Origin of the sequence: Chryseobacterium sp. RR2-3-20 (assembly GCF_017808115.1) — a bacterium.
GTDB classification, from domain to species: domain Bacteria; phylum Bacteroidota; class Bacteroidia; order Flavobacteriales; family Weeksellaceae; genus Chryseobacterium; species Chryseobacterium oryzae.
In genome coordinates this window covers 1-57,671 of record NZ_JADQBD010000001.1, presented here as the reverse complement: position 1 = coordinate 57,671, position 57,671 = coordinate 1, and the positions used below count along the sequence as shown (strand labels likewise).

Genomic DNA, 57,671 nt, shown 5'->3' with positions numbered 1-57,671 from the left:
TGAACTGCGAAGCAATCGTGAATACCATTGAAAAAAAATTAAATCATGAACAAACCAATATTTCGCAACTGTGCGGACAGTTCTTAATCAATATTAACCTCGCAAAAACCTTTCAAGGTTTGGCAACAAGAATAGTATCAAAAATAACTTCTTTTACCATGATTCAATATCTCAATTTTTTCGTCTTCAAGAGAAGTTTGAATAAGTTAAAAATTAATTTGTGCTAAATGCACAACAGGTATTTTTTTCAATAATTCGCATGAAAATTGATTAAAAAAAATATTCAATTCAAATAAAAAAATATCTATATTTGATAGTCATCGCATAATTTAGGAAGTTTAGATTTTATGCAGAGTGTTAAAAACAATTATGATGAATTTTGTTAAACCTTACACCCTTTTTACGGATCACGATATTTATCTTTTTAAAGAAGGTAAACATTACAAACTTTACGAAAAGTTTGGGGCACATTCTGTAGAGAAAGATGGTGTGAAAGGAGTTTACTTTTCGGTTTGGGCACCCAATGCCAAAAAAGTTTCTGTTATCGGAAATTTTAATAACTGGAATCACAGGGAACATATTTTGTTCCCAAGATGGGATAAATCCGGTATTTGGGAAGGCTTTGTGCCTGGTCTTACCTGGGGAACTCTTTACAAATATGCGATTGAAACTCAAGGTAAAATTTTAGAGAAAAGTGATCCTTATGCATTAAGCTGGGAACAAAATCTTCAGGCAGCATCCTTGGTTTCCACCAATTGGTATGAGTGGAAAGATAAAGGTTGGATGGATAACCGCTGGAAAAAAAACAGCTTGGAAGCACCCATTTCTGTATATGAAATGCATTTGGGTTCGTGGCTCCGAAATGAAAAAGAGCCCGAAAAATTCCTAAATTATAGAGATATTGCAGAAAAACTGGTTCCTTATTTAAAAGAAATGGGATTTACTCATGTAGAGTTTATGCCAGTGATGGAGTATCCTTATGATCCCAGTTGGGGATATCAGATAACAGGTTTTTTTGCGGCAACTTCCCGTTTTGGCTCTCCTCAGGATTTAATGTTTTTAATAGATGAACTTCATCAGAACAATATTGGGGTTATTTTAGATTGGGTTCCTTCCCATTTTCCGGGTGATGCCAATGGTTTACATCTTTTTGATGGTACTTATTTATATGAACATGAAGATCCGCGAAAAGGATTTCATCCAGACTGGAAATCTTACATTTTTAATTACGGAAGAAACGAAGTGAAATCTTTTCTGATATCTAATGCTGTTTTTTGGTTAGATCGCTATCATGCAGACGGACTTCGGGTAGATGCTGTAACTTCTATGCTGCATTTGGATTATTCCAGAAACGAAGGCGAATGGGAACCCAATATATTTGGAGGGAATGTAAATTTGGAAGCGAAAACTTTTCTGCAGGAATTTAATACCGCTGTTTATAAGGAATTTGGTAATAATATTATGACGATAGCGGAGGAAAGTTCAGATTTTCCTATGCTTACAAAGCCTGTGCTTGAAGGAGGTGTGGGTTTTGGAATGAAATGGATGATGGGCTGGATGCACGATACACTTTTTTATTTTAAAAAAGAGGTTTCAGACCGGAAACATTTTCATCACAAGCTTACTTTTTCCTCTATGTACATGTACAATGAAAATTATATGATTCCCCTCTCTCATGATGAGGTTGTACACGGAAAAGCGAGTCTTATTTATAAAATGAAAGGGGACGAATGGCAGAAATTTGCTAATTTAAGAGCTTTATATGTTTATATGTATACTCATCCCGGTGCTAAACTTCTTTTCATGGGTGATGAATTTGGACAGACCGGTGAATGGAATTTTAAACAGAGTTTAGACTGGCATTTACTAAATTATCCCATTCATAAAGGTTTGCAGAATTTAGTAAGAGATATTAACCATTTGTATCGTGATGAAACGGCTTTGTTCGAAAATCAGTTTAAACCTGAAGGTTTTGAATGGCTTGAAGCTGATGATGCGAATCATTCAGTGTATATTTATCTGCGTAAAGGAATAAAAAAATACGATGTTCTGATGATTGTTTTAAATCTTACTCCCAATGTGTTGGATTATAAAATTGGGATTGATTCTGGAGTGAGTTGGGAAGTAATTCTTAATTCTGATGATCATCTGTATGGAGGAAGTGGAGTAGATGCCCATATTTTCAGGAAAACTAATGAACTTTGCATGAATAAAAAACAGTCCATGTACATCAATTTGCCGCCATTAAGCGGAATTGTTCTAAGACAGAAGAAAGACAAGAAAAATAAGTTGCAAAAAACAAAACAACACAAAAAATAAAAATGACAATATTTCATTTGAGTACCGAATGTTATCCGGTAGCAAAAGTAGGCGGACTTGCTGATGTAGTGGGTGCACTTCCAAAATATCAAAATAAAATAAAAGATATTAATGCCAAAGTGGTAATGCCTTGGTACAATAAACAATTTGTGTGCGATTATGACTTTGAAACCGTTTTCGATGGTTTTATTCATCAGGGAAGTAATATGCTTCAGGTACAGATTTTAAAAGAGCGTACAGATGTTTTGGGTTTTGAGCTTTATATGGTGAAAATTCCCGGTTTGCTCGATCGCGAAAATCCTTATGGTTATCAGGATGAAAGTTTTCAGTTTTTAGCATTTCAGCAAGGAATTTTGCATTGGCTTTCTGCGATGAAAATTCGTCCGGATGTTTTGCATTGCCATGATTATCATACCGGTTTGGTTCCTTTTATGATAGAAAACTGTCCGGAATTCGATTTCTTAAAAGGGGTAAAAACCATAGGAACCATACATAATGGAGAATATCAGGGGATGATGAGATGGGATATGGCGAATTATATGCCCGCTTTCGATCAGTATAAATGGGGACTTTTAGACTGGAACGGATTCATTAATCCTTTAGCGAGTATGATTAAATGCTGTCATGCTTTTACAGCAGTTTCCGAAGGTTATCTTGAAGAACTTTTTGTAAGCTTTCATGGTTTGGAAAGTTTGGTGAGAGAAGAATTTTCTAAAGCTTTTGGAATTATAAACGGTATCGATACGGAAGTTTGGAATCCACAGACCGATCCTATGATAGATTTTAATTTCAACAGTAAAAATGTTCTCAAAGTAAAGAACAAAAACAAAGAAAGACTTTGCAAAGAATACGGTCTGAATCCTAATTTGCCTCTTTATGCTTTCATAGGAAGATTTGCTACAGAAAAAGGAGCAGATTTGCTTCCTGATGTAATCTGGAGAAGCATTAAACAAAGCTTTGGAGGTTTAAATATCATTGTTTTAGGCTCGGGTAATGCATATTTGGAGCAGCAATTGAAAGAGCTGGATTCTGTTTATTCTAATTTTGCTTCAGATTTGGGGTATAAAGAACATCTTTCCCATAAAATATATGCTTCGGCAGATTTTTTGTTGATGCCTTCCAGAGTAGAACCTTGCGGTCTTAACCAGATGTATGCAATGAGATATGGTACTATTCCTGTGGTAACATATACAGGAGGATTAAAGGATACGGTAAAAGATATTTCAACTGGAGGTTCAGGTCTTAATTTTACTTATCCTGGTGTTGATGATATCGTTCATGCTATGAGCAGAGGTCTTCAAATTTATAAAGATCGTTCTAAAATGGAAGAATTAATTCTTTCTAACATGAAATTTGATTTTTCTTGGGAGAAATCTGCAGAAAAATATATAGCTTTATATAAAAACTAAAATTCAGTTGATGAATAACGGATAGCGAATCCGAATCAGTAAAAAACTCTGAAAGAAAAATAAAAAATTAATCATAAACCATTCGATAGATTCTAAATCTACAAATAAACCACAAATAACTTATGAACCGAAATGTTATTTCAATTGTTTTAGGAGGAGGCAGAGGCACAAGACTTTTTCCTTTAACCTATTCCAGATCTAAACCTGCAGTACCTATTGCCGGAAAATACAGATTAGTAGATATTCCTATTTCCAACTGTTTAAATTCAGGGTTAAATAAAATTCTTGTTCTTACGCAGTTCAATTCAGCATCTTTAAATTCTCATATCAAAAACTCTTATCATTTTGATATTTTCAGTAAGGGTTTTGTAGATATTTTGGCTGCTGAACAAAATGTAGACAGCGACAGCTGGTTTCAGGGAACAGCAGATGCAGTTCGACAGTCGATGAAGCATTTGGAAAAATACGATTACGAATATATCTTAATTCTTTCGGGAGATCAGCTTTATCAGATGGATTTCAGAGAAATGTTAGATTTTCATATCGAAAAAGGTGGCGATGTTACCATTGCTACAATTCCTGTAAATGCTAAAGATGCAACAGGTTTTGGTATTTTAAAGTCTGATGATGAGGGTAATATAACTTCTTTTATCGAAAAACCTGGTTTTGATGAATTGAATGGTCTTCAATCTGAAGTTTCAGAAAAAAATAAAATGAAAGGCAAAGAATACCTTGCTTCTATGGGTATTTATATTTTTACAAAATCTATTCTTAAAAAAATGTTCGAAGAGGGTGCAGGAGACGATTTTGGAAAAGATATTATCCCCAATTCTATAGGGAAATATACAACTTTAAGTTATCAATACGAAGGGTATTGGACGGATATTGGAACTATTGAATCCTTTTATGAAGCCAATTTAGATCTTTGTCAGGATTTTCCTCAGTTCAATTTATTTTCTTCATCACCGATATTTACCCGTGCAAGAATGCTTCCGCCATCTAAAGTTAATGGTTCGTATGTGAGTAAAGCGGTTTTTGGAGACGGATCTATCATTATGGCAGATAAAATTGAAAATTCTGTGATAGGAAACCGTACAAGAATAGATAAGGGAAGTACAATTGTTAATTCTTACATTATGGGTGCCGATTTTTATCAGAATACGACCGAAATTGTAGAAAATGACAGAAAAGGTTTGCCAAACATGGGTGTTGGTAAATATTGCTATATCGAAAAAGCCATTTTAGATAAAAACTGTTCTATTGGAGATAATGTTAGAATTATCGGTGGAAAACATCTTAAAGATGGCGATTACGGAACCCATTCTGTACAAGACGGTATTGTTGTTGTGAAGAAAGGTGCTGTTATTTCACCGGGAACTCACATTGGATAAGAGTTTAGAAGTTTGATGCTGGAAGCGGGATGTTTTTAGAAGTGAAAATTTTAAAGTTTTGTTTTTAATTCAAAATTTTTTACCGTCGAATATCAAACATCAAAATTTCATCATCCATTAAAAATAAAAACAAGAGTGATCATAATATTGGTCACTTTTTTTATTTGTATTACTTTTGTGCAATGCGTTTTATTAAAATTATAACGGTTATTATTGCTTTGCTCGTAGGGATTTATGCAGCATCTATGTATTTTTTTGTGGATGACAGTAAAAAGTTCACGATAGAAAAAGAAGTAGATTTTCCTTTGGAAAAAGTGTTTGCCCAATTCAATAATCTGCAGAACTTTACCCGATGGAATAATTTTTTTACCAGTTCGAAATCTATAGCCATAGATTATTACATTCCTTACGAAGGTCAGGGAAGTGCCATCAGTTATAGTGATCCTAAAAGTGATGACGGTGGAGAAATGTTCATCAGATATTCTAATCCTAATAAAACTTTAAGATACCAGCTTTTTGAGGATGAAGATGAAAATCCGACTCTTATCGATGTTAAATTTTCTCCTGTTTCTGCCGAAAAAACAAAGATAACCTGGTTTGTTCATACACCAAAATTATCTTTACTGTCCAGAGCTCAAAATTTCTGGACGGAGGATAAATTTGCAGACAATATAGATAAAAGCATGCTTAATCTAAAAAATGTTCTCAGCAATAAAGTTGAAAAAGATAACATGCTCGCCACTATAAAATATGATAGTGTAATGGTGGAAAAGGAGGAAGAAAAGATGATTTTAGGCGTTAATGTAAGTGCTTCCAACAAAAAAGATGCTTTATTTAAAAACATCGTGATGAATTTTAATAAAGTGAACAATTTTGTAACGATGGATTTGGGCAAAAAAAACGATGAAATTGGTTATCCGGTTTTAATAACAGATGCAGATAATTATAAAGATAAAGAAGTTTCTTATTTTTTAGGAATTCCTTTGTCGAAAAAAATAGGAGTTACAGATAATAATTTCAGTTTCAGATCGGTAAACCCTACCGAAAACTATGTAATTTATTATAAAGGCAGCTACGAAGGAAGAATAAGAGCAATTCAGCAGCTCATTCAGAAAGCCAAAAAAGATGAAATGAGGTTTGGTGATGTATATCAGACTTTTATAGAATCTCCTTCGGAAGGAAGTGACGTAAATATGAAGCTGTCTTTATCTGTTTATAAATAATTTTGAAACAAAAAAATTCAATGTAATTTTTGTCGTTCCCAAGTCGGTTTTTTTTATTAAATTTGAAGATTAATACGTTAAACAAAAATTTAATAATAGATAAACTGTAATAATGGACAGATTTTCATTCCTAAACGCAGCTCATTCTCAGTTAATTGAGGACTTATACCAACAATATTTAAAATTTCCTGACTCTTTAGAACCATCATGGAAAGCCTTTTTTCAAGGCTTCGATTTTGCTTTGGAAAACTACAGCGATGAGGAAAGCGTTCAGTATATACAAAATTCGGTAAATTCTACACCGGTTGTACAACAGGTTTCTCAGGCGGCTTCCAATGGCGAAATCCCTGAACATATTAAGAAAGAATTTAAGGTAGTAAACCTTATTGAAGCGTACAGAACGAGAGGTCATCTTTTTACAAAAACAAACCCTGTTCGCGAAAGAAGACATTATACACCTACTTTAGATATTGAAAACTTTGGTTTGAGCAGTGCAGATTTGAATACAAAATTCAACTGTGCTACCGAAACCGGGATGAAAGAGCCTTCAACTTTGCAGGATATCATCACTCATCTTCAGCATATTTACTGCGATTCTATCGGTGTGGAATATATGCACATCAATAACGTTCAGGAGAGAGATTTTATCAAACAGTGGCTTCAGGTAAACGAAAATCATCCAATCCTTAATGCCAACGAAAAAACTGAAATTTTATTAAAATTAAATCAGGCAGTTGCTTTCGAAAATTATCTTCATACAAAATTTGTAGGACAGAAGAGATTTTCTTTAGAAGGTGGTGAAACACTAATTCCTGCCTTGGATCAGCTAATTTCGAGATCTTCTCAACTTGGCGTTGATGAGGTTGTTTTAGGGATGGCTCACAGAGGAAGATTAAATGTTTTAACCAATATTTTCGGGAAATCTTACAAACAGATTTTCTCAGAATTTGAAGGAAAAGAATTCGAAGAAGATGTATTTTCAGGGGACGTAAAATATCACTTAGGTTCATCTAAAAAAATTAAAACAGCTTCAGGAGAAGAGGTTTCTATTAATTTAACACCAAACCCATCTCACTTAGAAACCGTTGCCGCATTGGTAGAAGGTATTTGCCGTGCAAAGGTTGATGATAAGTATAAAGATTTTTCTAAAGTTTTACCAATTATTATTCATGGAGACGGAGCGATCGCTGGACAGGGGATTGCTTATGAAGTCGCTCAAATGATGACTTTGGAAGGCTATAAAACTGGAGGAACTGTTCATATTGTTGTAAACAACCAGGTTTCGTTTACGACCAATTATATGGATGCAAGATCTTCAACCTACTGTACAGACGTTGCAAAAGTTACAGAATCTCCTGTAATGCATGTTAACGCAGACGATGCGGAGGCAGTAGTTCATGCAATTCATTTTGCTGCAGATTTCAGAGCGAAGTTTGGTAAAGATGTGTATATCGATTTGTTAGGATATAGAAAATATGGACATAACGAAGGGGATGAGCCAAGATTTACGCAGCCAAATTTATATAAAACAATTTCTAAACATCCGAATCCGAGAGAGATTTATAAAGATTTACTATTGAAAGAAAACGTAGTATCTAATGAACTCATCGGTAAAATGGAAGCAGAATTTAAAGCGCTTTTAGATAAAGATTTTGATGCTTCTAAAGAAATTGAGAAAAATGTAATGGATCGTTTTATGGCAGATGACTGGACGAATTTTCCACTCGGAAAAAGAGGTGCAGTTCAGGAGCCTGTAGATACAAAATACAATCTGGAAAAGCTGAAAGAGTTGGCAGTTAAGATGTCTACACTTCCGGCAGATAAAAAGTTCATCAATAAAATTACCCGACTTTTCGAAAACAGATTAAAAGCTATTGAAGCTGATAATTTAGATTGGGCACTTGGAGAATGGCTTGCGTATGCAACACTTTTATCGGAAGGGCATAATGTTAGAATTTCCGGGGAAGATGTGGAAAGAGGAACTTTCTCTCACAGACATGCTGTGGTAAAAACTGAAGATACAGAAGAAGAATATATTCCTTTAAGACATGTTTCTGAGAGCAGATTCGATATCTATAATTCTCACCTTTCAGAATATGGAGTTCTTGGGTTCGATTACGGGTATGCAATGGCTTCTCCAAACACATTAACAATTTGGGAAGCTCAGTTTGGTGATTTTGTGAATGGTGCGCAAATTATTGTAGATCAATATATAGCGGCTGCAGAAGAAAAATGGAAAATCCAAAACGGATTGGTAATGCTTCTTCCTCATGGTTTCGAAGGACAAGGTGCAGAACACTCTTACGCAAGACTCGGAAGATTCTTAGAGCTTTGCGCTAATGAAAATATGACAGTAGCCAATGCGACTACTCCTGCGAACTTTTTCCATCTTCTGAGAAGACAAATGAAATGGAATTTCAGAAAACCTCTTATTGTAATGGCTCCAAAATCATTGCTAAGACATCCAAAAGTGGTTTCTCCTTTGGAAGATTTTGCCAATGGAAGTTTCCAGCCTATATTAGATGATCCAAATGCAGAAGCTGGTAAAATAGAAAAATTAGTTCTTTGCTCTGGTAAACTTTACTTTGAACTTTTAGCTAAGCAGGAAGAATTAAACTGTGATACAGTTGCTTTGGTAAGATTCGAACAGCTTTATCCTTTACAGAATGATGCTATCGAGAAGATTTTTGCAAAATATAGCAATGCAAAATCTATTATTTGGGCACAGGAAGAGCCAGAAAATATGGGAGCTTGGTCTTATATTTTAAGAAATTTCAGAGATACAGGAATTCAGGTAATTGCTCCGGTTCCGAGTGGTACTCCAGCTCCTGGAAGTCATAAAATGTTTGAAAAAAATCAGAACGCGGTTATCAACAGAGTATTCGATAGAGATGATGCTCCTGCCAAAAGACCTGTAACTGCTTAATAAAAATAGCAAGAAAATAGATTTTTGAAGTTAGATTTTAAAAAATGCTTTTTTCTTTTATCTGTTTTTAAAGTCAAAATAAAGAATAATAATAAATAAATAAAAAAATAAAATACGATATGTCAGTTTTAGAAATGAAAGTTCCTTCACCGGGCGAATCAATAACCGAAGTTGAAATTGCAACTTGGCTTGTAAAAGATGGTGATTATGTTGAAAAAGACCAGCCAATTGCTGAAGTAGATTCAGATAAAGCTACTCTTGAGCTTCCTGCTGAAGAAAGTGGTGTTATCACTTTAAAAGCTGAAGAAGGTGATGTTGTTCAGGTAGGACAGGTAGTTTGTCTAATCGACAGAGATGCTGCAAAACCTTCCGGAAGTTCTGCTCCTGCTGAAGCTCCTAAAAAAGAAGAGGAAGCTCCAAAAGCTGCTGAGCCAGCAAAAACTGAAGCTCCTAAACCGGTAGCTGCGGCAGCCACTCAAACATACGCAACAGGAACTCCTTCTCCGGCTGCTAAAAAAATTCTTGATGAAAAAGGAATTGATGCTTCCCAAGTTTCAGGTTCTGGAAGAGACGGAAGAATCTCTAAATCTGATGCAGAATTAGCGGCTGTTCCTGCTTTTGGAGGAAACCCTATGACTGCAACTGGATCTAGATCTACAACGACAACTAAACTTTCAGTTCTTAGAAGAAAAATCGCTCAGAGATTGGTTTCTGTAAAGAATGAAACAGCGATGTTAACTACTTTCAATGAAGTAGACATGTCTGAAATCTTCAGACTGAGAAAACAATATAAAGAAGAATTCGCTCAAAAACATGGAGTAGGACTTGGTTTCATGTCTTTCTTTACAAAAGCGGTTACAAGAGCTTTACAGATGTATCCTGATGTAAATGCTTCTATTGATGGAGATTATAAAGTAAACTATGATTTTTGCGATATTTCGATTGCAGTTTCCGGACCTAAAGGGTTAATGGTTCCTGTATTGAGAAATGCTGAAAATATGTCTTTTGCAAGTGTTGAAGCTAACATAAAAGACTTGGCAATTAAAGTAAGAGACGGAAAAATCACTGTTGATGAAATGACTGGTGGTACTTTTACAATTACCAACGGTGGTACTTTTGGTTCAATGATGTCTACGCCAATTATCAATCCGCCGCAATCTGCAATTTTAGGAATGCATAACATCATCCAGAGACCGGTTGCTGTAGACGGACAAGTTGTAATTCGTCCTATGATGTACCTTGCGATGTCTTATGACCACAGAATTATTGATGGTAAAGAATCTGTAGGATTTCTTGTGGCAGTAAAAGAAGCAATAGATAATCCTGTTGAAATTTTAATGAATGGCGATGAGAAAAAAGGTTTAGGTTTATAAAAAATCTTTTTATCATTATTTAATATAATCTCGCCTTTCAAAAAGGCGAGATTTTTGTATCTTTTACTTTAAATTGAATGAGATGTTTTCTAAAATTACTTCCAATATAAAGGTTTCGGTAGTTCCGGAGTACGATATCAAGAACAGTTATCCCTCAGAAAACCGTTTTGTTTTTAAATACAATATCGTAATCGAAAATAAGGGAGAAGCTACCATCAAAATCCTCAAAAGAAAATGGCTCATCTTCGATTTGGGATTTGGCTTTACAGAAGTTGTTGGCGATGGCATTATCGGTTTAACACCTGATATTGAGCCTGATGAAAAATTTGCCTATTTTTCTAATGTAATGTTGCGTTCAGGAGTCGGGAATATGTCTGGAAAATATTTAGTTCAGAATTTAGAAACTAATGAAAATTTTGAAATAGATATCCCTAAATTTGAATTGCTTTCTGAAGTTTTAAGCAATTGATTTTAAGCTATAAACATTTAATTTTCGTTTTCATATAGTCAGAAATTTCTTCGTTGGTGGTTAATAAAAGTTTTTCAAAGGCTAGAAGTGAGATTTTAGCACAAGCTTCAGCATCATCTCCAGCTCTATGATGTTTAAACTCAATATTATGATATTCAGCTAAATGTTTTAAACCATAACGGGGAAGATAATCCCAAGATTTCTTTGCAAGCTGAATACTGCACAGATAATGCATTGTTGGAGCAAAAATTCCATAATGATTAAAACAACCTCTTAAAACTCCCGCATCAAAACTTGCATTGTGAGCAATCATTAGAGTTCCGTACATCATTTCTTCAACTTCATACCAAATATCTTCAAATGTAGGAGCATCTTTTACATCTTCAGGATAAATTCCGTGTACATCTATATTTCTCGGATGGAAGTAAGGATAACTTGGCGGTTTAATAAGCCAGGTTTTAGTTTCTACAATTTTGGAGTTCTGTACGATGCAAATTCCCAACTCACAAGCAGAATTTTTCTCGTGAGTAGCAGTTTCGAAATCTAAAGCACAAAAATCCATCGATTGTAATATATTAAGTTAGGTATTTTTCTGTCCAAGAAAGTGTTTGAAAATAAGCCACTTGCTTTGATAATAGTCTTTTTTTTGATGCTTTTGCCTGCGTCTTATTGTTTCAGGCAATTGAGCGTAAAATCCAAAATGACCTCTTGCTACAGCCCAAAGATGGGCAAAACCATTCTTATAGGCAAAGTAAAGTGATGCAACTCCGTCTAAGCATAACCGGAAAAAAATCAAAGGAATTAATTTTGGGAAAGGTAAGTTTTTTGCCATCATTGATAGATTATTCCGGATATTCAGGAAAGTCTTTTGAGGACTTTGTTTGTTTAAAGTACCGCCTCCTACGTGGTAAATTTTAGATTTTCCGGTATAATAAATTTTCCTTCCGGAATTAATTAATCTCCAGCAAAGATCTATTTCTTCCTGATGGGCAAAAAATCTTTCATCAAAACCATTTTGTTCCCAAAAATCTTTGGATCGAATAAAAAGACAACATCCGGAAGCCCAAAAAATTTCTTTTTCGTCGTCATATTGTCCTAAATCTTCTTCAACCTCATCAAAAACTCTTCCTCGGCAATAAGGATAACCTAAATTATCAATTAATCCGCCACCTGCACCCGCAAATTCAAACTTTGTCTTGTTTTCATAAGATAAAATTTTAGGCTGAATTGCTGCAATTTCGCTATTGTTTTCAAAAAGGTGTATTACAGGTTCAATCCAATTTGGAGTGACTTCAACATCCGAATTCAGAAGGCAATAATATTCTTCATCAATGTTCTTTAAACCTGCATTGTAACCACCTGCAAAACCAAGATTTTCGGTATTAATTACAATTTTTATTTCTGGATATTCTCTTTTTAAAAAATCTAAAGAATCATCTGTTGATAAATTGTCGATTACATATATCTCTGCTTCTTCAGAATTTTCAGTGACACTCGGAAGAAATTTTTCAAGCCAAATCTTGCCATTCCAATTAAGTATAACAACGGCAATCTTTTCATTTTTTACATTCATCTATTCTCCGTCGTAAGTTTTAATTGCGTCCTGATACTTCCATTTTCTGTGAGACCACAAATAGTTATCAGGATTTTTTCTGATTGTATTTTCAAGCAATTGATGAAATTTTTTAACCACTTCGTTTTTCACAAATTTCTCATCATCGGGATAAATTCTATGGTAATTGACTTGGTAAAATCCTCTTTTTACCTTCTTCATTTCACAGTAAATAAAAATGAGATCCATTCTTGTAGCCAGTTTATCGTAACCAATAAAAGCGGGAGTGCGCTGGTTAAGAAATTTTAAACCATAATTTACATGAGCAATATGAGGAGTCTGGTCTGCCACAAACATATAAATAGATTCTCCATCGTTGGGATTTCGGAAAATATTTAAGATAACTTCATTAGCTTCCAAAGCTTCGTTTCCGAACCTGTTGCGGACTTTTTTCATCTGGTCTTCCCAAAAACTACTGTTCACTTTTCTGTAAACAGGATGAGAATTTTTTTGCGGAGTAAGAGTTGCTAATGCATTGATCCATTCCCAGTTAAAAACATGACCTGCCAAAAGAATAATGTTTTTTCCTTCTGCTTTGGCTTCGTGGAATAATTCTTGATTAATATGCTGCATTCTTACCCGGGATTCTACTTCGGAAATACTGAAAGATTTAACGGTTTCTGCCAAATAATCTGAAAAATTGCGATAGAATTTTTTACGAATTTCGGTAATTTCTTCTTCAGATTTGTCTGGAAAAGAATGTTGAAGATTTTGGGTAATTACTTTTTTCCTGTATCCAATTAAATAATAATTGAGGAAGAAAATAATATCCGAGAAAATATAAAGTATTTTCAGCGGAAGTTTAGATATTAAGTAGAGTATTTTTATTAAAAAATTCATAAAACAGACAAATTTACTAATAAAATTTTTACGGTTTTAAATTTCAGCTCAATTACCGTTATTTTTTTAATTTTAACTGCTGAAATTAATGAGCAAAAGCTTTTACGGAGTTGAAGCAGTTGGTTATAATATTTTAATAAATTCATTATGAAAAAATTGTTGATAACAGGGCTTTTAAGCTTTGGAATCCTTACTTTCTCTCAGGAATTGAAAGAAAAAACGAATGAAAGAGAAACCAATAAAGCGCTGTTGATAAAAACAGATCATGCAGAATTACAAGCTCAAAAAAAAGCAGCAGAAGAGAAATCTACATTACCAAAACCTTACAATCCGAAGGCTAATGCAGAACAGGATATTAAAAAACTAGTTGCAAAAGCTAAAAAAGAGAATAAAAATATTATGATTCAGGCGGGTGGAAACTGGTGTATTTGGTGTTTAAGATTCAACCAGTTTGTTCAGACTAATGACGAGCTTAAAAAAATTGTAGATAAAAACTTTCTGTATTATCATCTTAATTATTCGCCAGATAATAAGAATGAAAAAATTTTTGCTAAATACGGTAAACCGGGAGACAAATTCGGATATCCAGTCTTTATAGTTCTCGATAAGACCGGAAAGCTCATTCACATTCAAAGAAGTGATGTTTTAGAAGAAGGTAAAGGATACAGCTTGGAGAAAGTAAAAGATTTTTTTCTACAATGGGTTCCTAAAAAGTAATAAAATAAATTTTATAAAACTTAAATCGGTTTGCAGGTAATGCAGCCGATTTTTTGTTTTAATTTAGATTTCTGTAAATTTTCCATTCTTCAAAACGATGCTGTATCATTTGTTTCATAAGATTGTAATTTTCGAAACTGTCTTCAATATGGTAAAAAGTTTCGTATTCAAAACCCATTTGCTCAGCTTTTAAGTCGAAAAGATGAATATAATCATTTGCGAAAGAACTGTATTCTTCTCCAAAATCTGTATCATCAACATAATAATCTTTTGCAAAACTATTTCCCATTTCAGTAAGATGTAACTCAGAAAAAACTCCTTTCAGTTCATCAAAAATAAATTCTGCACCGGTTATTTGTTTTTGTTTGAGTTTTTCAAGACTAGTTGAAGCATTTTTCTTTAAATCCGAAGAAATCATATTATTTTCAACACACCAAAAGAAAAACATACCTGTATGAGAAGCACTGTTTTGTTGAGGAAGATTCTTCGGGAAATCACTTCCGAAATGCCAGGAAGCATCGTCATATATAACCATAAATAGAGAGCTGATAATATTTTTCTGTTCGTTTCAAAGATATAAAAAATCATTTTTTCTTTGTTGGCTCCCGATAATTTTACTTCATTTGTATCATGAAAAATGCAGTTCTTATTACCATTGGTGATGAAATTCTTTCGGGCAATACGTTAGACAGCAATTCTAATTATATTGCAGCACAGCTTAAAGATATCGGGATTACTGTTAAACAGATTTTTACAATATCTGATGAGATCGAAACCATTAAAAATACCCTTACATCTGCTTTCGAGATAGGCGATTTGGTGATAACAACCGGTGGTCTAGGTCCTACAAGAGACGATAAAACAAAAAAAGCGCTTGCAGAATTTTTTAATGATGAAATCGCTTTAGATGAAGCGACTTTTGCACATCTTAAAGCTTATATGGAAAAACGCGGAAGGATAGAAATTCTGGAAAGAAACCGAGAACAGGCATTTGTTCCTACAAAATCAACTGTTTTTCAGAATCATTATGGTACTGCACCTTGTATGATGATGAAATATGAAAACAAACTTTCTTTCAGTCTTCCGGGAGTTCCTTATGAAGTAAAACCGCTCATAAAAGACCAAATTATTCCTTATTTGCAGGAGCAATTTAAGCTGGAATTCATCCAAAGCAGAATAGTTTCTGTAGTAGGAATTCCGGAAAGTATTTTGGCGGATAAAATTGAAAACTGGGAATTATCACTTCCAGAAAATATGCAATTGTCTTACCTTCCTATTGGAAACCGAGTGAAATTAAGAATTACAGCCAACGGGATAAATGAACAAGTTTTAAATATTCAGCTAGAAGATGAGATTCAAAAATTGTTTCCCATTATCGGAGAAAATATAATTGCAACGTACCAAGACAAAATAGAAGTAATTCTAGGGGAAATATTAAGTGAAAAGAAACTGACAATTTCTACCGCAGAAAGTTGTACAGGAGGAGAACTGGCAAAAATGCTTACCTCGAATCCCGGAAGTTCACAGTATTTTTACGGAGGAATTGTAGCGTATGCAACCGAAAAGAAAACCAAAATTCTGAACGTTTCTGAAGGAACCATAGAACGATTTACCGTTGTAAGCGAAGAAGTAGCAAGAGAAATGGCAGAAGGCTGTCAAAATCTTTTCAGCACAGATATTTCTATTTCTTCAACAGGAGTTGCAGGTCCCGGAAAAGGAGAAGACGGAAAAGATGTAGGAACTGTGTATTATACTATTAGAGTAAATAATCATTCTCAAACTTTCAAACTTTTTCTTCCGCATCTCGAAAGACAGGATTTCATTTACTTTGTTTCGCAGAAAATTCTTCAGGATCTGGTAGGAATTTTAATTGAAAAATAATTGGAAGTTTTTTAAGAAACAAAAATTTAAAAAGAGATACTTATTATTATGTAATTCAAAATCGTTAAGATTGTTTTGAAGAATCTTATTTTAAACCATTTCAATTAAACGATTATCTGGAATATAGCCAATGAAATGAAATAATTTCATAATTTTAACAAAAAATAAAAGACTTATTTAAATATGAAAAGACTCACATTTTCCTTGTTTTTATTAGCAGGAGTTTGTTCACAGAATACACTTACAGCCCAAACAAAATCTACTCAGGCTACAGCGCAAAAAGATAATGGGTTAGATATTAGTTTAATGGATCAGTCTGTGCGTCCACAAGATGATTTTTACAATTACGTAAGCGGTAGTTGGATGAAAACAGCAAAAATCCCTGCGGATAAACCCACTTGGGGAAGCTTCAATAAGCTTGCTGATGATACCGATAATAATTCGATGACGATTCTTAACTCTCTTTTGAAGGATAAATTTGCAGACGGAAGTGAAGGAAAGAAAATTCAGGATCTCTATGCTACATATATGGACATGAAGAAGAGAAATGCAGACGGAATAAAACCAATTGGGGAAAACATCAAGAAAATTGATGCGATAAAAAATCTTACAGATTTACAGAATTATCTTGCATCGGTTACCAAAGAGGGAGATAATAATTTCTACGGATGGGGTGTTTATGCCGATCTGAAAAATTCTAATATGAATGCGGTTTATTTAGGAGACGCTTCATTGGGTTTAGGAAGAGATTATTATCAGAAAGTTGATACCAAGAATACAGAAGCACTTGCTGAGTACGAAAAATATGTTGCATCTATGCTTTCTGAACTTGGATATAAAAATTCTGCAGCTTCGGCAAAAGCAATTGTAAATTACGAAAAAAGCATTGCTAAACATTTGCTTACCAACGAGCAAAGCAGAGACAATACTTTACAGTATAATCCTAAAACGATGGCAGAACTTTCTGCTCTTGTGAAGAATGTAGATTTACCTTCTTACCTTAAAAAAGTGGGTGTGAAAACAGACCGAATCATTATTGGAGAATTAGATTATTACAAGAATTTTGATAATCTTGTAAATGCAAAAAATCTTTCGGTTATTAAGGATTATCTTAAATTTCACTTAATTAATGGCAGTGCTAATTATCTTAGTGAGAAATTAGGAAATATGAAATTTGCATTCTATGGTAAATATCTTAGAGGGCAACAGGAGCAAAGAGCTTTAAACAAAAGAGGTTACGAATTAATCAATAGTTCTTTAGGCGAAGCTTTCGGTAAGCTGTATGTAGAAAAATATTTTCCTGCTGAAGCAAAAGCACAGATGGTTGAGCTAATTGATTATTTAAAGAAAAGCTTTGCAGTTCACATCAATAATTTAGAATGGATGTCTGCGGTTACCAAAGAAAAAGCAATGGCTAAATTGAATAAATTTACCGTAAAAGTTGCTTATCCTGATAAATGGAAAGATTATTCTAAACTGAACATTGTTCCGGAATCTAAAGGTGGAAATCTTTATGCCAATCTACAGAATATTTCTGAGTGGCAATATAACAGAGAATTGGAAAAAGTAGGGAAACCTGTTGATAAAACAGAGTGGGGAATGACTCCGCAAACGGTAAATGCTTACTACAATCCGGTATTTAACGAAATCGTTTTCCCTGCGGCTATTCTTCAGCCACCATTTTTTAATCCTAAAGCAGATGCAGCGGTGAATTTTGGAGCCATTGGAGCTGTAATTGGACACGAAATGAGCCACGGATTTGATGATTCTGGAGCACAGTTTGATGCGGACGGAAATTTAGTCGATTGGTGGACACCAGAAGATAAAGCTAATTTTGAAAAAGCAACAAAAGCTTTAGCTTCTCAATACGACAAATACGAACCTGTGAAAGGAACTTTCGTTAACGGAACTTTCACCAATGGTGAAAATATTGCCGATTTGGGAGGAGTAAGTATTGCTTATGATGCATTGCAAATGTATCTTAAAGATAAAGGAAACCCTGGTAAAATAAGTGGTTTTACTCAAGATCAGAGATTTTTCCTAAGTTGGGCTACAGTTTGGAGAACATTATCCAGCGAAAAATATATGGTGAATCAGGTAAAAACAGATCCGCATTCGCCTGGTTATTTCAGAAGTTTTGGACCTCTTACTAACGTAGATGCTTTTTACAAAGCTTTCGATGTAGAACCTGGGGATAAACTGTATAAAAAACCGGAAGAAAGAATTAAAATCTGGTAATTATTATAATTTATAACAAAACAAGGGCTGTCAAGAAAAAGATTTGACAGCCCTTGTTGTTTTTGTACTGAATCAATCATTTTTCTCAATCACGATTATTAAATCTTAGTTTACGCTTTCTATTCCCTAAATTTGTAGTCTTTAAGAATAATAAGAATTTTAATGATAATGATTGATAAGATATATATTGAACGTAATAGGACAGATAAAAATAATCGCGAATATATTACGGTAGATAACGACAAAAATAATGTTAGAATTTATACTCTTAAAAATGGGCTTCAGATTTTTCTCTCTCAAAATTACGATGCTCCAAGAATACAGACTTTTATTCCCGTAAAAACAGGGAGTAATAATGATCCTTCAGACAATACAGGATTGGCTCATTATCTCGAACATATGATGTTTAAAGGAACTTCCAGACTCGGAACTCAAAACTGGGAGCAGGAAAAAGTGTTGCTTAATGAAATTTCAGAATTGTATGAAAAGCATAAAGCAGAGCAAAATTCAGATAAAAAGAAAGAAATTTATCAGGAAATAGACCGCCTTTCGCAGGAAGCAAGTAAATATGCTATTGCGAACGAATATGATAAAGCAATTTCGTCTTTGGGAGCTACAGGAACCAATGCTCATACTTGGTTTGATGAAACGGTGTACAAAAATAATATTCCTAAAAATGAACTCGAAAAATGGCTGAAAATTGAAAAAGAAAGATTTTCTGAAATGGTTTTAAGGCTTTTTCATACCGAACTAGAATCGGTATATGAAGAATTTAACCGAGCTCAGGATAATGATTCTCGATTGGTAAATTATGAGCTGATGGATGCTCTTTTTCCAACTCATCCTAACGGACAGCAGACTACTTTGGGAAATCCTGAACATCTGAAAAACCCTTCAATGAAGGCTATTCATAAGTATTTTGACGAGTTTTATGTTCCCAACAATTTTGCATTGGTACTAGTTGGAGATTTAGATTTTGAAGAAACTGTAGAACTCATTGAAAAGTATTTTGGAACTATTCCTTACCGAGAATTACCTCAAAAAAATAAAATCACAGAAAAGCCGATTACAGAAGTGGTTGTTAGAACTGTAAAAAGTCCTACGACACCAAGAGTTCAGCTTGCTTGGAGAACCGATAATTATGGCACTAAAGAAGCTATGCTTGCCGATATTACCGCTAATATTTTAAGCAATAGAGGAGAAGCGGGATTGTTGGATCTCAATATCAATCAGACCCAAAAAATGCTTTGGGCACAGGCATATTCTTTAGGATTAAAAGAATATGGTTATTTCTCTGTTGTTGCCGTTCCAAAAGAGAATCAGACTTTAGATGAAGCTCGAGAAATGATTTTGGATCAGATTGATTTGGTGAAAAAGGGCGATTTTCCAGATTGGATGCTTCCTGCCATTATCAACGATTTCAAAATTCAGCGTCAGAAAGCCCTAGAAACGGCAGAAGGTTTGGCGACTAATCTTTATGATACTTATATAAAAGGAAGAACTTGGGCAGAAGAACTTAGTGAAATGGATGTATATGCTTCGTTTACCAAAGATGATATTGTTGAATTTGCCAATAGTTTTTTTAAAGAAAATTATGTGGTTATTAATAAAGAAAAAGGGATTAATGATAAGCTTTTAAGGGTAGAAAATCCGGGAATTACTCCTATACAGATTAACCGTGAAGCTCAATCTGATTTTTTAACGGATATTCTGAACGAAAAAACGGAGGACATTCAGCCTGAATTCGTCGATTATCAAAAAGAAATAAGCACAGATGTCATCAAAAATAAAAAGCTAAGCTATGTGAAAAATAAATACAATGATATTGCACAGGTACATTTTATTTTTCCGATGGGGAGCGACAACGACCGGGAATTGGGGATATCTACTCAGATAATTCAGTATTTGGGAACAGAAAAATTTTCGCCTGAAGATCTCAAAAAAGAATTTTTTAAAATTGGAATTACCAACGATTTCAAAACTGCTTCTGACCAGCTTACCATTTCGCTTAGCGGTTTGGAATCTAATATTGAAAAAGGAATTGAGCTTTTGCTTCATTGGCTGTCGGATGTAAAACCCGAGCAGGAAATCTACAATCAGTTTGTAGAAACACTTTTAGAAAATCGTGAAGCGGTTAAAAAAGATAAAAACCGTATCATGACTGCACTTACCACTTATACAAAATTGGGTAAAACATCTAGATTTTTGGATATTATCTCAGAAAATGAGCTTAAAAATGCTCAAATTGAAGATTTTACCAATCGTATGAAGCAGCTTTTTAGATTTCCATATCAAGTTTTTTACTACGGAAAAGATTGGGAAAATTTTAAAAATTATATTTCCCGCTATATTCAGCCTGAAACCTGCAAAGTTGCGGAAGCAAAGATTTATCCGGAGCCGGAAACTTCCGGGAATGTATATTTTACAGATTATGATATGGTACAGATGGAAATGAGTAAAGTGGGAAGAGGAAAACTGGTGAATCCTGAAAATTTCGGTAAAATAAACGTTTTTAATGAATATTTTGGTCGTGGTTTGTCATCTATAGTGTTTCAGGAAATTCGTGAAAGTAAAAGTTTAGCGTATTCTGCGTATGTTTCCTATGCTCCAAATTCCGAACTTCACCATCACGATTATATTTCTACCTATATAGGAACTCAACCCGATAAACTGCAAATTGCGGTCGATACCATGTCAGATTTGATGAACGAACTTCCTGAAGTACACGTTCAGTTTGAAAATGCTAAAAAATCTGCTCTAAAACAGATTGCATCAACAAGAATTACCAGAACGAATCTATTTTTCAATACTTTAAGACTTAAAAAACTTGGGATAACCCATGATTTCAGAAAAGATATATTTCGACAGATTTCAGATCTTACGTTTGATGATTTAAGAGATTTTTACAATCAGGAAATTAAGTCTATACAATACAATACTGCAATAATCGGCAAAAAGGAAAATCTGGATGCTGAAGCAGCCCATCAAATGGGAACATTCTCGGAACTTAATTTGGAAGAAATTTTCGGGTATTAAATTTAAAAAACTGAAATAAAAAGACCGTTTCATATTCACTGAAACGGTCTTTTTTTATTTTTGAACTCTATTTTTAGCTCAAGAAGTTTATTTTACGATTTTCATTTCGTCGATTAGCCATTTAGAATCGGCAAATTTATCGATGATGAAAAGAATATACTTCGTATCTACCATTATATTTCTACTGAAACGAGGATCGTAGTTAATGTCGCTCATTGTTCCTTCCCACTGTCTGTCGAAATTCAAACCAATTAAATTTCCTTTGGCATCAAGAGCCGGGCTTCCGGAATTTCCTCCCGTTGTGTGATTGGTAGCAGTAAATCCTACAGGAACATCTCCGGTTTTATCCTTGTAAATTCCGTAATTTTTTTGGTTGTAAAGATCAATCAGTTTTTTAGGAACATCAAATTCGTAGTCTCCCGGTACATATTTTTCCATAACTCCAGCTAAATGGGTTTGGTAATTGTACGAAACCGCATCTCTTGGGCTGGAACCTTTTACCTGTCCATACGTTACACGAAGCGTAGAATTGGCATCCGGAAAGAATTTTCTGTCTTTGTCGGTTTCCATTTGCTGTGCCATGTACTTTTTCTGCAAAGCGTCAATCTGTGTTTGTAGAGAAGAATATTTAGGATCTGCAGTTTTCATGTAAGCGTTTCTTACGTTGGCGAAAAGTAAAAAAACAGGATCCTTTTTGAGGGTACTGATTAAATTTTCCTGATTTGAAAATGCTTTATCTATATTCTCACTCAAAGAAGCTCCATTTACATTACTACGACCTGTAATTACAGAATTTTTTGAAATTTTCTCTAAGTTGATGATGTTTTTACTTTCATCTTTAAACTCTGTAAAACCTTCAGGTAAAAATTGCGGTGCTGTTTTATTGGCATATAATGCCAAAAGTTTTGCGGTAACTTTGGCATCTAACTCTGCATTGTAATCTTTATAGAACGAACTGAGTCTGTTTTTGAATGATATAATACTTTTCTCGTCCATTTTTCCAGCATCAAAAGCAGAAACAAAGTTGTAAAACATATTGGCAAGCGTTAATGTTTCCGCATTTCTTACAACTTCACTGTAATAAGCATTATTGAGTGCATAAGGAGCCTGTTCTGCATACAGCTTATTCATTTGTTCGATAGTCGTTTTTATTGCAGGATTTTTGGCAGCTAAAGAATTTTCGTAATTCTTTTTCTTTTGCACGGCATTAGATTTCTTTAAACCTTCTACTTCGCCAATCCATTTTTTCCAGTAATTGGCAACAGAAGCGTATTTTGATGCATATTGTATTCTTGTAGCATCATCCGTACGCATTTTCTCATCTAAAGTTTTGAGTGCCACATCACGTACAGCAATCCTTGCAGGATCTATTTCGGTCATAATTTTTTCTACTGCAATTGCCGGAAGATACTCGGTGGTTCTTCCCGGAAATCCAAAAACAAAGGTAAAATCATTTTCTTTTTTATCCTTAATAGAAACCGGAAGATAATGTTTAGGAATATATGGTACATTGTCTTTAGAATATTCCGCAGGTTTATTGTTTTTGTCGGCATAAATTCTGAACATAGAGAAATCTCCAGTGTGTCTTGGCCAAACCCAGTTATCGGTATCGCTTCCGAATTTCCCTATGCTTTGCGGCGGAGCTCCCACAAGACGAATATCTTTAAAAGTCTCTATAATGTAGGCGTAATATTTGTTGCCATAATACATTGGTTTAATCACCACTTTCTGATATGCTGCAGGATTAATTTCTGCAGAAACTTTTTGTATGTTGGCATTAATCTGAGCAGTTTCTAGATTAGAATTTCCCTGAAGAATTTTGTCTGTAACATCTTGTATATCTACAATAAAATCTACAGTAACACCAGGATTTGGAAGTTCTTCGCCATTATTTTTAGCCCAAAAACCATTGGTTAAAAGATCATTTTGAACCGTAGAATGCGACTGAATTTGTCCGTAACCGCAGTGATGATTGGTGAGTAATAGTCCTTTCGGCGAGATAATTTCAGCTGTGCAACCGCCGTTAAACTGTACAACTGCATCTTTAATGCTCGGTTTCTGAGTATTGAAAATGTCTTTTGCAGAAATTTTCATACCGAGGTCTTTCATTTCCCTTTCATTAAGCTCTGTCGGAATCCACATCCCACCGTATTGCTGTGCTATTCCCAGAGAGAAACTGAAAAAAGCTGAGGCAATAAGAATATTACGTTTTATCATATAAAAAAATTTTGACTAAAATACGCATTTTAGTTTTTTTATTAAACTAAAAAAAGTCTTTTCTGAATTTTAAAAATATCAGAAAAGACTTCTTACGTTTTTAACAAAATCTTGTAACGATTTACAAAAAGATGTTGAGGGAAATGTTTTAAAGGTTATAAACAAATTTTCATCACTTGTGTTTCCTTTATAGCTGCAAAGGAAAACAATATTTTGAAAATAAAAAATGAACATAGGTTCATAAAAGCTGCTTTCTGATACGACTTAAAGCTTGGGGCGTTATTCCTATATAGGATGCTATGTGCTTCAAAGGAACTTCTTGAATAAGCCTTGGATTAGAACGAAGTAAATTCATATAACGCTCTTCGGCACTGTGCGTTAATAATGATATTTCTCTTTGCATTTTTCTTACATACAGCTGTTCTGCAGAAATTCTTCCCAGATAATTACTGATTTTTGTAGTAGTATATAATTCCTCCAGATCATCAAAATGAATTCTGTAAAGCTCGCTATCAGTAACTGTTTTCACATTATAAGAACAAGGTGAACGGGTTATGAAAGAATCGTAAGCACTCCCAAACATATTTTCTGTAAGAAGCGAAAATGTAATTTCTTTAGAAGGTTCTGCAGGATGAATTTTATTAAAAAAAAAGGCGTACAATACCCTTATCTATGAAGTAAAGATAGTTTTCTACTTCACCTTCTTTTAATATGGTGGTCTTTTTAGGATATACAACTTTTTCGTATTTACTGAGATGATATTTTGCCTCTTTTGGACTAAGTCCCTCTATAGAATGGTAGAAGTTAGCGAGTTTTTGCATGAAAAAGTCGAATTTTAAAAATACAAAGTTACCGTAAATTTAAGTTAAAACTGATATGCAATTATTTTATCATCTTCCATTAAATTTTTCATTAATTTTTCATGGTTGCTATTTTTACCGGTAACTATCCAAGAAGTAGAAAGGTTTCCCTGAGTGTATTGCTGTTTTAATATTCGGAATTTCAAGTTGTTTTCTATGAATATATTTTCGCAGTAAGCAACATCGTGATAATTGGTTACCGCTATTTTATACTCCCGGATTTTATGTTCGCGATCGATAAATTTTTCAAAAAAAGTTAAAAAACTGAGAATAATTAAAATTAAGAAAGTTCCTAAAAGAGATAAATATACATATCCCGAACCCACTGCCATTCCGATTGAAGACGTTGCCCAAATGGTAGTAGCAGTAGTAATTCCGTCTATTTTGTTATCACCTTTAAAAATAACTCCGGCTCCCAAAAATCCGATTCCGGTAATAATATTAGCCGCAATACGGTCAGGGTTATTAACTCCGATTTTAATCGATAAAATAGTGAACAGACAAGAACCGAAGCAGATAAGAATAAAGGTACGCAAACCTGCAGATTTGTTCCTGTATTCGCGTTCGGCTCCGATAAGAACGCCCAAAATTACAGAAACAAAGATGAGTAAAAGCTCGTTTTGAATGGAGTGATCCTCGAGAAAATCCATGATTATTCTTATTTTCAATTTAAAAATACAATAATTTTTCTTAGTTCTGATGGAAATTCATGTTTTGTATTCTCACGGCATTTAAAATTGCAAGCAAAGCAACCCCAACATCTGCAAAAACGGCTTCCCACATTGTGGCAATACCGCCCGCTCCAAGAATTAAAACAATGGCTTTTACACCGAATGCCAATATGATATTCTGCCAAACAATCTTTTTGGTTTCTTTTCCTATTTTAATGGCAGTCGCAATTTTGGAAGGTTTATCATCCTGAATGATGACATCGGCAGTTTCAATGGTTGCATCGCTTCCTAATCCTCCCATCGCAATTCCCACGTCACTAAGAGCGATTACGGGGGCATCATTTAAACCGTCTCCTACAAATGCCACACTTTCATTCTTAGATTTAATGTTTTTTACCGAATTAACCTTGTCTTCCGGAAGAAGATCTCCAAACGCATTGTCAATTTTAAGGTTTTTGGCAATTTCCTGCACAACTGAAGATTTATCACCACTTAACATTGTAATTTTTATCCCTAAATTTTTAAGCTTTGAAACAGCTTCCTTTGCATCAGATTTAATTTTGTCGGCGATGGTTATATAACCGGCAAATTTATTTTGATAGGCAATTGCTATAACAGTTTCATGAAATTTTGTTTCGTCAACATGATATTCAAGTCCGAATTTTTTCATCAACTTAAAGTTTCCTGCAAGAAAAATACTTCCGTTTACTTCAGCTTTCAAGCCGTATCCGGGAACTTCTTCAACATTTTCTATATTTAAAGTGTGGTCTATTTCTCCTACAAATTCATGAATTGCCATTGCAATGGGATGTGTAGATTTACTTTCAACAAAATTGAGGTATTGAAGAATTTCAGACTGATTAAATTCCGGTTCTATTTTAATATCTTTTACCTTAAAAACGCCCTCGGTTAAAGTTCCGGTTTTATCCATGACAACATTTTGAACGGTTGACAAAATATCTAAGAAATTACCGCCTTTGAAGAGAATACCATTTTTGCTTCCCGCTCCAATTCCGCCAAAATATCCTAAAGGAATTGAAATTACCAATGCACAAGGACAAGAAATAACCAGAAATACCAATGCACGATACAGCCAGTCTTTAAAGTCGTAATTTTCAACAATAAAATAAGGAATTAAGGCAATTCCCAAAGCTAAAAAAGTAACAATTGGGGTATAGATTTTGGCAAATTTCCGAATAAATAATTCTGTCTGAGCTTTCTGAGTTGTGGCGTTCTGAACAAGTTCTAAAATCCTGGACAGTTTTGAATCTTTGAATTTTCTCAGAATAACAATTTCTGAAACCGAATTCAGATTAATCATTCCTGCAAGAATCTCATCGCCTTTTTTCTTGGTATCGGGTGTGCTTTCGCCAGTGAGAGCAGAAGTGTTAAAACTTGCTTTTTCGGAGATAAGTTCACCATCTAACGCTAGCTTTTCGCCCGGTTTTAGTTGGATAATATCACCAATTTCTGCTTCTTCTGCTTTTATTTTGAAAGTTTTGTTTTCTTTGAGAATAATAATTTCGTCTGGTCGCTGATCGAGTAGGGTTTTAATGTTTTTCTTTGCCCTCTGAACTGCCAAACTCTGAAAATTCTCTCCAATGGAATAAAACAGCATTACAGCTACACCTTCCGGAAATTCTCCAATTCCGAAAGCACCAAGTGTTGCAAGAGACATGAGAAAAAACTCCGAGAAAAAATCACCAAAACGGATGCTTTCCACAGCTTCTTTAAGTACCGGTACTCCAACAGGAATATAGGCGACAAGGTATAATATAAAACGAAACCAACCGGAAAACCACTCAGGTTTTACATAATAATCCAGAAAAATTCCTGTCATTAATAAAATGAAAGAAATTCCCGCAGGAAGAAACATTTGAAAGATACTCTGGTCTGCAGAATCATGCGTATGACCATCAGAATGATCATGATCGTGATGATTTGCAGGTTCGGTATTAGGATGAGAACAGCATTCTTTTGACATTTGAAATATATTTACGACAAATGTAAAACAACAATCAATGCAACACTATTGCAAACTACTTTTGGCAATCTTTACAGATTCCGTTGGCTACAAATTTCAGTTCTTTAATTAAATAATTTTCGGGAAAGTGAATGCTTTCAAAACGTACTTCTTCCAGACAGGTTGTTTTTTTGCATTGTGTACAGTAAAAATGAAGATGATAATCGTGATGTTGGCTTTCGTCACAATCGTCATGACACATTAGATATTGTGTAGTATTGTTTTCCTGAATACTGTGTATGAGACCTTTTTTTTCAAAAGTTTTAAGAGTTCTGTAGATGGTGCTGCGATCCGACTGTTGCAAAAGTTCTTCAAATTCCGATAAAGAAATTGCCTGAGAGCTTTTCATTAAAGCATCTAAAACAATCATGCGCATCGGTGTGATGGGAATGTCTTTTTGGGTAAGTTTTTTTTCAATAACTGAAACTTCCATGTTAAAATCTTCTACAAATTAAAATTGATATGCTTTTACATAAATCCCTTTAAATAACGGAATCCAATTTATTTTTCTATCAGATCCAAAAACTGTTGTTCGTCCAAAATGGTAATGGTTCCGATATCCTGAGCTTTTTTCAGTTTGCTTCCCGCTTTTTCGCCTACAACCAGATAATTTAGGTTTTTAGATACTGCTGAAATATTTTTTCCGCCGTGCTTTTCTACCATTTCCTCAGCAGATTCTCTTGTGAAAAGCGCCAATTTACCTGTAAAAAGAAAAGTTTTTCCTTCTAAAGCATTGGATAAAATTTCATTGGTATTTTCTCCTTTTTCCAATTGTACGCCGTAAGATTTAAGTCTTTCCAGCATTAAAATATTTTCAGAATTACTGAAAAAATCTGAAATACTTTCTGCTATTTTTATACCAATATCTTCAACCTGACAAAGCTCTTCTACACTCGCTTTTTTAAGTTCATCAATAGTAGAGAAGTTTTTCACCAATTTTTTGGCAACAGTTTCTCCAACGTGCTTAATACCAATTCCGTATAAAACCTTTTCGAAGGCAACTTCTTTAGACTTTTCTATTCCCGAAATAATATTTTGTGCAGATTTTTCTGCCATTCTTTCTAGCGGAAGGAGCTGTTCTTTAGTTAATGTATAAAAATCTGCAGGATTTTCTATGAGTTTTTCTCTGTAAAGCTGTTCTATGGTTTCGCTTCCTAAGTTTTCTATATTCAACGCTTTTCGGGAAACGTAATGAATCATTCTTCCAACTACTTGAGGAGGACAGTGAAGTTCATTCGGACAGAAATGAATTGCCTGATCTTCAATTTTTACCAGTTCGGTTCCACATTCCGGGCAGTTTTTAATATATTCAATTTCTTTGCTGTCAGAACTTCGTTTTTCGGTATTTATACCCACAATCTTCGGGATAATTTCTCCGCCTTTTTCTACAAACACAAAATCTTGTTCGTGTAAATCGAGTTTTTTAATGATGTCTTCATTGTGTAGCGATGCACGTTTTACCGTTGTTCCTGCTAATAAAACAGGCTTTAGATTGGCAACGGGTGTTATTGCACCGGTTCTTCCTACTTGGTAAGAAACGCTTTGCAGTTGTGTTTCTACTTTTTCGGCTTTAAATTTATAAGCCATTGCCCAACGCGGAGATTTTGCTGTATAACCGAGCTGTCTTTGTTGTTTTAACGAATTTACTTTCAGAACAATACCATCAATTTCAAATGGGAGTTGATGCCTTTCGGTATCCCAAAAATTAATGAATTCTTTTATTTCATCCAGATTTCTGCATAGTTTTGCCTGATCTGAAATTTTAAAACCCCAATCCTGAGCTTTATGCAACAAATCCCAATGGGTTTCTGCAGGAGCTTCAGCCGAAACAAACTGATAGAGAACCGAAGAAAGTCTGCGTTTTCTCACTTCTCCGCTGTCCTGCATTTTCAAGCTTCCGCTGGCGGTATTTCTGGGATTCATGAAAGGATCGAAGCCTTCTTCTTCACGAGTTTTATTTATTTTGTCGAAATTTTTTCGTGTTAAATATATTTCACCACGCATAAAGAATCTTTCAGGAAAATCTCCAACAAGCTTCAAAGGAATATCCGAAATAGTACGGACATTAGCGGTAATTTCATCTCCCTGAAAACCATCACCACGCGTTACAGCTTCTGTAAGTTTTCCGTTTTCGTATAATATGGAAATGGAAGCTCCGTCATATTTCAATTCGGCAACAAATTCTACAGGTTCATCAATGGTTTTAATAATTCTTTTTTCCCAGTCTTCAAGATCATTAAAATTGTAAGAATTATCAAGAGAATACATTCGGAACTGGTGCTGAACAGTTGGGAAAATTTTTGTGACACCACCGCCAACACGAATGGTAGGAGAGTTGTCGTCATGAAATTCGGGGTATTTTGCTTCCAAATCCTGAAGTTTTTTCAGAAGCAAATCGAAATCCATATCAGAAATGCTCGGCTCATCTAAAAGGTAATAGTTTTCATTGTGTTGATGAAGCTCTTTTCTTAACTGTTCTATGGTATGTTGAATGTTTTCAGACATGGGTTTTTCTTTAATTCAACAAAAATAATTAAATCCGACGTAAAAAATAAACCAATTACATATTCTACGAAAATTAATAATGCGTAACATATTTTAAATAACTGACAATCTATCTTATAAATTCTGTGTTAAAATTTATTTAACATAATATTACTATTTAATTTAAAAAATGTTAAAACTCCCTTAAACAAAGGATTCATAGCGACTCAATACCTTTGCGGCATCTAATTTATAAAAATGAAAAAAGTAAAAATTGTATTGGGTTTATTGTGTCTTAGTTTCGGGACACTGGCTTATGCACAAACTACTCAGGCTTCTATTGTTGGTAAAGTAATCGGTGTCGGTAAAAAACCACAAGAAAAAGTAAAAGTTACCATCATTAACGAATCTACCGGTTTTAAAACAGAAACAGAAACCAATTCTAGAGGTGAGTATATTTTTAAAGAAATCCCTTTGGGTGGACCTTATACTGTATTGGTAAATGATGAAAAAAGAGAAGGTTACAGCGTTAACTTTGGAGATCAGGTAACGGTAGATATGGATTTGGGCAACGAAAAAACTATTGAAGAAGTTGTTTTAGCAGGAAATCTTAAAAATAAAATCGGAAATTTGGGCGCAGCAACAGCAATTACTACCAAAAATATGGGTATTTTGCCTGTTAATGGTAGAAATTTTGCTAATCTGTCTGAACTTTCTCCTTTAAGCGGTAAAAACGGAAGTATTTCTGGACAGTTGGGTTCTTCTACGAATTTTACCATTGATGGGATGACAGCGAAAAACCCTACTTCAGCCGGTGCAACTACAAGCCGAAGTGGTGCTCCATTTTCGATATCTATTGAAGCAGTAAGAGAATTTAAAGTAACAACCAACCAGTATGATGTTACTCTGGGAAGAAGTGGTGGTGGTACTATTAGTGCTGTTACCAAATCGGGTACCAATAAATTTTCTGGCAGTGCATGGGAATATTTAAGAACGAACTGGCTTTCTAGCAAGTATGATATCCGCGGAAATAAGAGAGATAATGATTTTTCTACTTCTCAGTTTGGGTTCTCATTGGGCGGGCCTATTATTAAAAACAAACTTCATTTTTTCACGGCGTGGGATCATCAGTTAGATTCCAGACCACTTCAGATTGCAGATATCAAATCTCATGATGATGAGTTGAGACTGAATACCACAACAGGTACTCTAAATAAATTTCTGGATATTGCGAGAGCAAAATATGGTGTTGCGAACAGTCCGCAATTCGGAAGTTTTGATAAAGTAAGAAATTCTGATGCTGCATTTTTACGTTTAGACTGGCAGATTAACGAGAAAAATTTGTTGACGTTAAGAAATAATTTCACTTACGATTTGAATAAAAACGGATTGGGCGATAATACGGCAATTAATGCTTTCGAATCTTATGGGAATGATAAAAACATGGACAACAGCTTATTGCTGACTTTAAGATCGAACATTAAGCCAAACATGACCAACGAATTGAAGGCGCAATATCTTTACACTTACCAAGACAGTTACCAGAACGATCAGCTTGGCCGTCCTGTACCGAGAGCGATTGTTGAGAACATCGTTTCCAGCATAGACGGTAAAGATAAAGCTACAAATATTCAGATTGGAGGACACCGTTTTGCTCAGGAAAGTTTTAAGAATAATGTATTTCAGATTGTAGATAATTTATATTACAATACAGATAAAATTAAATATACTTTTGGAGCAGATTTAATGTACACTATGGCAAGATCTGTATACGGAAGTGAAGTAAACGGTAGATTCCATTTCAGAGAAAATCCAGGGCAAACCGGAGATAATCTTTTCAATTTTAACAATCAGATTGCATACAGATTTTATAGAGAAGTACCTTTAATGGATGATCCTTCTGTAAAATCTAACATTTACAATCTTGGAGTATATGGGCAGCTACAGACCAAAGTTGTAAAAGGTCTAGATTTCATGGCGGGTTTAAGATTGGATTACGGAGGTTATCCGAAAGCGGGATTCAACCAAAAACTGTATGATGAAATGGGAATAAGAACAGATAATCAGATTAAATCTTTTATTATTCAGCCAAGATTCCAATTCGACTGGAATATCAACGAAGGGAACAAAGATTTCTTGAAATTCGGAGCAGGTATATTCTCATCCGATATCAACAATTACATGATTATTAATAATCTTGTGTTCGATGGAAGACATTTGGCAACAGTGGATGTAAACCCTTCCCAAATTGGTCTTACTCCAAATTTCATAGATTATAGAAATAACTATGGAAGTATTCCAACATTATCTCAATATCAGGTTCCTACCATTAATTATACAGGAAAAGATGCTAAAATTCCTGTAGTTTATAAAGCGAATATTTCATACACACATTTCTTCAACGAACGTTTTAGAGCAGGTGTTGCTGGATATATGGCATTAGGGAGAAACAATTATTTCTACTATGACAGAAATATGGTAGCTAACCCTTATTTTACTCTGAATAATGAAGGTGGAAGAGGAGTTTATGTTCCTGCCGCAGGTATCAATTCTAACGGAACATTAGATTGGAAAAACGGAAGAATCAATAAAAACTTCGGAAGAGTATTAGAGTTAGTGAGCGACGGAAAAGTAAATCAGTTTTCATTTGTAGTAGATACAAGTTACCGTTATTGGAAAGACGGAGAAATTACGGCAAGTTATACTTGGTCTGATATTAAAGACAATACTTCTTATAATGGGAACGTAGCCAACTCTGCAACCCTTTCTACAATGGTATCTGGTGATCCTAGAAATCTGAGAATGACGTATTCTGATAATCAGTTCAGAAATAAATTGGTTCTTTACGGTAACTCACCTACTATTGCAGGATTTACATTAGGAATTAGATACGCAGGAATGGGTGGAACGCGTTTCTCTGTAACAGCCGGAGGAAACGTAAATGGAGATTTTGTAGATTCTAACGATCTTGCTTATATCTTCCCGAATCTTACTCAGACACTTATTGATAATCCTGAAGTTGGAAATGCACTTAAAAATTATATCACAGACTATAATAATAAAATTGCCGAAAGAAATGGTGGAAAGAACGGATTTTACGGTGTTTGGGATCTTCGTGTAGCTAAGAAAATTAAATTTGAAAAAATCGGAGCATTCGAATTTTCAGTAGATATCTTCAATGTGGCAAACCTATTGAACAAAGAATGGGGAGTTAATAAATCTTATAACACAATGTCTTTGTATAGAATTACAGGATTCGACCAAGCTACACAACAGTTTAAATACAGTTTGAATACGAGTGGATTGGCGCCATTGAGTGGAAATCCTTATCAGATACAGATCGGAGCAAAATATTCGTTCTAAAAATTTAAAAAGTGAATGGTTGGTTTTGAGGATATGATTTTAAAGAAAATTATTCTGAGACTAACCATTTGCTTCATTTTAATTACCTTTATATGAAAGTTGAAAACTTTTTAGTTTAATATTAATTTATATTATGAAAAAAATTATCTTAGGGTTAGCAGTTTTAAGTACCGTTGTAATGAATGCGCAAACCCAGATTATTGCACACAGAGGCTATTGGCAAACCCAGCCGGAAACTACAGAAAATTCTCTCAAATCTTTAGAAAACTCTCAGAAGCTGAAGATCTATGGTTCTGAATTTGATGTCCGAATGACAAAAGATGGAGTTTTGGTAGTGAACCACGACGAGCATCATGCAAAAATGGAAATCTCTGAAACCAATTTTAAAGATCTTGAAAAAGTAAAATTATCCAATGGCGAAAATTTTCCTACGCTTAAAGATTATCTTAAACAAGGGAAAAAAGATAAAGCATTGAAGCTGATTGTCGAAATTAAGCCAGATAAAACGAAAGAAAAAGAAGACGAGCTTACAGCGAAAACCATCAAAATGATTAAAGACATGAAATTGGGCAGTCAATGCGAATTCATTTCTTTTAGCTTGAATATCTGTAAGGAAATCAAAAAACTGGAACCCTCATTTAAAGTTCAGTATCTGAGAGGAGAACTTTCTCCAAAGCAGATTAAAGATGAAGGATTAGACGGAATAGACTATCATTACAGTATCTTCAAGAAAAATCCTACATGGATTTCTGAGGCAAACAGCTTAGGGCTAATTACCAATGCCTGGACGGTAAATGATGTAGAAATTGCCAATGAACTGAAAGCAGAAAAAATTGGTTTTATAACGACCAATATTCCAAATAAACTTAAAGATTAAAATTAAATTTTTTTTCAAATACATAATCTGTCTCTTTGAAGAGGCGGATTTTTTTGTCTCATGTTTTTAAATGTTAAATGGTCATTAAAGTACTATGAATAAAGGAAAAATCAAAATTAATTATCATTCATTCTTGTAAATGCCTTATAGAGAAGCTTTTATAAGAATCTGTTAAAAGTAAATTAATATTTTGTTTAAAAATTCTTTACAAAATGTTAAAATGATGTTAAAAGTGTCGTCATAAAGCCTTTTTACTTTTGCACAAACAAAAACGAAATGCGTAAAGAGACTCAAAAAATACTTTTGTTATCTGTTTTAGGATTGGTAAGCATCAATCTTACAGCTCAGCAGAAAGTGAAGAAAGATTCCGTCAAGGTAATTGATGAAGTGGTAGTAACCGCTTTAGGTATTAAAAGGCACGATAAGTCTTTGGGATATGTAGCAGAAAAAGTTGGTGCTGAAGAGTTTGAAAAAACACAGAATAATAACTGGGCACAAGCCTTGGAAGGTAAAGTTGCCGGACTGAAAATTCTAACTGCAGGAGCAGGGCCTCTCGGTTCTGCACATATTACTTTAAGAGGAGCACAATCCATGAATCCTGCCAACAACCGTGCATTAATTGTTTTAGATGGAGTTCCTTTGGGTGGAACAGATACGGGAACGGGTAATTCGGCTTATGCAGCTGGTTCTGGAGGTGATCTTCCTGTAGATTTCGGGAATAATTTTAACAGTATAAACCCGGATGATATAGAATCTGTAACCATATTAAAAGGTGCAACCGCATCTGCTTTATATGGAGAAAGAGGTTCTGCCGGAGCGATTATGATTACCACGAAATCGGGTAAAAACAAAAAAGGTGGAATTAGAGTAACATTCAATTCTAATACAAGCTTTGATACCGTTTTAAGATGGCCCGATTATCAGTACGAATATGGACAAGGTACTCTTACCAAAGATAAAAACGGAAAGTTTTACTATTCTTATGGCGCATCGCCGGATGGTGTAAATACAGGAGGAACGAGTAGTGCTTTCGGACCTAAATTCGATGGGCAGAGCTATTTTCAGTACGATCCTACTACCGAAACGCAAAGTGCAGAAAGAAAACTTTGGAGACCTTATAAAAATAATATTAAGGATTTTTGGGGAGTGGGAACTACTTACGCCAATACGGTGGGAATTGAGTCTTCTAATGATAAAACTGCTTTCAGAACATCATTATCGTATGTTAAAAATAATTGGATGATGCCTAATACAGGTTTCGACCGTTTCAATTATGCATTGTCAATCGATCATAAACTGACAAGTAAACTAAGATTGGTTTCTAAATTTGCTTACAACCAGACAAAAAGTGATAATTTACCTGCAACAGGGTATAATAACCAATCGATTTCCTATTTCATGATTTTTCAAAATCCTAACGTAGATTTAGATTGGTACAGACCAATTTGGAAAAGCGGAAAAGATCAGATAGATCAGATACATCCATTCAGTTCTTATATTGATAATCCGTTTCTTATTGCTTATGAAATGCTGAATGGAATAAATAAAAAATTCATAACAGGAAATATTACTGCAACTTACAATGTAACTCCCAATTTTGATATCATGCTTCGTTCGGGGATTGAAATTACCGATGAAGAAAGAACAACTAAAAGACCTTGGAGTTCTGCCAATTATCAGCAGGGGTATTACAGAGAACAATACATTAAAAATACAGAATATAATACCGATGTGCTTTTTACATGGCATAAAAGTTTTGGGAAGTTTAATCTTAACACATCTGCCGGAGCTAATGTAAGGAACAATAAGTATGTACAGAACGATTATCGTGCAATAGGATTACGTGTTCCGGGATTATACCAACTTACGAATGCTATGTTTCTCAATAGCAAATTTCCGCAGCCTTATGATAAAGCTACAAACAGTATTTATGGATTGGCAAATTTTAATTATGACAATCTTTGGTTTGTGGATGTTACTGCAAGAAACGACTGGAGTAGTTCTCTTCCTAAAGAAAACCGTTCTTATTTTTATCCGTCTGTATCATCTTCATTAGTGCTTTCAGATATTTTAGGGCTTACTTCCGGAAAGTTTAATCTTTGGAAATTGAGAGGTTCTTGGGCACGAGTAGGTATAGGAACTATTCCTTATAATTTAACACAATATTTCAATTCCAGCGATTTTGTGGGTTCGGCAGAAGTAACTTCTACGTATATGAACCCTAATCTAAGACCTGAAATGAGTACAAATATAGAAGCCGGGATGGATTTTTCTTTGCTGAAAAACCGAATTACTTATGGAATTACATTATACCAAAGTAACTCCAAAGACCAGATCGTAAGGGTTCCTACAATGATAGAAACTGGTTATTCTTCAAGATGGATCAATTCTGGGGAAGTAAGAAACCGAGGTATAGAAATGACTTTAGGATTGAACCCGGTGAGAACAAAAGATTTTTCATGGAATATCAATGCCAACTGGTCTATGAACAGAAATAAAATTCTTAGCCTTGCCGAAGAGTTCCGTGGCGAACCGTACACAATGGGAAGTATCGGTGGGGTAGTATTTTTCAATGCTGTTGTAGGAGGTTCTTTAGGAGATATGTATGGTTTCAAATTGAAACGTTCTCCAGACGATCAGGTAGTATATGGTTCCGATGGTCTTACCGCAAAACCTTCACAGGTAGAAAAAATTGGGAATGTATATCCGAAATGGAGAGCAGGAATTCAGAATATGTTCCGTTATAAAAATATATCATTAAGTTTATCATTCGATGGTCAGTTGGGCGGATTTGCCTATTCTCAATCTCATCACAAGATGTCGGAGCAAGGAAAGCTTACCAATACTTTAATGGGAAGAGATAATCCTTCAGGAACAATCATTGGTGATGGAGTGGTTCAGAATGCAGACGGAAGTTACTCTCCGAATACAAAACCGGTTGCACTCAATACCTATTATGCAGATTATTACAGACGTGCAAACGTAGAAACGAACTCTTTCAATACTTCATTTATCAAACTTAGAGAAGCGAATATTATGTTCCAGTTTCCAAGCCAGATGGTGAAGAATTTAAAAATGTCCGAATTAAGTGTTGGTCTTTTTGGTAGAAATCTTTGGGTATGGACTAAATTCCCATTATTCGATCCTGAAGTAGCTACTTTAGAAGACAACAATATCACTGCAGGGGTAGAAGTTGGGCAGTTGCCAACAGCCCGTACTGTAGGAATTCAACTAAATGCTAAATTTTAATCACCAATTATGAAAAATACTTTAATAAAAATAGCCAGTCTTTGTTCTCTTGCATTGGTACTTTCTGCTTGCGACAATAGAAATTTTGATGAAATTAATACCGATACCAGTAAAATTCTGAATCCGACAGCGGGAAGTCTTTTGCCTCCTTTGCAATACAACATGGCTTCTGTAGGATATCTTAGATCTAATGATTTTAATTTTGATATCATGCAGAATGTAGTAGATTTTCCAAATGAAGGAAACACGCTCAGCAGATACTTTATTACAGAAAATACGGGAAACGGTTTCTGGAATAATTCTTACAAATGGCTAAAGCAGACTCGTGAAATGTACAACGCTGCATTAGCACAAAATAATACCAATTATCAGGCAGTTGCATTGGTAATGAATGCCTGGATTTATTCTAATCTTACAGATACATTTGGAGATGTACCTTTCAGTGAAGCTTCAAGAGTAGAAGAAGGAATTACACAGCCAAAATTCGATAAGCAGAAAGATATTTATGTTAAACTGCTGAATGATCTGAAAGCAGCCAATTCACTTTTTGATGTGAATAAAAGCTTTTCTGATGCAGATCTTATTTACAATGCCAACGGAAGTTCTTCCAATGTTTTAAAATGGAAAAAATTCTGTAACACTTTATCGTTAAGATTGCTTACCAGAATTTTAAAAAAGAACGGAGAGGTAGATGTTTACACTCGTATTAATGAGATTGTAAACAATCCTACAACTTATCCTATTATGACGAGTAAAGACGATACTGCAGGAATCGACTTATCTGGTACAGCTCCTTTGTTGCCGCCAATTGCAAGACCTCAGGATTTTACTACTTCTAGAGCGGTGGGAGAATTTTTTATGGAAACATTAAAAGCCAACAACGATCCTAGATTATCTATGTTTTTTACTCAGGCAAAAGATTTGGCAACCAATGCTAATATTGGTTATAAAGGTGTACCTGCAGGGTATGCTCAGGGAACGGTTTTTAATTATCAGCCGTCCAATGTAAATCAGAATCTTGCAAAAGCTCCTATGAAATTGCTTATTCTTCCTTATGCTGAGCTTCAGTTTATTCTTGCTGAACTTTCCTTGAAAGGTATTATCTCCGGAAATGCACAGACATATTACGAAAATGGAGTGAAATCAGCTATTGAACAATGGAACAGTGTAGTGCCTTCAAACTATTTCGCCAATCCAAACGTAGCGTATGACGGAACATTGGAGAGAATTATGCTTCAAAAGTATGTGGCTCTGTTTTTTGTGGATCAGCAGCAGTGGTTTGAGAAAAAAAGAACAGGATTCCCGGTTTTACCTAATAACGGAGGTCTTCTGAATGACGGTAAATTGCCACAGAGATTAATGTATCCTACACAATCCCGTATTTTGAATACTACCAATTACAATGCCGCAGCGCAGTCTATTGGTGGAGATAACATTAATACCAAGGTTTGGTGGGGATTATAATCCATATATAATTAAATACCATAAATAGTAATGAAAATCCAGTATATTTTAGCACTTACGATGATTTCATCTATGGCACTTTCTCAGACTTCGGTTTCGGGATATGTGTTCGAAGATGCCAATCAAAATCAAAAAAGAGAAAATAGAGAGAAAGGTATTGAAGCAGTAGCTGTTTCTAACGGAACTCAGGTGGTACTAACCGATAAAAACGGAAGATACAGTTTGCCGGTGGCAGAAGGACAGACCATATTTGTTATAAAACCATCAGGATATATGACGCCTGTTAATCAAAATAATCTTCCTCAATATTATTATCAGTACAAACCGAAAGGTTCTCCTGCAGACTTTAAATATAAAGGAACCGCTCCAACAGGTGAATTGCCAAAAGAGCTAAATTTTGCACTCAATAAACAAAATGAAAGCAAAAATTTTGATATTTTGGTTTTCGGAGATCCACAGCCTTATACAGAAAAGCAGTTAGATTATTTCAGGAGAGCAATTGTAAATGAAGCAAAAGCAAATAAGAAAAAAGCAGTTTTCGGAATCAGTCTTGGAGATTTGGTAGGAGATGATTTAAGCCTTCAGAAACCTTATGCAGATGTGATGAAAGATATGGGTTTGCCTTGGTACAATGTAATGGGAAATCATGATATGAATTACGATGCAAAAGAAGATAATTTATCTGACGAAACTTTTGAGTCTAACTTTGGTCCTGCCAATTACTCATTTAACTACGGAAATGTGCATTTCATCATTCTTGATGATATACTGTACCCGGATCCGAGAGACGGAAAGGGGTATTGGGGAGGATTTCGTGAAGATCAGCTTCAGTTTATTGAAAATGATTTAAAACTGGTTGACAAAAATAAGCTTGTCGTAGTTTCTCTTCATATTCCGTTGGAGCATATCAATGAAGATAATTTTAGAAATACAGACCGCCAAAAACTGTTCAATTATCTTGCTCCTTTTCAGAATGCACTTATTCTTTCGGCTCATACCCACATTCAGCAACAGCTTTTTTACGGAAAGCAAACAGGTTGGAGTGGTGCTAAAGAATTGCACGAATACAATGTAGGAACCACTTGTGGAGACTGGTGGTCGGGTACGGCAGATGAAATTGGTTTGCCGACTTCTACAATGAGAGATGGTACTGCGAAAGGATATTCTTTTATTAGTTTTAACGATAATCAGTACAAAATAAAATACAAAACAGCGGGAAAACCTGAAGACTACCAAATACAGTTATATGTTCCGAAGGTAATTCCACATCCATCCAAAACTTCGGCAAAAATTCTTGCCAATTTCTTTATGGGAAGCAAAAAAGATAAGCTGGAATACAGGATAGACGGTGGGAAATGGGAAGAAATGGATTATAACGAAACGGTAGATTCCAATTTCGCATTGTCGGTTTTCAAATGGGATACTACTCCTACAATTTTGGCGGGAAGAAGACCTTCTAATCCGGAAAATTCAAAACATATCTGGACTGCAGATTTCCCTAAAAAACTTTCTTTAGGAAAACATACTGTTGAAGTGAAAGCTGTAGATATGTACGGAAACGAGTCTACTTCATCAGCAGAATTCGATGTTCAGAATGCTGTAATTATTCCTTAAAAATTTAATTTACTATACTTTCAACGAAGCCGGTTCTGTTATTCAGAATCGGTTTTTATTTTCAGAATAAAAAATAGATTCAAAGATTATTTGATAAAAAAAAGCCATTAAAACAGTTGAAATCAACTGAAATAGCCTGAAATTTTATCCAGAAAAAGTTCATTGTAATCAGATACTACAATATCTGCCAAATCATAACTCTGGTTTAGAGAATGTAAACTTTTATAGGCAGCACAGAAAATTCCTGCACGTTTTGCAGCCAAAATTCCGTTGGTAGAATCTTCAATTACCATACAGTTTTCCGTAGGTTCTTCGGCTAATTTTGCGGCAATCTGAAAAACTTCAGGATGAGGTTTAGACTCTTTCAAATCTGCACCGCTTATTTTTCCGCCGAAATATTTTTCCAGATCAAATTTCTCAAAGACCATGTTGATGGTAGTCATGGTTGCAGAAGAAGCCAGAATAAGTTTAATTCCGTTATGGTAATAATGTTCAATTAAAGTTTTCACTCCCGGGATAAGATCAAATTCTTCATCATTATAAAAATAATCTTTAAAATGACTTCTTTTAATGGCGGCAATATCTTCGTGAGAATGTTTTAAATTGAATTGATTGATTAAAGTTTCACAAACTTTTTTGGTAGATGCACCCGTAAATGAAGAATACAAGTCTGCTGAAACTTCAATTTCCAGTTCGTCAAAAGTTTTAAAATAGGCTTTTTTGTGAAGAGGTTCCGTATCTACAATTACGCCGTCCATATCGAACAGCACTGCTTTTAAAGGCATATTCTTATTTTTATACAAAGTTAGCGAATTTGTATCGGATGAAATAAAAATGCTTTTTAAAATGTATCTTTTGAAATAAGTATATTTCCGGCAATTTCCCAACTTCTTTGTATCTTTGGCAAAATATTTTTAATCTCAAACTGTTATAAAATTTTAATCAGAATATATGAAAACATACGCAGGAATTCCTGAAGAAAACGCTTCATTAGAAAATTCAAAAGTGGTTTTGGTGACTGTTCCTTATGATGGAACTTCAACTTGGGGAAAAGGTGCCGATAAAGGCCCGGAATTGTTCTTGGATGCTTCCGAAAATATGGAACTTTACGACATAGAAACAGGTACCGAACCTTATCTTGAAGGAATATTTCTTGCAGGAGAAGTTGCAGAAAATTCTACTCCGGAAGCGATGACAGAAGCTGTTTATCAAAAAACAAAAGAGCTTTTGAAAACAGATAAGTTATTTACACTTTTTGGTGGAGAACATTCGGTTTCTATCGGTTCTATTCGTGCTGTAGGAGAGAAGTATGATAATTTAACGGTACTTCAGTTGGATGCACATACAGATTTGCGTCCAGATTTTCACGGTTCCACTTCTAACCATGCGTGTGCAGTTTTTGAGGCTAATCAGAAACATAATTTGGTTCAGGTGGGAATCCGTTCGATGGATGCAGAAGAAAATCAATATTTACCGGAAGGAAGAGTATTTTTTGCTCACGAAATTGCCAACAACGAAAACTGGGTTAACGATGTATTAGAAAAAGTTTCAGGAAACGTATATATTACGATAGATTTGGATGCTTTCGATCCTTCGATTGCTCCGTCTACAGGAACTCCGGAACCAGGCGGTTTGCAATGGTATCCGACGTTGGAATTGCTGAGAAAAGTATTCGAAAAATGTAATGTAGTTGCTTTTGATATTGTTGAATTGATGGATTCACCTTATTCTAAACCTACAGCATTTTTAGCAGCAAAATTATATTATAAGATGTTGGCATATTATCACATCAACAAAGATTAAAATTCCGCAGGAAACGGATTTTTTATTCAGTTTTTTCTCTTGAAATTTGTATAAACAAAAATAAAATGTCCGATCAGAAAGAATTTGATTATCTGAGAATTGCAAAAGCAATAGGCTTCATTAGAGAAAATTTCAAAATGCAACCTAATCTGGATGAAATTGCCGAAAAAATAAATCTTAGTCCGGCTCATTTTCAGAAAATGTTTTCGGATTGGGCAGGAACCAGTCCGAAGAAATTTCTCCAGTTCATCAGTTTAGAACATGCCAAAAGTTTGCTGAAAAACGACAAAGCAACGCTGTTTGATGTTGCCTTAAGTACCGGACTATCCAGTACAAGCAGATTACACGATCTTTTTGTAAAAATGGAAGGAATGACACCGGCTGAATACAAAAACGGCGGAAAAAACTTGAAAATAAATTATAGCTTTTTCGAAAGTCCTTTCGGGAAAATGATTGCAGCTTCTACACATAAAGGAATCTGTTATATGGCATTCGAAGAAGAAAATGATAAAGCATTGGGAGATTTATATGTTAAATTTCCCAATGCTTCTTTTTTTGAATATAAAGATGATTTTCAGGATAATGCATTGTCTATTTTCAATAAAGACTGGTCACAATTAAGTACCATTAAACTACATTTGAAAGGAACAGATTTTCAGCTTAAAGTCTGGGAGAGTTTGCTTACTATTCCAATGGGAAAACTGTCAACTTACGGTAATCTGGCGGAAAAAATAGGAAATCCTAAAGCTTCAAGAGCTGTCGGAACTGCTATTGGCAGTAATCCTGTTGCATTTCTCATTCCATGTCACAGAGTAATTCAGTCATCAGGGAAAATAGGGGGGTATATGTGGGGAAGTGAAAGAAAAAAAATGATGATTGGTTGGGAAAGTTCACATATTTATCCCGATTCAATTTAATAATATTTAGCCATTTTCCAATCTAATAATTTATTCTAATTATGAACGGTTTGTTTGATGATATTCAGGATTTCCCGATCAGTATTCTTCCAAAAGATGGAAAAACCGAATATTACGGGAAAATTTTCAACGAAGAAGAATGCAGAAAATATTACCAATATTTGTTGAATCAGATTCCTTGGGAAAATGATGAGGCAATCATTTTTGGGAAATTAATCATCACAAAAAGAAAAGTGGCGTGGTTTGGGGAAAAAGCGTTTGAATATACCTATTCTAACCGAACAAAATTGGCTAAAATATGGACTCCTGAATTGCTGGTTCTGAAGCAGAAGTGTGAGAAAATTTCTGGTGAAACGTATAATTCCTGTCTTCTCAATTTATATCATGATGGCAGCGAAGGAATGGCATATCACAGTGATGGCGAAAAAGATTTAAAGAAAAACGGAGCCATTGCATCGCTAACTTTTCGTGCAGAAAGAAAATTTTCGTTTAAGCATAAACAGACCAAGGAACGAATAGACATTTTACTGGAAAACGGAAGTTTACTGGTGATGAAAGGTAATACACAGGAAAATTGGCTTCACAGACTTCCGCCAACTTCAAAAATTAATTTTCCAAGGATAAATCTTACTTTCAGGACAATCGAAAACTGATTTTTATGGTTATTTTATAAAATTTATATTTTTTCTGATTTCAAAATCCTAAAAAAAGAAGTGTTTAATTTTACCCGATGAAAAAGATTTTCTTACTACTATTAATCATGATTTCCGGTTGTTTGTTTTCTCAACAGGCAAGAATTTTCAAAATAAAAAAATTCAGAATTGTTACGTTGAATGAAAAGGTTCAGGAAACATCCGGCTTGAATATTTTTAACGGAAAATTATATACTTTTAACGACAGTGGAAATACTCCGGAAATTTTTGAGCTCAATCCAAAATCAGGAGAAATTCTGCAAAATTTTACGGTAAAAGCTGAAAATAAAGATTGGGAAGCTCTTACAAACGATGGTGAAAACTTTTATATCGGAGATTTTGGCAACAATTCTGGGACAAGAAAAGATTTGAAAATCTATCGCGTTCCTTTTTCAGAAAATACCATTGTAAACGATTCTTTAAAAGTTATTTCTTTTGAATATCCCGAACAGAAAGATTTTTCAGCCAAAAACAGATTTACAGATTTCGATGCAGAAGCAATGATTTTTCTCAATGGTAAAATACATCTTTTTACAAAAGAATGGACTTCGAAATCAACGGCTCATTATGCAATAGATCCGCAAAATTCTGAAAAACAAGAAGCAATAAAGCTTGAAGCTTTCAAAACCAATTTTTTAGTTACCGATGCTTCTTATTTTGAAGGAAAATTATATTTAATAGGCTACACCAAAAAAACCGAAGTCTTTCTTGAAGTGTATAACGAAACCGAGCCGGGTATTTTTTTTAAAGAAAATCCGAAACGTTTTTTTCTGGGAAGTGCATTATCTATAGGTCAGATTGAAGGTATTGCGGTCAATTCGGATGGGATTTATATTTCTGGGGAAAAATTCAGCTCTCCGCTTGGTGGAGAAAAACAAAGTCTATACTTCATCCCAAAAGAAAGGTTTAAGGATTAGACAAGTTTTAATCCAAAAAACACTTCCAATAATTTTATTTTTTTTGATTATTAATAACAATTGATTTTTTGGTATGAGATAAAAAAGCATACATTCAAATTAAATACTGTTAATATTTGCCGAAAACAATTATCTTTGTGGGAATTAATCAACAATCACCTTTCATTCTTACTTCGTGGCAAACATTGTAGAAGAAATCAAGAGACCGATCAATGAAGAAATGAAACTTTTCGAGCAGAAGTTTTATGAATCTATGCAGAGCAAAGTTCCTTTGTTGGATAAAGTTACCCGTTTTATCGTAACAACAAAAGGAAAGCAAATGCGTCCCATGTTTGTATTTCTCTGTGCCAAACTTACAGGTAATGTTAACGAAAAAACATATCGCGGAGCATCTATGATTGAGCTTATTCATACTGCAACACTCGTTCATGATGATGTGGTAGATGAAAGTTTCAAAAGACGTAATTTCTTTTCGATAAATGCATTGTGGAAGAATAAAATTGCTGTTTTAGTAGGCGATTTTCTCCTTTCGAAGGCGGTTTTGCTTTCAACAGATCATAAAGATTATGATTTGCTGAGCGTTATTTCAAGAACAATTCGCGAAATGTCTGAAGGGGAACTTCTTCAGTTGGAAAAAGCCAGAAAACTGGATATTACAGAAGATGTCTATTACGAAATTATCAGGCAGAAAACGGCTACTCTTATCGCAGCTTGTTGTGAAATAGGTGCACTTTCTAACGGTGTAGACGAAGCTTTGGCAAAAAAAATGATGGATTTCGGAACATTTACCGGCATGGCATTTCAGATTAAAGACGATTTGTTTGATTATTTAAGTTCGAATATTATCGGTAAACCTGTAGGAATCGATATTAAAGAACAAAAAATGACTCTTCCTCTAATCCATACTCTCAAAATTGCAAACGAAACCGAAAGGAAGTATTATTTTGATACCATAAAACGTTACAACAACGATCAGAAAAGGGTTAAAGAACTTATTTCATTCGTAAAAAGTTCTGGTGGTTTAGATTATGCCGTTCAGGTAATGAAAGATTTTCAGCAAAAAGCCAAAAATATTTTGGATGAATTTCCGGATTCCGAGCCTAAAAAATCTTTACATCTTATGTTAGATTACGTTATTGAAAGAAAATTTTAGATTAAATAATTTTCACAGTTACGATAATCACAGATAAAACAATACAAAATAAAGCGGATAAAAATAAATAATCCGCAATCGTTTCGCACTTGTTTGCCAGCTTTTCTCTGTCGGTTCTTATAGACAGAAAAGAAAAAAAGCAACTGAATGCAAAAAACAGACATGCAATACCTGCAAATTCATCAAGATGCGTATTGGAACTGAATTTCGAGATCTTTAAAGACGTAATAATCACCAGAGAAAAACCCAAAAGATTGCTGGAGGCGTTCAGAATATGGCTCGATTTTTTTTCCATAACGTAATTTTATACTAAGATATAGACAATAATTTTTATTATCAAATTTTTAAAAAATATTATTGAAAATTAAAATTAATTTAAAAAGTGTATATTAGCAAAATACTTCAAAATAAAAATATTTAATATTTGGCTATGCAGACAACCTATATTGAAACTCAGCAAATTTCCTTTCAGGACTTTAAAAATCAGATTCTTGAAGATTATAAACTCGGAAGAATTTCCCGTGAGATGTCTTATCTCGGACGAAGAGAAGTACTTACCGGAAAGGCTAAATTCGGGATTTTTGGGGACGGTAAAGAACTTCCGCAACTTGCGATGGCAAAAGTTTTTAAAAATGGCGACTTCCGTTCAGGATATTACAGAGATCAGACCTTTGCACTTGCTGTAAATGCTTTGTCTGTAGAAAGTTTCTTTGCTCAGTTATATGCAGATACAAGTGTTGAAAGAGAACCTGCTTCTGCTGGAAGACAGATGAACGGGCACTTTGCTACAAGAAGTTTAAATAAAGACGGAAGCTGGAAAGATTTAACGGCTCAGAAAAATATTTCCTCAGATATTTCGCCTACTGCAGGACAAATGCCAAGATTGTTAGGATTAGCTCAGGCTTCAAAAATATATAAATCTGTACAGTTTGAAGGTTCAGAAAAATTCTCGAAAGACGGTAACGAAATAGCTTTTGGAACCATTGGTGATGCTTCTACTGCAGAAGGTCATTTCTGGGAAACATTGAATGCTGCCTGTGCACTACAGGTTCCGATGATTGTTTCTATTTGGGACGATGGATACGGAATTTCTGTTCCTACAATGAAGCAGAGAGCAAAAGCAGATATTGCTGAAATGCTAAGCGGTTTTCAGAGAAAAGAAGGAGAATTTCAGGGTTGCGAAATTATTCAGGTGAAAGCTTGGGATTATCCTGCATTATTGGATGCTTTTGCAAGAGCAGAGCAGTTTGCAAGAACAGAAAGTGTTCCGGTTGTAGTTCACGTTATTGAAGTAACGCAGCCACAAGGTCACTCCACATCTGGTTCTCACGAAAGATATAAAAATGAAGAGCGTTTGGCTTGGGAATCTCAGTTTGACGGATTGGTGAAATTCAGAGAATGGATTTTAAATTATTCCATAGAAATAGAAGGCAAAGAAGAAGTTTTGGCAACTACAGAAGAATTGGATGCAATTGACGAAGAAGCCAAAAAAATAGTGAAAGCCGGACAAAAACAGGCGTGGGAAAACTATCAGAAAACTATTACAGATTTAATGAGCTCGGTTTTACCTCTTGTTGAAAATCTTAAAAGCCAGAACTCTGAAATTGAAAATTATATTTCCCAATTCAATAAATTGGTTTCTAAAGCGAAGAAAGATATTTTCCATTTGGTAAGAAAGTCTCTTTTGGCTACAAGAGGAACAAACTCTTCAGAGAGAAATTTGTTGATGCAGAAATACAACGAAATTTTTGAAGTTGAAAAAGACAATTATTCTTCTCATTTGTACTCCCAGTCACAATGGAAGGCTGAAAATGTGAAAGAAATTAAACCTGTTTTCTCAGACTCTTCAGAAACTGTAGACGGTAGAGTAGTAATTAGAAATAATTTTGATAAAATATTCGAAAAATACCCCGAAACTCTGGTTTTTGGTGAAGATGCCGGAAATATTGGTGATGTAAACCAAGGTTTGGAAGGCATGCAGGAAAAATACGGTGAACTTCGTGTTGCCGATACAGGAATTCGCGAAGCTACAATTTTAGGCCAGGGAATTGGTATGGCAATGAGAGGTTTAAGACCTATTGCCGAAATTCAGTATTTAGATTATATTTTGTACTGTTTACAAGGGATGAGCGATGATTTGGCTACAGTTCAGTACAGAACAAAAGGAGGTCAGAAAGCTCCGGTAATTATCAGAACAAGAGGGCACAGATTAGAAGGAGTTTGGCATTCTGGTTCTCCAATGGCAGGGATTTTAAACCTTTCTAAAGGGATTTTGGTTTTAGTACCAAGAAACTTAACAAAAGCTGCAGGATTTTATAACACAATGCTCCAAAGTGATGATCCGGCAGTAATTGTAGAATGTTTAAATGGTTACAGACTGAAAGAGAAGCAGCCTGATAATTTAGGTGAATTTACCGTTCCTGTAGGAAAAATTGAAGTTACAAAAGAAGGAAAAGATGTAACTTTAGTAACTTATGGCTCTACATGGAGAATTGTAATGGAAGCTGCCGAAGAATTAGAAAAATTAGGAATTTCTGCTGAAGTAATCGATGTTCAGTCATTAATTCCTTTCGATTTAACACACGAAATTGCTGAATCTGTAAAGAAAACAAACAGATTGGTTGTTATAGACGAAGATGTAGAAGGCGGAACTTCAGCTTTTATTGCTCAACAGATTTTAGAGAAGCAAAAGGCATTCAGATACTTAGATTCGGATCCAATGACAATATCTGCCAATAATCACAGACCTGCTTATGCCAGTGATGGAGATTATTTCAGCAAACCTTCTGCAGATGATATGGTGGAAAAAATCTATGCTATGTTTAATGAAACAAATCCACAGAAATATCCTGCGATATACTAATTTGGATTTCAAATAAATTTTAGAACCGCTTTCATTTTGGAAGCGGTTTTTTATATATTTTTGTTTCTAATTAAACCCATATTAAAACTAAGAAATGATGAACAGTAAAATCCGTTCTGTTATGTTTGCCTGTCTCGGATTGCTTTTCGGGATGTCTGTAATGTATGTTTATAATAATTTTATTGCAGAAAAAAAGGCAGAAAATACAACGATAAGTGATGTAAGATACGGTGAAACGAAAAATACTGATGATTATAATAATTCTCAGAATTTTAATGATATTACTGAACTAACAGAAGAAAATAAAGTAATTTCTTATGTAAAAGAAAATCACCGTCTTCCGGAATACTACATTACAAAATCTGAGGCTAAGAAACAAGGATGGAATCCTTCTCAAGGCAATCTTTGTGAAGTTTTACCAGGGAAAGCTATTGGTGGTGATTATTTTGGCAATAGAGAAGGAAGGCTTCCTAAAGATGAAAAATATTTTGAAGCGGATGTAAATTACAGTTGCGGAAACAGAAATGCAGACCGTATTATTTTCACTAAAAATGGTGATGTGTACTTAACTAAAGATCATTACAGGAGTTTTGAAAAGAAATAGGCATAAATTTATTTCTAAAGTGTAATTTTGCACGAATTTTATTCTTAAAAAATATGAAAACAACATATATCGACTTTGCAGAAATAGGAGATTACGAAGATTTTTACACCCAACTGAAAGAAAAAGTAAAACTTCCGGAATATTTTGGCGATAATTTGGATGCACTTGCAGATGTAATTACAGGAGATCTGGAAATGCCATTTCATCTTGAATTTGTTAATATGAGTGTAGATCAGCTGGAAAACTTTGAAGATCTTCTCAATACGCTGGAAGATTTGGAAGAAGAATCTCAAGGTTTTTCTTTTGCTTATTATCTTGAGCAATATGAAGATGATGAAGACGATACCGAATAAAAAAATAATCCCGCAATTTTTTGCGGGATTATTTTTTATCTGAAATTAAGATTACTTTCCTAAAACTTCCAACAGAGGTTGTCCTACATTACCACTCGGGTTCTCAATTCGAAGAAATTGAGCAATAGTAGGTGCAATATCGGTCATATAATGCGTAGCGTTGCTTTCGCCATGAGAAACCTTCCAACCCATGAAAATAAGCGGAATATGAGCGTCATACGAGTTCCAAACACTGTGAGTAGTTCCTTTTTTAGCATAATTAGGAAGCATTCCGTCATGAGAAACAATTTGTATATCACCGCTTCTTTGCCAGTTATATCCGTTAATTATCCTAGATTTAATAGGTTCAGGAATTGGTGCCGAAGCAACTTCTTTTAGATCTACAGCATATAAAACACGAGGGTCTTTATTCAAATTATCAATAATGCTTTTTTTAATGGCTGCTTCATCCAGTTTTTTCTCTTTAATAAGCTCCTGATTAAGATATATCTGATAATTATCTATCCCCAGAATAATTTTGCTTGATGCATACTTTGCTTCCAGTTCTTCACCAAGATTTTTTTCCAAACCATCATCAAAAAAGCCGGTCATCATTTTGTTTTCTTTCATGTACCCTTCAGAATGTGTACCTCCGTGATCTGCGGATAAGAAAACAAGATAATTTCCTTCACCCACTTTTTTATCAAGAAGCTTGAAAAAGTTAGCCAGCTCTATATCCAATCTAAGATAAGTATCTTCAACTTCAATAGCATTCGGTCCGTAAGAATGCCCTACATAATCTGTAGAAGCGATGTTGATGGCAAGAAAATCTGTAATAGAGTCTTCTCCCAACTGATAACCGTCTATTGCCGCTTCTGCAAACCTTAAAGTGTAAGAATTTCCAAACGGAGTTGTTCTCAGTACCCCTTTATTTTCAGCATAATCTTTGGCTAAATTTGAATAAGGAAAAACGGGTTTTTCTGCCTTTCCAACAGGTTTTTCCCAAGGAACGTCGTCTCTTGTACTTTCGGTGTACTGTTCAATAGGAAGTAGAGTATTCCAACCATTGGCAACCAGTTTTTCTGCCAGTTTTTGTTCGTTAAACTTATTTACCCAATTCGGAAGACTGTTCATGTAATAAGAACTCGTAATAAAGTTTCCGGTATTTTCATCAAACCAAAAAGCTCCTGTAGGATTGTGTCCTGCGGGTAAAATAGAAGCACGGTCTTTTAGAGAAACGCCAACCACTTTAGACTGGAAATTACTTGCCATTCTCAGTTGATCGGTTATGGTGGTACTCCAAAGATTTTTTGGAGAATGTCCGCCCACTTTTTGGCTATTGGTTCCTACACCTTGTACTTCAGCATCTTCGGTACAGTAAATGCTTTTTCCGGTTTTTTTATCGGTCCAGTCATTTCCAGCAATACCGTGTATAGAAGGTACAGAACCTGTATAAATAGAAGTATGTCCAATTGCCGTAACTGTTGGAACATAAGGAATCATCACATTATTGAAAGAAAAACCCTTATTCAGAAGTCTTTTAAAACCATCATTCCCATATTTGTTATAATATCTGTACAGATAATCCCACCTCATTTGGTCGATAACAAGACCTACGACAAGTTTCGGTCTTTCGAGCTGGGTGTTTTTATTTTTTTGAGCATTAAAGTTTGCCGCAGATAAAAATACAACCGCAGCAATGGTAATTTTCCTTAACATTTTAGAACTAACTTTTAAGACTACAAATGTAAAGGTTTTTCATTTTTTAAGCTTGAAATTTTGGTTAAATTAAATTCATATAGATAAGAAGATTGAATATATTTGCAATCCAATATAATTATAGAGCATGTTTTCAAAAATAATAGTACACAGAGTAGGAAATAAAATTAATGGTGAATCTCTCATTCTTTCCCAAGAAGAGCTTCAGCTGGACGAAGGAACTGGAGAAATGCTGGAGAATTATTTTTTAGGCTCGTTCAAAACCGAAGAAACGTATCAATTTTACAGCGATACTTATTTGGTAAATAACCCTGTTTTCAGCTCGGTTTCAGAAATTTTTGAAGATAAATCTAAATTTCTATGGGAATCCGAAAATATTGCCAAACATCTTTTCGATGCCGCCGAAAACCCAAGAGTTCAGGGAGGAGAGTTGTTTATCGTGTTTTTTGAAGATGAAAGAGAAGGAACAGAAAAAGTAGATAAAATAGGGATTTTTAAAACTGAAAAAAGAGAGTCTTTCCTTAAAATATTTCCTCAGAACGAATCTTTTGAAATTGAAAAAGACCAGGGAATTAGCCTTTCTAAAATAGATAAAGCGGCGTTAATTTATAATAACAATAAAGAAAGTGGTTATGTACTGTCGGTTGTAGACAATAATAAAAATGGCGATATGTACTACTGGTTCGAAGATTTTCTGAAAGTGAAACAGCGTGATGACGAATATTTTCACACCCAGGAAGCTTTAATGGTTTATAAAGATTATATTACAAAACAGCTTCCGCAGGAATTTGAAGTTTCTAAAGCAGATCAGGCAGATTTCTTAAACAAGTCTATTCAGTTTTTTAAAGAAAAAGAAGAATTTAAGCTTGATGATTTTACGACTGAAGTATTGGGAGACGAACATGTAATTGAAAGTTTTAATAACTTTAAAACAGATTACGAACAAGATATGCAGATAAATATTGCCGAAGAATTCCCGATAAGCGAAGCGGCAGTAAAGAAAACGCAGAGACATTTTAAAAGTATCATTAAATTAGATAAAAACTTCCATATTTATATCCACGGAGACCGTAAAATGTTGGAACAGGGACAGGATGAAAAGGGCAAATATTATATGCTGTATTTCGAAAAAGAAGTTTAAAAATTCTGAAAATTTATTCATTTGAAACCAACCATTTCCATAGTAGTCGCAATATTTAACAGGAAAGATGAGCTTTTTGAGCTTTTAAATTCTCTTACTGCACAAACCGATAAAGATTTTGAAATCATTATTGTAGATGATGGCTCTCTCATAGATTTGAAACCCACCATCCATAATTTTGATGGGATTTTAGATATAAAATATTTCAGAAAAGATAATTCCGGACCCGGATTGTCCAGAAATTACGGTGCAAGAAGAGCATCCAAAGAATGGCTGGTTTTTGTAGACAGCGACGTAATTGTAGAAAAAGATTATATTGAACATATTAAAAATGACATTGTAAACATTCCTTGTGATGCCTTTGGAGGAGCAGATAAAGCACATAAAGGCTTCAATCTGATGCAGAAAGCTATTTCCTATTCTATGACTTCGGTTTTTACAACGGGAGGCATAAGAGGGAGCAAAAAAGCTGTATCCAGATTTCAGCCACGAAGTTTTAATATGGGTGTGAAGAAAGAAGTTTTTGAAAAAGTAGGAGGTTTTTCTGAGATGCGTATCGGTGAAGATCCAGATCTTTCGATGACGTTGTGGGAAAACGGTTATACCACTGCATTTTTTGATGATATTGCGGTATATCATAAGAGAAGAGTAGATTTTGGTAAATTTTCTAAACAGGTATATCAGTTTGGTTGTGCAAGACCTATTCTTAACCAGCGTCATCCAAAATATGTGAAAATTTCTTTTGCTTTTCCAAGCCTGTTTTTACTGGGATATATTTTAGGATTTATAGAATATTTTCTCTTGGGAAAAGGGGTTATTTTGGCATTTTATGGTCTTTACACATTTCTTGTATGCATTCATGCAATGATCGTCACACGAAATATTGCTATCGGAGCAATGGCTGTAATTTCTACCTACATTCAAATGTTTTCTTATGGTTATGGCTTTTTAAAATCTTGGATTTTATTAAATATTTTCAAAATTCAGCCTGAAGAAGCATTTCCAAAGCACTTTCATAAAGATTGATGAATTTTTATTATTTGTTAAATTCTGAAAAATCTGAATTTCAATAGTTTTAAATAATTTCTACTTAATAATAAAAGCTGTCCGAAGACAGCTTTTATCAGCAATAATTATAATATGGATGATGTTTCATATTGTAGAACCCCTGTTTTCAGCATGCATTCTCGCATTTTTTCATATGTTCTTTGTATATCGTGATCCAGACCGATAGAGAATCTAATCAATCCATCGGAAATTCCCATAGCTTCTCTTTCTTCTTCAGGAATTTCTGAAGATGTTGAACTTCCGGAGCAAGAAAATAATGTTTTATAGAATCCCAAGCTCACTGCCAAATAGCCCAAATTTTCCTGCTGCATCAATTCCATCAGTTCATTTGCTTTTTCGGTACTTCCTGCATCTAAAGTGAGAAGTCCGCCAAAGCCATATTCTTCATGCATCATGGTTTTCATCAGTTCATGGTTTTTATGAGATTTTAATCCCGGATAAGAGACTTTTAAGCCATCATTTTCAAATTTTTCAGCAAGAAACAACGCATTGTAACTGTGCTGTTTTATTCGGATATGAAGTGTTCTCAGGTTTTTAAGAATACTTGCAGAACGCAAACTGTCCATGGTTGGTCCCAAAAGCATGCATGCTCCGTTGTTTACATTTTTGGTGTCATCAATAAATTGCTGACTTCCACAATAAACACCACCCACAGTATCACTGCTTCCGTTGATAAATTTTGTAAGAGAATGAATGACAATATCGGCTCCTAATAATGTTGGAGAAATAGAAAGTGGTGAAAAAGTATTGTCAACCACCAGTTTCAGGTTATGTTTTTTACAGATTTCAGAAAGTTTTCTTAGATCTGCAACTTCTAGTAACGGATTACTTACGCTTTCACAATAAATTATTTTTGTATTAGGCTGTATAGAATTTTCGATAGCTTCAAAATTGCCGATATCTACAAAACTGGTTTCTATTTGAAATGGCGGAAGAAAATTTTTCATGAAAGCATAGGTTCCTCCATAAATAGTTCTGCTCGAAATAATATGATCTCCGCTTTTGCACAGTTGCATAAGAACAGAGGTAATTGCACCCATTCCTGAAGCGGTAACATTGGCTGTTTCCGTATTTTCCATTTTAGCTAATGCCTGCGAAAGATAAAGATTCATGGGAGAGGAGTGGCGAGAATACAAATAACAGCCTTCAGCATTTCCTTCAAAAGTATCGAACATGGTTTTTGCCGATAGAAATGTATATGTAGAGCTGTCTGAAATAGAAGGGTTTACTCCTCCGAATTCACCAAAATACTGTAAATCCTGAATTTCGTTTGCTGCGTTAAAGTGTTCCATATTTTTTTTGTTTAAAAATTAATAATTGGCATCTTTATTACAACAAATTGGTATATATTTAGAAAATAAAACTAGTATTTAGTAATTTTGTAGAATTAAAATTTATAGTTTTTAATAAACTATTCAATACATAAAAATATTTTCTATGAGTTTTGATGAAACCGACAGAAAATTGCTGAAATTTTTGCAGCAGGATGGTAAGCAAACCACCAAAGAGTTATCGCATAAGCTTAATCTTTCGGTGACTGCGGTATATGAGAGAATTAAAAAACTCGAAAATTCTGGAGTAATTTCTAAGTATGTTGCCTTGGTCGACAGGGGGAAGATTGAGCGTAAATTTTTGGTTTTATGTCATGTAAAACTTACTCAGCATAAAAAAGAATTTGTAATGCAGTTTGAACGGGAGATAATGGATCTTCATGAAGTTTCAGAATGCTTTCATGTGAGTGGAGATTACGATTATATTCTGAAAATCTGTGTAAAAGATATGGAGGATTATCGCAATTTCATGCTTTCTAAACTTACTACATTGCAGCATATTGCAAGTACACACAGCTCATTTACCATTTCGGAAGTGAAAAATACCACAGAAATTGTCATTTAGATTAAAATTAAAATTTTATATCTAAATAGCTGTTTTTTGATTTTTCATTTCTATAAAATTTGAAGAATTCTGAAAACAATCATAAAAAAACTCTCAGAAAAAATCTGAGAGTTGTATCATTGAATTTTGGTTTAGTTATTTTCCAAACATTCCGCCCATTCCCGGCATATTTGGCATTTTGCTCATCATCTGCATCATTTGCTTTCCTTGAGGACCCTGCATCATTTTCATCATTTTACCCATTTGGTCGAATTGTTTCATCAATTGGTTTACATCTTCAATTTTTCTTCCGGCACCTTTTGCAATTCTGTTTTTTCTCTGAGTATTGATAATGGAAGGTTTTCTTCTTTCATCTGGAGTCATCGAGTGAATAATGGCTTCAATATGTTTAAATGCATCATCACTTATTTCTACATCTTTAATGGCTTTTCCAACCCCAGGAATCATTCCCATAAGGTCTTTCATATTACCCATTTTTTTGATTTGGTTAATCTGCTTTAAGAAATCATCAAAACCAAATTCATTTTTAGCAATTTTCTTGTGAAGTTTTTTGGCTTCTTCTTCATCAAACTGCTCCTGAGCTCTTTCTACTAAGGAAACAACGTCTCCCATTCCCAAGATTCTGTCTGCCATCCTTTCTGGGTAGAAAAGATCTAAAGCTTCCATTTTTTCTCCAGTAGAAATAAATTTAATTGGTTTTTCTACTACTGAACGAATGGTTAAAGCGGCTCCACCACGAGTATCACCGTCTAATTTCGTTAAAACAACTCCGTCGAAATTTAATGCATCGTTAAATGCTTTCGCTGTATTCACAGCATCCTGACCCGTCATTGAGTCAACAACAAATAACGTTTCGTTAGGTTTAATGAAATAATGAACAGATTTTATTTCGTTCATCATCTGCTCATCAATCGCCAAACGACCTGCTGTATCCACAATTACGACATCATGACCATTAGATTTTGCAAAATTAATAGCATTTTCAGCAATGGTAGAAGGGTTGGTTGCTCCTTCTTCGGTATACACAGGAACCCCCGTTTGTCCACCCAAAACTTTTAGCTGATCGATAGCTGCAGGACGGTAAACATCACACGCTACCAAAAGAGGTTTTTTATTTCTTTTAGTTTTTAAATAATTGGCAAGTTTTCCCGAAAAAGTAGTTTTACCAGAACCCTGAAGACCTGCAATTAAAATAACAGAAGGTTTTCCCGAAAGATTGATGCCTTCCTGCGATCCTCCCATTAAATCTACCAATTCGTCATGAACAATTTTTGTCATTAATTGTCCCGGAGTGAGCGAAGTAAGAACGTTTTGTCCTAAAGCTTTATCCTGAACTCTTTTGGTAAGATCTTTGGCTACTTTATAATTAACATCGGCATCTACCAATGCTCTTCGGATTTCTTTTACGGTTTCCGCAACGTTAATCTCAGTGATTTTTCCGCGTCCGGAAATATTATGAAGTGCTTTGTCTAATTTATCCTGTAAACTATTAAACATACTGTGTCTGTATTATATAATTTGCAAAAATAAGAATTTTTTAAAGATTATGAAGTAAAGGAGCCTGCTAAAAAAATAATTATTGAGAAAATAAAGTGATTGTAAGATGAAATATTGATTGGTAAGCTTGAAATTTTGAAAGATAATTTTACTTCTTAATAATAATCGTGATGTATTTAAAATAGGCTGACTCATTTTGAGCCAGCCTTTTTGTTATTTTGATTTCAGTGTTGATGAATATGGTATTTCTCCTTTTTCTTTCAATACTGTAGATTTTGAATTTTCATTAATAATAATGTTGAGATTATCATTTTTTGCATCATATAATATGGTTGTACTATAAGTGGGGCAATCATTTTTCTTGCAGCCTGTAGTTTTATAAATTTCACTTTCTTCCACAATAGGACTTTCTACATTGAAGTTTTTAACAATCGCATCATAATGTTTACCTGAAAGGGTTTTAATTCGGCTTCCGATTGTGTTGTCCGCAAATAATTTAATTTCAGAAGGATATTTGCCTAAATTTTTACTTATTATATTGGGTTCTTTATCACTTTTCTTTTCGATATTCGTACTATCACTTTTAACGACTACAGTATCTTTATCATTAGTAATTACGGCTTCTTTTTTTTCTTTACAAGATTGAGTGAACATGAGGATACATGCTGTAGCAACAAAAATTTTTTTCATTTCTTTAAATTTTAAATTATTTTTATGAATATCCGTAATTTATCATAACTTTTGTATATTTGTAGTAATCAAACAATTAGATATGAATTTATTCAGTTTTTCAGCACATTTTGGGACAGAAGA

Annotated in this window: 44 protein-coding genes and 1 pseudogene (1 of these 45 running past the window's edge); 28 read left to right on the top strand and 17 right to left on the bottom strand. The window is 34.4% G+C overall.

Annotated features, from left to right (window positions below):
- The 8 genes and pseudogenes from IV513_RS00225 to apaG all read left to right on the top strand — a co-directional run.
- Positions 1 to 227 (top strand): annotated as a pseudogene (locus tag IV513_RS00225) (IS982 family transposase); it begins 701 nt to the left of the window's first position.
- 145 nt (positions 228 to 372) lie between these two features.
- Positions 373 to 2,319, top strand: a complete 1,947-nt coding sequence (gene glgB, locus IV513_RS00220) for a 1,4-alpha-glucan branching protein GlgB (RefSeq protein ID WP_209388575.1) — start codon at positions 373 to 375, stop codon at positions 2,317 to 2,319.
- A gap of 2 nt (positions 2,320 to 2,321) precedes the next feature.
- The gene (locus IV513_RS00215) at positions 2,322 to 3,728 is read left to right on the top strand and encodes a glycogen synthase (RefSeq protein ID WP_209388501.1); all 1,407 of its coding nucleotides are present in this window, start codon (positions 2,322 to 2,324) and stop codon (positions 3,726 to 3,728) included.
- A gap of 122 nt (positions 3,729 to 3,850) precedes the next feature.
- On the top strand, positions 3,851 to 5,119 hold the full coding sequence (locus IV513_RS00210) for a glucose-1-phosphate adenylyltransferase (RefSeq protein WP_209388500.1): 1,269 nt from the start codon (positions 3,851 to 3,853) through the stop codon (positions 5,117 to 5,119).
- 182 nt (positions 5,120 to 5,301) lie between these two features.
- Entirely contained in the window at positions 5,302 to 6,342 is a 1,041-nt protein-coding gene (locus IV513_RS00205; RefSeq protein WP_209388499.1) for a polyketide cyclase, read from the top strand.
- 112 nt (positions 6,343 to 6,454) lie between these two features.
- Entirely contained in the window at positions 6,455 to 9,268 is a 2,814-nt protein-coding gene (locus IV513_RS00200; protein WP_209388498.1) for a 2-oxoglutarate dehydrogenase E1 component, read from the top strand.
- 119 nt (positions 9,269 to 9,387) lie between these two features.
- A complete protein-coding gene (odhB, locus tag IV513_RS00195; protein WP_209388497.1) occupies positions 9,388 to 10,641 on the top strand; it encodes a 2-oxoglutarate dehydrogenase complex dihydrolipoyllysine-residue succinyltransferase in 1,254 nt (417 codons plus the stop codon).
- Positions 10,642 to 10,723: 82 nt separating this feature from the next.
- Positions 10,724 to 11,110, top strand: coding sequence for a Co2+/Mg2+ efflux protein ApaG (gene apaG, locus IV513_RS00190; RefSeq protein WP_209388496.1), 387 nt, complete (start codon positions 10,724 to 10,726; stop codon positions 11,108 to 11,110).
- 7 nt (positions 11,111 to 11,117) lie between these two features.
- Here the strand turns inward: apaG and IV513_RS00185 are convergent, their stop codons facing one another.
- From IV513_RS00185 to IV513_RS00175, 3 genes are read right to left on the bottom strand one after another with little or no spacing between them, the layout of a single operon-like run.
- Complete coding sequence (locus IV513_RS00185) at positions 11,118 to 11,672, bottom strand: 3'-5' exonuclease (protein ID WP_209388495.1); 555 nt, start codon at positions 11,670 to 11,672, stop codon at positions 11,118 to 11,120.
- Positions 11,673 to 11,690: 18 nt separating this feature from the next.
- Positions 11,691 to 12,683, bottom strand: coding sequence for a glycosyltransferase family 2 protein (locus IV513_RS00180; RefSeq protein WP_209388494.1), 993 nt, complete (start codon positions 12,681 to 12,683; stop codon positions 11,691 to 11,693).
- Positions 12,684 to 13,562 carry a lysophospholipid acyltransferase family protein gene (locus IV513_RS00175; protein ID WP_209388493.1) on the bottom strand — a complete coding sequence of 293 codons (879 nt, stop codon included), beginning with the start codon at positions 13,560 to 13,562 and terminating at the stop codon, positions 12,684 to 12,686.
- 147 nt (positions 13,563 to 13,709) lie between these two features.
- On the opposite strand from IV513_RS00175, the gene IV513_RS00170 reads away from it, so the two are divergent.
- The gene (locus IV513_RS00170; protein WP_209388492.1) at positions 13,710 to 14,279 is read left to right on the top strand and encodes a thioredoxin family protein; all 570 of its coding nucleotides are present in this window, start codon (positions 13,710 to 13,712) and stop codon (positions 14,277 to 14,279) included.
- 58 nt (positions 14,280 to 14,337) lie between these two features.
- Here the strand turns inward: IV513_RS00170 and IV513_RS00165 are convergent, their stop codons facing one another.
- Positions 14,338 to 14,814, bottom strand: coding sequence for a hypothetical protein (locus IV513_RS00165; RefSeq protein WP_209388491.1), 477 nt, complete (start codon positions 14,812 to 14,814; stop codon positions 14,338 to 14,340).
- A 95-nt stretch (positions 14,815 to 14,909) separates the two neighbouring features.
- On the opposite strand from IV513_RS00165, the gene IV513_RS00160 reads away from it, so the two are divergent.
- From IV513_RS00160 to IV513_RS00150, 3 genes are all read left to right on the top strand, one after another.
- The gene (locus IV513_RS00160; protein ID WP_209388490.1) at positions 14,910 to 16,160 is read left to right on the top strand and encodes a CinA family nicotinamide mononucleotide deamidase-related protein; all 1,251 of its coding nucleotides are present in this window, start codon (positions 14,910 to 14,912) and stop codon (positions 16,158 to 16,160) included.
- A gap of 183 nt (positions 16,161 to 16,343) precedes the next feature.
- Positions 16,344 to 18,398, top strand: coding sequence for a M13 family metallopeptidase (locus IV513_RS00155; RefSeq protein ID WP_209388489.1), 2,055 nt, complete (start codon positions 16,344 to 16,346; stop codon positions 18,396 to 18,398).
- A gap of 168 nt (positions 18,399 to 18,566) precedes the next feature.
- Positions 18,567 to 21,434 carry a pitrilysin family protein gene (locus tag IV513_RS00150; RefSeq protein WP_209388488.1) on the top strand — a complete coding sequence of 956 codons (2,868 nt, stop codon included), beginning with the start codon at positions 18,567 to 18,569 and terminating at the stop codon, positions 21,432 to 21,434.
- Positions 21,435 to 21,521: 87 nt separating this feature from the next.
- Here IV513_RS00150 and IV513_RS00145 read toward each other — a convergent pair whose 3' ends face one another.
- The 7 genes from IV513_RS00145 to ligA form a co-directional block, all read right to left on the bottom strand.
- On the bottom strand, positions 21,522 to 23,651 hold the full coding sequence (locus IV513_RS00145; RefSeq protein ID WP_209388487.1) for a S46 family peptidase: 2,130 nt from the start codon (positions 23,649 to 23,651) through the stop codon (positions 21,522 to 21,524).
- Between the two features lie 238 nt (positions 23,652 to 23,889).
- Positions 23,890 to 24,312, bottom strand: a complete 423-nt coding sequence (locus tag IV513_RS00140; RefSeq protein ID WP_209388486.1) for a Crp/Fnr family transcriptional regulator — start codon at positions 24,310 to 24,312, stop codon at positions 23,890 to 23,892.
- The gene (locus IV513_RS00135; RefSeq protein ID WP_209388485.1) at positions 24,293 to 24,472 is read right to left on the bottom strand and encodes a hypothetical protein; all 180 of its coding nucleotides are present in this window, start codon (positions 24,470 to 24,472) and stop codon (positions 24,293 to 24,295) included. Before IV513_RS00135 ends, IV513_RS00140 begins: the two co-directional genes overlap by 20 nt.
- 44 nt (positions 24,473 to 24,516) lie before the next feature.
- Complete coding sequence (locus tag IV513_RS00130; protein WP_209388484.1) at positions 24,517 to 25,161, bottom strand: MgtC/SapB family protein; 645 nt, start codon at positions 25,159 to 25,161, stop codon at positions 24,517 to 24,519.
- Positions 25,162 to 25,201: 40 nt separating this feature from the next.
- Positions 25,202 to 27,166 carry a heavy metal translocating P-type ATPase gene (locus IV513_RS00125; RefSeq protein WP_209388483.1) on the bottom strand — a complete coding sequence of 655 codons (1,965 nt, stop codon included), beginning with the start codon at positions 27,164 to 27,166 and terminating at the stop codon, positions 25,202 to 25,204.
- A 55-nt stretch (positions 27,167 to 27,221) separates the two neighbouring features.
- Positions 27,222 to 27,638: a Fur family transcriptional regulator gene (locus IV513_RS00120; RefSeq protein ID WP_245168814.1), complete on the bottom strand. Its 417-nt coding sequence runs from the start codon at positions 27,636 to 27,638 to the stop codon at positions 27,222 to 27,224.
- Between the two features lie 68 nt (positions 27,639 to 27,706).
- Entirely contained in the window at positions 27,707 to 29,710 is a 2,004-nt protein-coding gene (ligA, locus tag IV513_RS00115) for an NAD-dependent DNA ligase LigA (RefSeq protein ID WP_209388482.1), read from the bottom strand.
- Between the two features lie 237 nt (positions 29,711 to 29,947).
- Here ligA and IV513_RS00110 point away from each other — a divergent pair, with 237 nt between their 5' ends.
- From IV513_RS00110 to IV513_RS00090, 5 genes are all read left to right on the top strand, one after another.
- A complete protein-coding gene (locus tag IV513_RS00110; protein WP_209388481.1) occupies positions 29,948 to 33,052 on the top strand; it encodes a TonB-dependent receptor in 3,105 nt (1,034 codons plus the stop codon).
- Between the two features lie 133 nt (positions 33,053 to 33,185).
- A complete protein-coding gene (locus tag IV513_RS00105; protein ID WP_209388480.1) occupies positions 33,186 to 33,929 on the top strand; it encodes a glycerophosphodiester phosphodiesterase family protein in 744 nt (247 codons plus the stop codon).
- A 276-nt stretch (positions 33,930 to 34,205) separates the two neighbouring features.
- Positions 34,206 to 37,178: a SusC/RagA family TonB-linked outer membrane protein gene (locus tag IV513_RS00100; protein WP_209388479.1), complete on the top strand. Its 2,973-nt coding sequence runs from the start codon at positions 34,206 to 34,208 to the stop codon at positions 37,176 to 37,178.
- A 9-nt stretch (positions 37,179 to 37,187) separates the two neighbouring features.
- Positions 37,188 to 38,642 (top strand): SusD/RagB family nutrient-binding outer membrane lipoprotein, encoded by a 1,455-nt coding sequence (locus tag IV513_RS00095; protein WP_209388478.1) that lies wholly within the window; start codon positions 37,188 to 37,190, stop codon positions 38,640 to 38,642.
- A gap of 30 nt (positions 38,643 to 38,672) precedes the next feature.
- Positions 38,673 to 40,256: a calcineurin-like phosphoesterase C-terminal domain-containing protein gene (locus IV513_RS00090; protein WP_209388477.1), complete on the top strand. Its 1,584-nt coding sequence runs from the start codon at positions 38,673 to 38,675 to the stop codon at positions 40,254 to 40,256.
- 122 nt (positions 40,257 to 40,378) lie between these two features.
- Here the strand turns inward: IV513_RS00090 and IV513_RS00085 are convergent, their stop codons facing one another.
- A complete protein-coding gene (locus IV513_RS00085; protein WP_209388476.1) occupies positions 40,379 to 41,041 on the bottom strand; it encodes an HAD family phosphatase in 663 nt (220 codons plus the stop codon).
- Positions 41,042 to 41,207: 166 nt separating this feature from the next.
- Here IV513_RS00085 and speB point away from each other — a divergent pair, with 166 nt between their 5' ends.
- From speB to IV513_RS00060, 5 genes are all read left to right on the top strand, one after another.
- Positions 41,208 to 42,059: an agmatinase gene (gene speB / locus IV513_RS00080; RefSeq protein WP_209388475.1), complete on the top strand. Its 852-nt coding sequence runs from the start codon at positions 41,208 to 41,210 to the stop codon at positions 42,057 to 42,059.
- Positions 42,060 to 42,124: 65 nt separating this feature from the next.
- Positions 42,125 to 42,976 (top strand): bifunctional helix-turn-helix domain-containing protein/methylated-DNA--[protein]-cysteine S-methyltransferase, encoded by an 852-nt coding sequence (locus IV513_RS00075; RefSeq protein WP_209388474.1) that lies wholly within the window; start codon positions 42,125 to 42,127, stop codon positions 42,974 to 42,976.
- A gap of 41 nt (positions 42,977 to 43,017) precedes the next feature.
- A complete protein-coding gene (locus tag IV513_RS00070) occupies positions 43,018 to 43,629 on the top strand; it encodes an alpha-ketoglutarate-dependent dioxygenase AlkB (RefSeq protein WP_209388473.1) in 612 nt (203 codons plus the stop codon).
- Positions 43,630 to 43,706: 77 nt separating this feature from the next.
- Positions 43,707 to 44,585, top strand: a complete 879-nt coding sequence (locus tag IV513_RS00065) for a hypothetical protein (RefSeq protein WP_209388472.1) — start codon at positions 43,707 to 43,709, stop codon at positions 44,583 to 44,585.
- Between the two features lie 175 nt (positions 44,586 to 44,760).
- The gene (locus tag IV513_RS00060) at positions 44,761 to 45,738 is read left to right on the top strand and encodes a polyprenyl synthetase family protein (protein ID WP_209388471.1); all 978 of its coding nucleotides are present in this window, start codon (positions 44,761 to 44,763) and stop codon (positions 45,736 to 45,738) included.
- 1 nt (position 45,739) lies between these two features.
- Here the strand turns inward: IV513_RS00060 and IV513_RS00055 are convergent, their stop codons facing one another.
- The gene (locus IV513_RS00055) at positions 45,740 to 46,033 is read right to left on the bottom strand and encodes a hypothetical protein (RefSeq protein WP_209388470.1); all 294 of its coding nucleotides are present in this window, start codon (positions 46,031 to 46,033) and stop codon (positions 45,740 to 45,742) included.
- Positions 46,034 to 46,168: 135 nt separating this feature from the next.
- Between IV513_RS00055 and IV513_RS00050 the strand changes: the two genes are divergently transcribed.
- The 3 genes from IV513_RS00050 to IV513_RS00040 all read left to right on the top strand — a co-directional run bounded on the left by IV513_RS00050 (position 46,169) and on the right by IV513_RS00040 (position 49,558).
- Positions 46,169 to 48,601: a thiamine pyrophosphate-dependent enzyme gene (locus tag IV513_RS00050; RefSeq protein ID WP_209388469.1), complete on the top strand. Its 2,433-nt coding sequence runs from the start codon at positions 46,169 to 46,171 to the stop codon at positions 48,599 to 48,601.
- Positions 48,602 to 48,698: 97 nt separating this feature from the next.
- On the top strand, positions 48,699 to 49,205 hold the full coding sequence (locus IV513_RS00045) for a ribonuclease domain-containing protein (protein ID WP_209388573.1): 507 nt from the start codon (positions 48,699 to 48,701) through the stop codon (positions 49,203 to 49,205).
- A 53-nt stretch (positions 49,206 to 49,258) separates the two neighbouring features.
- The gene (locus tag IV513_RS00040) at positions 49,259 to 49,558 is read left to right on the top strand and encodes a barstar family protein (protein ID WP_209388468.1); all 300 of its coding nucleotides are present in this window, start codon (positions 49,259 to 49,261) and stop codon (positions 49,556 to 49,558) included.
- Positions 49,559 to 49,609: 51 nt separating this feature from the next.
- Here the strand turns inward: IV513_RS00040 and pafA are convergent, their stop codons facing one another.
- Positions 49,610 to 51,256 (bottom strand): alkaline phosphatase PafA, encoded by a 1,647-nt coding sequence (gene pafA / locus IV513_RS00035; RefSeq protein WP_209388467.1) that lies wholly within the window; start codon positions 51,254 to 51,256, stop codon positions 49,610 to 49,612.
- 127 nt (positions 51,257 to 51,383) lie between these two features.
- Between pafA and IV513_RS00030 the strand changes: the two genes are divergently transcribed.
- Positions 51,384 to 52,397 carry a nucleoid-associated protein gene (locus tag IV513_RS00030; protein ID WP_209388466.1) on the top strand — a complete coding sequence of 338 codons (1,014 nt, stop codon included), beginning with the start codon at positions 51,384 to 51,386 and terminating at the stop codon, positions 52,395 to 52,397.
- A gap of 21 nt (positions 52,398 to 52,418) precedes the next feature.
- A complete protein-coding gene (locus IV513_RS00025; RefSeq protein ID WP_209388465.1) occupies positions 52,419 to 53,423 on the top strand; it encodes a glycosyltransferase family 2 protein in 1,005 nt (334 codons plus the stop codon).
- Between the two features lie 107 nt (positions 53,424 to 53,530).
- Here IV513_RS00025 and IV513_RS00020 read toward each other — a convergent pair whose 3' ends face one another.
- On the bottom strand, positions 53,531 to 54,757 hold the full coding sequence (locus tag IV513_RS00020) for an aminotransferase class I/II-fold pyridoxal phosphate-dependent enzyme (RefSeq protein ID WP_209388464.1): 1,227 nt from the start codon (positions 54,755 to 54,757) through the stop codon (positions 53,531 to 53,533).
- A gap of 145 nt (positions 54,758 to 54,902) precedes the next feature.
- On the opposite strand from IV513_RS00020, the gene IV513_RS00015 reads away from it, so the two are divergent.
- Positions 54,903 to 55,361, top strand: a complete 459-nt coding sequence (locus tag IV513_RS00015) for an Lrp/AsnC family transcriptional regulator (protein WP_209388463.1) — start codon at positions 54,903 to 54,905, stop codon at positions 55,359 to 55,361.
- A gap of 135 nt (positions 55,362 to 55,496) precedes the next feature.
- Here IV513_RS00015 and ffh read toward each other — a convergent pair whose 3' ends face one another.
- Positions 55,497 to 56,858 carry a signal recognition particle protein gene (ffh, locus tag IV513_RS00010; RefSeq protein ID WP_209388462.1) on the bottom strand — a complete coding sequence of 454 codons (1,362 nt, stop codon included), beginning with the start codon at positions 56,856 to 56,858 and terminating at the stop codon, positions 55,497 to 55,499.
- Between the two features lie 213 nt (positions 56,859 to 57,071).
- The gene (locus IV513_RS00005; protein ID WP_209388461.1) at positions 57,072 to 57,548 is read right to left on the bottom strand and encodes a hypothetical protein; all 477 of its coding nucleotides are present in this window, start codon (positions 57,546 to 57,548) and stop codon (positions 57,072 to 57,074) included.
- Between the last annotated feature and the right edge of the window lie 123 nt (positions 57,549 to 57,671).

Bases quoted from the DNA above. Each gene is read 5' to 3' on its own strand.
- glgB (WP_209388575.1), top strand. From the start codon at position 373: ATGAATTTTGTTAAACCTTACACCCTTTTTACGGATCACGATATTTAT.
- IV513_RS00215 (WP_209388501.1), top strand. From the start codon at position 2,322: ATGACAATATTTCATTTGAGTACCGAATGTTATCCGGTAGCAAAAGTA.
- IV513_RS00210 (WP_209388500.1), top strand. From the start codon at position 3,851: ATGAACCGAAATGTTATTTCAATTGTTTTAGGAGGAGGCAGAGGCACA.
- IV513_RS00205 (WP_209388499.1), top strand. From the start codon at position 5,302: ATGCGTTTTATTAAAATTATAACGGTTATTATTGCTTTGCTCGTAGGG.
- IV513_RS00200 (WP_209388498.1), top strand. From the start codon at position 6,455: ATGGACAGATTTTCATTCCTAAACGCAGCTCATTCTCAGTTAATTGAG.
- odhB (WP_209388497.1), top strand. From the start codon at position 9,388: ATGTCAGTTTTAGAAATGAAAGTTCCTTCACCGGGCGAATCAATAACC.
- apaG (WP_209388496.1), top strand. From the start codon at position 10,724: ATGTTTTCTAAAATTACTTCCAATATAAAGGTTTCGGTAGTTCCGGAG.
- IV513_RS00185 (WP_209388495.1), bottom strand. From the start codon at position 11,672: ATGGATTTTTGTGCTTTAGATTTCGAAACTGCTACTCACGAGAAAAAT.
- IV513_RS00180 (WP_209388494.1), bottom strand. From the start codon at position 12,683: ATGAATGTAAAAAATGAAAAGATTGCCGTTGTTATACTTAATTGGAAT.
- IV513_RS00175 (WP_209388493.1), bottom strand. From the start codon at position 13,562: ATGAATTTTTTAATAAAAATACTCTACTTAATATCTAAACTTCCGCTG.
- IV513_RS00170 (WP_209388492.1), top strand. From the start codon at position 13,710: ATGAAAAAATTGTTGATAACAGGGCTTTTAAGCTTTGGAATCCTTACT.
- IV513_RS00165 (WP_209388491.1), bottom strand. From the start codon at position 14,814: ATGGTTATATATGACGATGCTTCCTGGCATTTCGGAAGTGATTTCCCG.
- IV513_RS00160 (WP_209388490.1), top strand. From the start codon at position 14,910: ATGAAAAATGCAGTTCTTATTACCATTGGTGATGAAATTCTTTCGGGC.
- IV513_RS00155 (WP_209388489.1), top strand. From the start codon at position 16,344: ATGAAAAGACTCACATTTTCCTTGTTTTTATTAGCAGGAGTTTGTTCA.
- IV513_RS00150 (WP_209388488.1), top strand. From the start codon at position 18,567: ATGATTGATAAGATATATATTGAACGTAATAGGACAGATAAAAATAAT.
- IV513_RS00145 (WP_209388487.1), bottom strand. From the start codon at position 23,651: ATGATAAAACGTAATATTCTTATTGCCTCAGCTTTTTTCAGTTTCTCT.
- IV513_RS00135 (WP_209388485.1), bottom strand. From the start codon at position 24,472: ATGCAAAAACTCGCTAACTTCTACCATTCTATAGAGGGACTTAGTCCA.
- IV513_RS00130 (WP_209388484.1), bottom strand. From the start codon at position 25,161: ATGGATTTTCTCGAGGATCACTCCATTCAAAACGAGCTTTTACTCATC.
- IV513_RS00125 (WP_209388483.1), bottom strand. From the start codon at position 27,166: ATGTCAAAAGAATGCTGTTCTCATCCTAATACCGAACCTGCAAATCAT.
- IV513_RS00120 (WP_245168814.1), bottom strand. From the start codon at position 27,638: ATGGAAGTTTCAGTTATTGAAAAAAAACTTACCCAAAAAGACATTCCC.
- ligA (WP_209388482.1), bottom strand. From the start codon at position 29,710: ATGTCTGAAAACATTCAACATACCATAGAACAGTTAAGAAAAGAGCTT.
- IV513_RS00110 (WP_209388481.1), top strand. From the start codon at position 29,948: ATGAAAAAAGTAAAAATTGTATTGGGTTTATTGTGTCTTAGTTTCGGG.
- IV513_RS00105 (WP_209388480.1), top strand. From the start codon at position 33,186: ATGAAAAAAATTATCTTAGGGTTAGCAGTTTTAAGTACCGTTGTAATG.
- IV513_RS00100 (WP_209388479.1), top strand. From the start codon at position 34,206: ATGCGTAAAGAGACTCAAAAAATACTTTTGTTATCTGTTTTAGGATTG.
- IV513_RS00095 (WP_209388478.1), top strand. From the start codon at position 37,188: ATGAAAAATACTTTAATAAAAATAGCCAGTCTTTGTTCTCTTGCATTG.
- IV513_RS00090 (WP_209388477.1), top strand. From the start codon at position 38,673: ATGAAAATCCAGTATATTTTAGCACTTACGATGATTTCATCTATGGCA.
- IV513_RS00085 (WP_209388476.1), bottom strand. From the start codon at position 41,041: ATGCCTTTAAAAGCAGTGCTGTTCGATATGGACGGCGTAATTGTAGAT.
- speB (WP_209388475.1), top strand. From the start codon at position 41,208: ATGAAAACATACGCAGGAATTCCTGAAGAAAACGCTTCATTAGAAAAT.
- IV513_RS00075 (WP_209388474.1), top strand. From the start codon at position 42,125: ATGTCCGATCAGAAAGAATTTGATTATCTGAGAATTGCAAAAGCAATA.
- IV513_RS00070 (WP_209388473.1), top strand. From the start codon at position 43,018: ATGAACGGTTTGTTTGATGATATTCAGGATTTCCCGATCAGTATTCTT.
- IV513_RS00065 (WP_209388472.1), top strand. From the start codon at position 43,707: ATGAAAAAGATTTTCTTACTACTATTAATCATGATTTCCGGTTGTTTG.
- IV513_RS00055 (WP_209388470.1), bottom strand. From the start codon at position 46,033: ATGGAAAAAAAATCGAGCCATATTCTGAACGCCTCCAGCAATCTTTTG.
- IV513_RS00050 (WP_209388469.1), top strand. From the start codon at position 46,169: ATGCAGACAACCTATATTGAAACTCAGCAAATTTCCTTTCAGGACTTT.
- IV513_RS00045 (WP_209388573.1), top strand. From the start codon at position 48,699: ATGAACAGTAAAATCCGTTCTGTTATGTTTGCCTGTCTCGGATTGCTT.
- IV513_RS00040 (WP_209388468.1), top strand. From the start codon at position 49,259: ATGAAAACAACATATATCGACTTTGCAGAAATAGGAGATTACGAAGAT.
- pafA (WP_209388467.1), bottom strand. From the start codon at position 51,256: ATGTTAAGGAAAATTACCATTGCTGCGGTTGTATTTTTATCTGCGGCA.
- IV513_RS00030 (WP_209388466.1), top strand. From the start codon at position 51,384: ATGTTTTCAAAAATAATAGTACACAGAGTAGGAAATAAAATTAATGGT.
- IV513_RS00020 (WP_209388464.1), bottom strand. From the start codon at position 54,757: ATGGAACACTTTAACGCAGCAAACGAAATTCAGGATTTACAGTATTTT.
- IV513_RS00015 (WP_209388463.1), top strand. From the start codon at position 54,903: ATGAGTTTTGATGAAACCGACAGAAAATTGCTGAAATTTTTGCAGCAG.
- ffh (WP_209388462.1), bottom strand. From the start codon at position 56,858: ATGTTTAATAGTTTACAGGATAAATTAGACAAAGCACTTCATAATATT.
- IV513_RS00005 (WP_209388461.1), bottom strand. From the start codon at position 57,548: ATGAAAAAAATTTTTGTTGCTACAGCATGTATCCTCATGTTCACTCAA.